49 protein-coding genes and 4 pseudogenes are annotated in these 57,671 nt (G+C 36.6%); 32 read left to right on the top strand and 21 right to left on the bottom strand.

The features are described 5' to 3' along the window. Positions 1 to 242: 242 nt before the first annotated feature. Positions 243 to 1,619, top strand: a complete 1,377-nt coding sequence (locus BMW36_RS14855; protein ID WP_089742508.1) for a vWA domain-containing protein — start codon at positions 243 to 245, stop codon at positions 1,617 to 1,619. A 52-nt stretch (positions 1,620 to 1,671) separates the two neighbouring features. Further along, the gene (locus BMW36_RS14850) at positions 1,672 to 2,292 is read left to right on the top strand and encodes a hypothetical protein (RefSeq protein ID WP_089742506.1); all 621 of its coding nucleotides are present in this window, start codon (positions 1,672 to 1,674) and stop codon (positions 2,290 to 2,292) included. A gap of 190 nt (positions 2,293 to 2,482) precedes the next feature. Here BMW36_RS14850 and BMW36_RS14845 read toward each other — a convergent pair whose 3' ends face one another. Further along, positions 2,483 to 3,652, bottom strand: coding sequence for a GGDEF domain-containing protein (locus tag BMW36_RS14845; protein WP_175480483.1), 1,170 nt, complete (start codon positions 3,650 to 3,652; stop codon positions 2,483 to 2,485). Positions 3,653 to 4,015: 363 nt separating this feature from the next. Between BMW36_RS14845 and BMW36_RS14840 the strand changes: the two genes are divergently transcribed. Then, positions 4,016 to 6,061 carry a methyl-accepting chemotaxis protein gene (locus BMW36_RS14840; RefSeq protein WP_089742502.1) on the top strand — a complete coding sequence of 682 codons (2,046 nt, stop codon included), beginning with the start codon at positions 4,016 to 4,018 and terminating at the stop codon, positions 6,059 to 6,061. A 94-nt stretch (positions 6,062 to 6,155) separates the two neighbouring features. Here BMW36_RS14840 and BMW36_RS14835 read toward each other — a convergent pair. The 4 genes and pseudogenes from BMW36_RS14835 to BMW36_RS14820 all read right to left on the bottom strand — a co-directional run. Further along, a pseudogene (locus BMW36_RS14835) lies at positions 6,156 to 6,257 on the bottom strand (DUF4256 domain-containing protein); the annotation flags it as partial. 481 nt (positions 6,258 to 6,738) lie between these two features. Next, positions 6,739 to 7,152: pseudogene (locus BMW36_RS14830) on the bottom strand (MFS transporter); the annotation flags it as partial. A 173-nt stretch (positions 7,153 to 7,325) separates the two neighbouring features. Then, positions 7,326 to 7,586 (bottom strand): hypothetical protein, encoded by a 261-nt coding sequence (locus BMW36_RS14825; protein WP_089742497.1) that lies wholly within the window; start codon positions 7,584 to 7,586, stop codon positions 7,326 to 7,328. 237 nt (positions 7,587 to 7,823) lie between these two features. Beyond that, positions 7,824 to 9,026 carry a helix-turn-helix domain-containing protein gene (locus BMW36_RS14820; protein ID WP_089742495.1) on the bottom strand — a complete coding sequence of 401 codons (1,203 nt, stop codon included), beginning with the start codon at positions 9,024 to 9,026 and terminating at the stop codon, positions 7,824 to 7,826. A gap of 125 nt (positions 9,027 to 9,151) precedes the next feature. Here BMW36_RS14820 and BMW36_RS14815 point away from each other — a divergent pair, with 125 nt between their 5' ends. Beyond that, positions 9,152 to 9,451 carry a hypothetical protein gene (locus BMW36_RS14815; protein WP_089742493.1) on the top strand — a complete coding sequence of 100 codons (300 nt, stop codon included), beginning with the start codon at positions 9,152 to 9,154 and terminating at the stop codon, positions 9,449 to 9,451. 376 nt (positions 9,452 to 9,827) lie between these two features. Here the strand turns inward: BMW36_RS14815 and BMW36_RS14810 are convergent, their stop codons facing one another. The 3 genes from BMW36_RS14810 to BMW36_RS14800 form a co-directional block, all read right to left on the bottom strand. Continuing rightward, positions 9,828 to 10,889, bottom strand: a complete 1,062-nt coding sequence (locus BMW36_RS14810; protein WP_245711704.1) for an ABC transporter substrate-binding protein — start codon at positions 10,887 to 10,889, stop codon at positions 9,828 to 9,830. 69 nt (positions 10,890 to 10,958) lie between these two features. Continuing rightward, complete coding sequence (locus BMW36_RS14805; RefSeq protein WP_089742491.1) at positions 10,959 to 11,954, bottom strand: ABC transporter permease; 996 nt, start codon at positions 11,952 to 11,954, stop codon at positions 10,959 to 10,961. A gap of 22 nt (positions 11,955 to 11,976) precedes the next feature. After that, on the bottom strand, positions 11,977 to 13,467 hold the full coding sequence (locus BMW36_RS14800) for a sugar ABC transporter ATP-binding protein (RefSeq protein ID WP_089742490.1): 1,491 nt from the start codon (positions 13,465 to 13,467) through the stop codon (positions 11,977 to 11,979). A 553-nt stretch (positions 13,468 to 14,020) separates the two neighbouring features. On the opposite strand from BMW36_RS14800, the gene BMW36_RS14795 reads away from it, so the two are divergent. From BMW36_RS14795 to BMW36_RS14775, 5 genes are read left to right on the top strand one after another with little or no spacing between them, the layout of a single operon-like run. After that, complete coding sequence (locus BMW36_RS14795) at positions 14,021 to 15,040, top strand: LacI family DNA-binding transcriptional regulator (RefSeq protein ID WP_089742488.1); 1,020 nt, start codon at positions 14,021 to 14,023, stop codon at positions 15,038 to 15,040. A 25-nt stretch (positions 15,041 to 15,065) separates the two neighbouring features. Continuing rightward, a complete protein-coding gene (locus tag BMW36_RS14790) occupies positions 15,066 to 15,497 on the top strand; it encodes an RbsD/FucU family protein (protein ID WP_089742486.1) in 432 nt (143 codons plus the stop codon). A gap of 25 nt (positions 15,498 to 15,522) precedes the next feature. Continuing rightward, positions 15,523 to 16,173 carry a class II aldolase/adducin family protein gene (locus BMW36_RS14785; protein WP_089742483.1) on the top strand — a complete coding sequence of 217 codons (651 nt, stop codon included), beginning with the start codon at positions 15,523 to 15,525 and terminating at the stop codon, positions 16,171 to 16,173. A 30-nt stretch (positions 16,174 to 16,203) separates the two neighbouring features. Next, positions 16,204 to 17,673 carry a rhamnulokinase gene (locus BMW36_RS14780; RefSeq protein ID WP_089742481.1) on the top strand — a complete coding sequence of 490 codons (1,470 nt, stop codon included), beginning with the start codon at positions 16,204 to 16,206 and terminating at the stop codon, positions 17,671 to 17,673. Positions 17,674 to 17,701: 28 nt separating this feature from the next. Continuing rightward, positions 17,702 to 19,489, top strand: coding sequence for an L-fucose isomerase (locus BMW36_RS14775; RefSeq protein WP_089742479.1), 1,788 nt, complete (start codon positions 17,702 to 17,704; stop codon positions 19,487 to 19,489). A 316-nt stretch (positions 19,490 to 19,805) separates the two neighbouring features. Here the strand turns inward: BMW36_RS14775 and BMW36_RS14770 are convergent, their stop codons facing one another. Further along, positions 19,806 to 20,684 (bottom strand): LysR family transcriptional regulator, encoded by an 879-nt coding sequence (locus BMW36_RS14770; protein ID WP_089742477.1) that lies wholly within the window; start codon positions 20,682 to 20,684, stop codon positions 19,806 to 19,808. 136 nt (positions 20,685 to 20,820) lie between these two features. Between BMW36_RS14770 and BMW36_RS14765 the strand changes: the two genes are divergently transcribed. Genes BMW36_RS14765 through BMW36_RS14745 form a run of 5 tightly spaced genes read left to right on the top strand, consistent with a single transcriptional unit; the run spans position 20,821 to position 26,418 of the window. Further along, on the top strand, positions 20,821 to 21,789 hold the full coding sequence (locus BMW36_RS14765) for an ABC transporter ATP-binding protein (RefSeq protein WP_089742475.1): 969 nt from the start codon (positions 20,821 to 20,823) through the stop codon (positions 21,787 to 21,789). 3 nt (positions 21,790 to 21,792) lie between these two features. Continuing rightward, positions 21,793 to 22,809: an ABC transporter substrate-binding protein gene (locus BMW36_RS14760; protein WP_089742474.1), complete on the top strand. Its 1,017-nt coding sequence runs from the start codon at positions 21,793 to 21,795 to the stop codon at positions 22,807 to 22,809. Positions 22,810 to 22,848: 39 nt separating this feature from the next. Beyond that, entirely contained in the window at positions 22,849 to 24,501 is a 1,653-nt protein-coding gene (locus BMW36_RS14755; protein ID WP_089742473.1) for an ABC transporter permease, read from the top strand. A gap of 26 nt (positions 24,502 to 24,527) precedes the next feature. Next, a complete protein-coding gene (locus BMW36_RS14750; protein WP_175480482.1) occupies positions 24,528 to 25,565 on the top strand; it encodes an MBL fold metallo-hydrolase in 1,038 nt (345 codons plus the stop codon). Between the two features lie 58 nt (positions 25,566 to 25,623). Continuing rightward, a complete protein-coding gene (locus BMW36_RS14745; protein WP_089742468.1) occupies positions 25,624 to 26,418 on the top strand; it encodes a CYTH domain-containing protein in 795 nt (264 codons plus the stop codon). Between the two features lie 279 nt (positions 26,419 to 26,697). Here BMW36_RS14745 and BMW36_RS14740 read toward each other — a convergent pair whose 3' ends face one another. After that, positions 26,698 to 27,633: a tetratricopeptide repeat protein gene (locus BMW36_RS14740; RefSeq protein ID WP_089742467.1), complete on the bottom strand. Its 936-nt coding sequence runs from the start codon at positions 27,631 to 27,633 to the stop codon at positions 26,698 to 26,700. Between the two features lie 86 nt (positions 27,634 to 27,719). Between BMW36_RS14740 and BMW36_RS14735 the strand changes: the two genes are divergently transcribed. Both BMW36_RS14735 and BMW36_RS14730 read left to right on the top strand, forming a co-directional pair. Further along, complete coding sequence (locus BMW36_RS14735; RefSeq protein WP_089742465.1) at positions 27,720 to 29,000, top strand: M20/M25/M40 family metallo-hydrolase; 1,281 nt, start codon at positions 27,720 to 27,722, stop codon at positions 28,998 to 29,000. Between the two features lie 72 nt (positions 29,001 to 29,072). After that, the gene (locus BMW36_RS14730; RefSeq protein ID WP_089742463.1) at positions 29,073 to 31,895 is read left to right on the top strand and encodes a DUF3427 domain-containing protein; all 2,823 of its coding nucleotides are present in this window, start codon (positions 29,073 to 29,075) and stop codon (positions 31,893 to 31,895) included. A gap of 20 nt (positions 31,896 to 31,915) precedes the next feature. Here BMW36_RS14730 and BMW36_RS14725 read toward each other — a convergent pair whose 3' ends face one another. The 4 genes from BMW36_RS14725 to BMW36_RS14710 all read right to left on the bottom strand — a co-directional run bounded on the left by BMW36_RS14725 (position 31,916) and on the right by BMW36_RS14710 (position 37,737). Next, positions 31,916 to 32,326 carry a (deoxy)nucleoside triphosphate pyrophosphohydrolase gene (locus BMW36_RS14725; protein WP_089742461.1) on the bottom strand — a complete coding sequence of 137 codons (411 nt, stop codon included), beginning with the start codon at positions 32,324 to 32,326 and terminating at the stop codon, positions 31,916 to 31,918. A 393-nt stretch (positions 32,327 to 32,719) separates the two neighbouring features. Continuing rightward, positions 32,720 to 35,866, bottom strand: a complete 3,147-nt coding sequence (locus BMW36_RS14720) for a DEAD/DEAH box helicase (RefSeq protein WP_089742615.1) — start codon at positions 35,864 to 35,866, stop codon at positions 32,720 to 32,722. A gap of 259 nt (positions 35,867 to 36,125) precedes the next feature. Continuing rightward, positions 36,126 to 37,115, bottom strand: coding sequence for a nucleotidyl transferase AbiEii/AbiGii toxin family protein (locus tag BMW36_RS14715; RefSeq protein WP_089742459.1), 990 nt, complete (start codon positions 37,113 to 37,115; stop codon positions 36,126 to 36,128). Further along, entirely contained in the window at positions 37,102 to 37,737 is a 636-nt protein-coding gene (locus tag BMW36_RS14710) for a hypothetical protein (RefSeq protein WP_089742457.1), read from the bottom strand. Before BMW36_RS14710 ends, BMW36_RS14715 begins: the two co-directional genes overlap by 14 nt. Before the next feature lie 198 nt (positions 37,738 to 37,935). On the opposite strand from BMW36_RS14710, the gene BMW36_RS14705 reads away from it, so the two are divergent. The 7 genes from BMW36_RS14705 to BMW36_RS14680 all read left to right on the top strand — a co-directional run bounded on the left by BMW36_RS14705 (position 37,936) and on the right by BMW36_RS14680 (position 44,194). Continuing rightward, positions 37,936 to 39,762, top strand: a complete 1,827-nt coding sequence (locus tag BMW36_RS14705; protein ID WP_089742455.1) for an AAA family ATPase — start codon at positions 37,936 to 37,938, stop codon at positions 39,760 to 39,762. Beyond that, positions 39,759 to 41,036, top strand: coding sequence for a hypothetical protein (locus BMW36_RS14700; protein WP_089742452.1), 1,278 nt, complete (start codon positions 39,759 to 39,761; stop codon positions 41,034 to 41,036). Before BMW36_RS14705 ends, BMW36_RS14700 begins: the two co-directional genes overlap by 4 nt. Continuing rightward, positions 41,033 to 41,902 (top strand): phosphorothioated DNA-binding restriction endonuclease, encoded by an 870-nt coding sequence (locus BMW36_RS14695; protein WP_089742450.1) that lies wholly within the window; start codon positions 41,033 to 41,035, stop codon positions 41,900 to 41,902. Before BMW36_RS14700 ends, BMW36_RS14695 begins: the two co-directional genes overlap by 4 nt. 165 nt (positions 41,903 to 42,067) lie before the next feature. Continuing rightward, positions 42,068 to 42,244, top strand: a complete 177-nt coding sequence (locus BMW36_RS20430; RefSeq protein ID WP_175480481.1) for a hypothetical protein — start codon at positions 42,068 to 42,070, stop codon at positions 42,242 to 42,244. Between the two features lie 194 nt (positions 42,245 to 42,438). After that, complete coding sequence (locus tag BMW36_RS14690) at positions 42,439 to 42,714, top strand: helix-turn-helix transcriptional regulator (RefSeq protein WP_089742448.1); 276 nt, start codon at positions 42,439 to 42,441, stop codon at positions 42,712 to 42,714. A gap of 127 nt (positions 42,715 to 42,841) precedes the next feature. Beyond that, positions 42,842 to 42,967 carry a competence protein ComK gene (locus BMW36_RS20860; protein WP_089742613.1) on the top strand — a complete coding sequence of 42 codons (126 nt, stop codon included), beginning with the start codon at positions 42,842 to 42,844 and terminating at the stop codon, positions 42,965 to 42,967. Between the two features lie 231 nt (positions 42,968 to 43,198). After that, positions 43,199 to 44,194 (top strand): tetratricopeptide repeat protein, encoded by a 996-nt coding sequence (locus BMW36_RS14680; protein ID WP_089742446.1) that lies wholly within the window; start codon positions 43,199 to 43,201, stop codon positions 44,192 to 44,194. Positions 44,195 to 44,445: 251 nt separating this feature from the next. Here BMW36_RS14680 and BMW36_RS20820 read toward each other — a convergent pair. Further along, positions 44,446 to 44,556: pseudogene (locus tag BMW36_RS20820) on the bottom strand (phosphorothioated DNA-binding restriction endonuclease); the annotation flags it as partial. A 363-nt stretch (positions 44,557 to 44,919) separates the two neighbouring features. Here BMW36_RS20820 and BMW36_RS14675 point away from each other — a divergent pair. From BMW36_RS14675 to BMW36_RS14660, 4 genes are all read left to right on the top strand, one after another. Then, on the top strand, positions 44,920 to 46,305 hold the full coding sequence (locus BMW36_RS14675) for a vWA domain-containing protein (RefSeq protein WP_089742443.1): 1,386 nt from the start codon (positions 44,920 to 44,922) through the stop codon (positions 46,303 to 46,305). Positions 46,306 to 46,487: 182 nt separating this feature from the next. Then, entirely contained in the window at positions 46,488 to 47,303 is an 816-nt protein-coding gene (locus tag BMW36_RS14670) for a hypothetical protein (protein ID WP_089742440.1), read from the top strand. 176 nt (positions 47,304 to 47,479) lie between these two features. Further along, a complete protein-coding gene (locus BMW36_RS14665; protein ID WP_089742438.1) occupies positions 47,480 to 47,932 on the top strand; it encodes a LytTR family DNA-binding domain-containing protein in 453 nt (150 codons plus the stop codon). A 13-nt stretch (positions 47,933 to 47,945) separates the two neighbouring features. Further along, positions 47,946 to 48,473 carry a hypothetical protein gene (locus BMW36_RS14660; RefSeq protein ID WP_089742435.1) on the top strand — a complete coding sequence of 176 codons (528 nt, stop codon included), beginning with the start codon at positions 47,946 to 47,948 and terminating at the stop codon, positions 48,471 to 48,473. A gap of 107 nt (positions 48,474 to 48,580) precedes the next feature. On the opposite strand, the gene BMW36_RS14655 is transcribed toward BMW36_RS14660, so the two are convergent. Beyond that, a complete protein-coding gene (locus BMW36_RS14655) occupies positions 48,581 to 48,883 on the bottom strand; it encodes a hypothetical protein (protein WP_089742433.1) in 303 nt (100 codons plus the stop codon). Positions 48,884 to 48,934: 51 nt separating this feature from the next. Next, positions 48,935 to 49,843 (bottom strand): helix-turn-helix transcriptional regulator, encoded by a 909-nt coding sequence (locus tag BMW36_RS14650; RefSeq protein WP_089742431.1) that lies wholly within the window; start codon positions 49,841 to 49,843, stop codon positions 48,935 to 48,937. A gap of 75 nt (positions 49,844 to 49,918) precedes the next feature. Here BMW36_RS14650 and BMW36_RS14645 point away from each other — a divergent pair, with 75 nt between their 5' ends. The 3 genes and pseudogenes from BMW36_RS14645 to BMW36_RS14635 all read left to right on the top strand — a co-directional run bounded on the left by BMW36_RS14645 (position 49,919) and on the right by BMW36_RS14635 (position 53,160). Next, positions 49,919 to 50,380: a VOC family protein gene (locus BMW36_RS14645; protein WP_089742428.1), complete on the top strand. Its 462-nt coding sequence runs from the start codon at positions 49,919 to 49,921 to the stop codon at positions 50,378 to 50,380. 530 nt (positions 50,381 to 50,910) lie between these two features. Beyond that, positions 50,911 to 51,468, top strand: coding sequence for a lysozyme inhibitor LprI family protein (locus BMW36_RS14640; protein WP_089742426.1), 558 nt, complete (start codon positions 50,911 to 50,913; stop codon positions 51,466 to 51,468). Positions 51,469 to 51,961: 493 nt separating this feature from the next. After that, positions 51,962 to 53,160, top strand: a pseudogene (locus tag BMW36_RS14635) (IS256 family transposase). 261 nt (positions 53,161 to 53,421) lie between these two features. On the opposite strand, the gene BMW36_RS14630 reads toward BMW36_RS14635, so the two are convergent. The 4 genes from BMW36_RS14630 to BMW36_RS14615 form a co-directional block, all read right to left on the bottom strand. After that, positions 53,422 to 54,012 carry an ATPase gene (locus BMW36_RS14630; protein ID WP_089742424.1) on the bottom strand — a complete coding sequence of 197 codons (591 nt, stop codon included), beginning with the start codon at positions 54,010 to 54,012 and terminating at the stop codon, positions 53,422 to 53,424. Continuing rightward, complete coding sequence (locus tag BMW36_RS14625) at positions 54,012 to 54,206, bottom strand: hypothetical protein (protein ID WP_089742421.1); 195 nt, start codon at positions 54,204 to 54,206, stop codon at positions 54,012 to 54,014. The genes BMW36_RS14630 and BMW36_RS14625 overlap by 1 nt, the downstream gene beginning before the upstream one ends. A gap of 554 nt (positions 54,207 to 54,760) precedes the next feature. Next, a complete protein-coding gene (locus BMW36_RS14620; RefSeq protein ID WP_089742420.1) occupies positions 54,761 to 55,171 on the bottom strand; it encodes a hypothetical protein in 411 nt (136 codons plus the stop codon). 113 nt (positions 55,172 to 55,284) lie between these two features. Further along, positions 55,285 to 55,614 carry a MazG nucleotide pyrophosphohydrolase domain-containing protein gene (locus tag BMW36_RS14615; RefSeq protein ID WP_089742418.1) on the bottom strand — a complete coding sequence of 110 codons (330 nt, stop codon included), beginning with the start codon at positions 55,612 to 55,614 and terminating at the stop codon, positions 55,285 to 55,287. Positions 55,615 to 55,954: 340 nt separating this feature from the next. Here BMW36_RS14615 and BMW36_RS14610 point away from each other — a divergent pair, with 340 nt between their 5' ends. Both BMW36_RS14610 and BMW36_RS14605 read left to right on the top strand, forming a co-directional pair. Continuing rightward, positions 55,955 to 56,428 carry a class I SAM-dependent methyltransferase gene (locus BMW36_RS14610; protein WP_342707274.1) on the top strand — a complete coding sequence of 158 codons (474 nt, stop codon included), beginning with the start codon at positions 55,955 to 55,957 and terminating at the stop codon, positions 56,426 to 56,428. 428 nt (positions 56,429 to 56,856) lie between these two features. Then, the gene (locus tag BMW36_RS14605) at positions 56,857 to 57,645 is read left to right on the top strand and encodes a sporulation initiation factor Spo0A C-terminal domain-containing protein (protein ID WP_089742416.1); all 789 of its coding nucleotides are present in this window, start codon (positions 56,857 to 56,859) and stop codon (positions 57,643 to 57,645) included. The last annotated feature ends 26 nt before the right edge of the window (positions 57,646 to 57,671 follow it).

The following is a 57,671-nucleotide window of genomic DNA, read 5'->3' as shown; positions in this document are numbered from 1 at the left end:
GAATGATGAGGTCCATGATGGGCAACAAAATGAATGCTAAGACTGTCCTATACACAATCGTTTCTCTTCTGATTCTCTTTACTTTATTAGAGATATCGCACTTTTTCAGAGAAACTGGCTGGTTAAATAACATGGTAACGAACAAGTGAAATACCATAATCAAAGTATCGCTTTATTTTTCGCTCTACTTTTTACATATTATTACTTTAAAGTACGAGATTACTATTTTTTAAAGGAGGTAAATGATGAAACGGCAAATTATCTTTTTTCTAACCATTCTCTTACTGGCAGCTGCAGTAATCGGCTGTTCTAATGATGATTCGGCAAAAGGAAACGAGAATGAGGATCAGGAGAGCAATCCGGAAGAAGAAGTGAATAGCGAAGCGGAAGATGAAGAAGCAGTAGAGGTGATGACCGCTCCAGAGGCAGCCACAGAACCTGAAGATATGATAAATGAAGGACCAGGGGAACTGGTTGCAATAGAAGACATGGACAGTGAAGAATGGAAACAAGCGATAGAAAATTTACCGGAGGATTTAACCGCAAACGAAACATATAACCACCTTGTTCAGTGGTTAGCGGCGGATTATTCGGAAGCTTTAAAGAAATATGAGGAGTTTAACCCATCTTTTATTGCATCAGATGCGCCTGTAGGTGAAGGTGATGATTCAGATGAAGAAGAAGTAAAAGAGAAGCAGATTGCTTTATTATTAGATGCAAGTGGAAGTATGGGAGCGGCTGTTGGTGGAGAAGTTAAAATGAAAGCAGCGAAGGAAGCACTGCAGCAATTTGTAGCTGATCAGCCGGAAGAAACGAAGGTATTACTGCGAGTTTATGGTCATGTAGGTGATGGAAGTGAAGAAAAGAGAAAAATATCATGTGAGAGCACCGATGTTGTTTATCCATTAAGTACATATGATGAGCAAACATTCAAAGATGCATTAAGTCAATTCGAACCAGCTGGATGGACACCGCTGGCGAGTTCTATTTTGGCTGCGAAAAATGATTTGCAGTCAGATTCAGGAGAGAATGTAGAGAATATTGTGTACATCATAAGTGACGGAGAAGAAACCTGTGGTGGTGACCCTGTTGCAGCTGCCAAGGAATTACATGATTCAGGCATCGCAACAGCAGTTAATATAATTGGTTTTAACGTAGGAAACGAAGCACAGGTCCAGCTAAAGAAAGTGGCAGAAGCTGGTGGTGGTACTTTTACGAATGTTAATTCAGGTAAAGAGATATTTGAGATTGCTAATGAAAATATAACAAATGCAAGAGAATCTGTAGACCGTTCAATGTGGCGTGCAACAGAAGGTGTGGACCTGACATGGGATGCGATTCATAAGAATAAAGAAGTTGATTCGATTGCCTCTTTCTTTGGAGATGTGGTCGGTGATGAGAATAAGCTGTTGCGTGATGGGTTGAATAGTCTAAAGCGGGAAGAAGTTATTACAGAAGAAACAGCAGAAGAAGTAATGAATTTACTTGAAGAACGATTAGAGAAAATTGACCAATTGAATGATGAGAAGAAACAATCACTTAAAGACAAGGTTGCAGAAGAAAAAGAAAAAACAAAAGAGCTGCTGGATGAAATGAGAGAGCAAGCAGCAAACAATTAATTGTTTTTATTTTCAGGCCTGCTGCACTCGAATGTTTGAAGGAGATGGGAAAATGGACAATGAACAAGCAATGAAGGCGATGAATAATGCGAGTGGAGTGGCCTTTTTCCAGGCAGGCTTTATGGCTATTGTTATTACCGTTTTGCTTTGGTTAGATAAAGATCTTCTTGGTCTATCGGCTTACTCTTATATTGATGCTGCCATTTTTGGCTGTTTAGCGGTAGGTGTGAAGATGAGGAGCAGAGTGGCAGGTGTTATGCTGGTCATTTATTTTATCATCGCTCAAATTGTTACGATATCAATGGCAGGGGCAGCGGGTATTTTTGTAGCTATTCTATTTGGTTATATATATATTAAAGGGATGAGGGCATCTTTTAGCTATCACAAGAACCCGGAGACCACAAAAGAGAAAGAATACTCGGTTATTGGAATGATTTCGTTTGCTATAGCTATGATTCAGCTGTTTCTTGCTATTATATTTGTAATGCTAATTGGTGACTATACCGTTGCAACAGATATTGCATTTGTTGTGCTATTATTAAGCTTATTAGGCTTTGGCCTTGGGATTGGCGGGATCTTTCAAAAGAGAATGTATAAGAAATTCACCATCTGGGGTCTGGCTATTAATGGAGTCTTTTTCATCCTGCCGAATATTGCTTTTGTCGTTATGTAAGGTGGCAGTTATATTATGTAGGAGAATCTATTATTTCTGTCGTTTCATTCAGAAAAATAACCACACAGCGAGTGGTTATTTTTCTTTCATAAATATGAACCGTCCCCTAAAGGGCTATTCACTAACCATATCCAATCGATCTCTTGAAACTGTATAATTTCCTCTGAATAGCTGCCTGACCCTGACTAAGTTAATTTAATACCATATCAGCATAGCAAGCTTGATTTCTACCTCGCTCCTTGGCAGTATATAACGCTTTATCAGCCAAATCATACATCTCCTCCGTAGTGTGTATACTTTCATCATACAAAACTATTCCCATTGATATCGTGATATGGATAGGTCCAACATCTTGAGCAGATAGAAATTCATAATGCTCAATCTCTTCGTGAAAGGATTCAACTTGACTTTGGATAGTATGATAGTCTGACTTGCTCATAAGAATAGTGAATTCTTCTCCACCATTACGAGATACAATTCCATCTTTAGAAAAAGATTCTTCCAACTTATTGGCCAATTCTTCCAATATTTTGTCCCCTATAAGATGACCGTATGTATCATTAATTCGTTTAAAGTAATCTATATCCAGAATACATAAAACGAGCGTCATTTGCTTTTTTTGTGCCTTTTGAAATAACTTTTGAAAGTTCTCTTTAAAATAACGAACGTTGAAAGTTCCTGTTAAACTATCTGTATATGCATTATGCTCCAGCTTCTTCTGTAAATGATGGGATTTGTACATATAAGATATAAAATAGAAAAGTAAAGCTCCTCCACCAATCTCTATAAATGCACGAATTAGAGAAAAAGTAATGTCTTCATCCTGCAAAATTACCAACATTAACTGAAAAAGCAAATTAAGTAATAACCATATTTTCCAAGGTTTCCATTTTAAAAATTTAAAAGATATTGCTACTAATACAGCAAATAACAGCATTTCATTCATCTGGTGATTGATTATTTGTTCCATACCTTTATCTAGTTCCGTGTAGGTTAAATTACTCCCATCAAATGACTGAAACGGATCACTCCTCTGAAACCCAGGAGGTCTCGTATCCAACTCCAATTTGTTTATCCTCAACATATTTCCAATTATGGCGGCAATGAATGTAGCTATTCCTCCGCCGTAAACCGCTGCAGTTATAAAGGTAGTACCGCCAAAAAATACAGGTCCATCAGATATTGAGACCGTGATCGGAAACTGATAAAAAATGTATTGAACAAGACCAAATCCCACACCCAAGATAATGTGCTTCAATGCTTTGGTTTTTAACTGGCTAAAAAATTTAAAATATATTTGATAAAAAAGAAATAGTGTTAAAAAATTCATAGATACAATTAGAAAAATAGATTTGATCATACGCAGTCCCTCTTTTAACATTCACTATCGCTTATTTAATATAACACAGCACTTATATATAAATCGACATTTTTCTACATTGTTCTACATATTTTCCATACTCAGATGTTAGTTAAACAAGGCGTGTTTAGACAAATATAATGGTTAAAAGTCTTTATTTATCACTTGGAAACATGGCAATGGTTCTCATGTTTCACTTTGAAACGAAGGAAGAATAGTTTTGCGAGAAAATTATTTTAAGAAAGCACAACATATAATCGTAAATAGTTCTTTATAACTATTTTTTTATTGTGGTATTACTTAAAATGTGGTAAAATAGTATTATTGTAGACATCTTTAGAAAAACTAGAAAGTAGGGATTTTTTGAAAAAATTTAATGATTTATCTATTTTTTGGAAGATTATGGTCCTCGTGCCGTTTATCGCTTTATTTTTAACTATACTAACTTTTTTAAGTTACCAAAATGCCTCTGCTGAGTTAAATAAGGCGATAAACGAACAAATGGATGCTAAGTTAAGTCAAACGACAGAGCAAATAACGAAGGAATTAACGACACACGAACAGAACTTATTAACAACAAAAGCTATGCTGCAATCACAAGATAGTAACATGACAAGAGAACAGTTCGAAAGTTATTTTAAAGGATTACTTCCCATAAATGAGGCCTCTTATGGAATAGGAGTTTGGTATGAGCCATATGGCCATAACGAGGATGAAGAGTATTTTGGTCCTTATGTTTATAAGGATGGTGATAATCTTGTCTATACGGATGAATATGAAGAACCTTCCTACGATTATCCGTCAATAGACTGGTATATTTCAGGGTTAGAAGCTGAATCCCCTATTTGGACCACCCCTTATTATGATGACACTTTAGATCAGACATTTATTACAACTGCATTAGCATTTTATGATAATTCAAATCAGAAACAAGGTGTCATTACCAGTGATTATGTTTTAGATTCTATTCAATCAATAATTTCCGCAATACAAGTTGAAGAAACAGGCTATGCAGTACTTATAGATGAAAACGGAAATTTGCTCAGCTATCCTGAAAAAGAAGAAGTGTTAAACACTAAACTGGCAGAAGTAATGAATGAACAGGAAAGTGTAACTAGTCTTTTAGAGAATGATAAAGGGAACATGCTTTCAGAAGTGAATGGTAAAAAATATGAAATACATTATCAAGCATTGCCTAATGTTGGATGGAAGGTATTATTGTTTGCTCCTACTGATGAATTATATGCTTCTCTGCCTCATTTACTACAGCAATTGATAATCATAAGTGTAGTTCTTATTATCTTAATTGTTCTTATAGTCTTTTTTATCGGCAGATCTTTATCTAAATCAACAAAAGAGTTAAACGGTCATCTAGAAATACTGGCTACAGGAGATTTAACGAACAGAAGCAATTCAGTCTCAAAAGACGAAATTGGCCAAATGAGTCGTTATTTAAATAATTCTGTTCAATCATTACAGAACATGCTAAAAAGTATAGAAGATAACATATCGCATGTTGCATCCACTTCCGAGCAACTTTCGGCAAGTTCAGAAGAAATTAACTCCTCTGTAGATGAAGTTGCGAACTCTATTCAGGAAGTAGCTGACAATGCTACCTCTCAACATGATATTTCAAGCAAGCTTTCAGCATCTAGTGCAAACATGCATCATCGTCTAGAAAAGATGGCAAAGTCGTTTGAAAGTATGAATAAAGATGCAGATGACACAACGCATATTGCTGAGGATGGTAGTAAAATTGTTAAAGAGGTTGTAGATACAATACGGGAATTGGAACAACAAATTAGAGCTTCCTCTCAAAAAATTTATGAACTGGATAAAAAATCTGATAAAATTGGAGAAATGGCGAAATTAATTACTGATATTACAGAACAAACAAACTTACTTGCACTTAATGCAGCAATTGAAGCGGCTAGAGCAGGAGAATCTGGTAAAGGTTTTTCAGTAGTTGCAGAAGAAGTCCGAAAGTTAGCAGAGCAGACAGGACAAGCTTCCAAAGAGATTAATGATATGACAAATGATATACAACAGGTAGTCTCACAATCTGTTACAATGATGGAACAAAGTCAACATATTGCTACAGAGGGCATTCAATCAGTGGAAACTTCAGGTAAATCCTTTGAAAGTATCACTGCTTCTATTTATAGCTTATCTTCAAAAATGAATGAGTTAACTAACGACATGACTACTAACTTAAGCGAAATGAAATCTGTTCATGACTTATCAGCAGAGGTACAAGATTATTCTAGTAACACTAGTAACCATGCCGTAAATGTATCAGCTACAACAGAGGAACAAGTATCTATGATGGCTGAAATTGCCAGAGCTGCAGAATCATTATCTGTAATGGCTCAAGAATTACAGGAAGAAATGGCGAAATTTAAAATATAATTTGAAAACACCACCTGAATAGGATTAATTTAGGGTGGTGTTTTAATTATTTTTTAGCTAATCACTGTACTGCTAACCAGCACAATGCGCCATTTTAGGCCTTTAATAATCCACGAAACTCTCTGGTGGAATAATAGGAAACGGCTCCGTTATGATAGACAAAAACGGTGTCGGAACGACGGTCATAAAAGAGTGCTCAGCCTAGTTTTCTTGTTTTTTTCCGTATGGAATGGGGAAGATGGGAAAGGAAGTGATGATTTATTCCTCAATCGGCGAATTCCTCAGTTTAAATTTTTAATTTAATCTTTGAGTAAGATGATAATATTTCTATACTAATCTGTGAGTTATTGATGTGAAAATTAACGGGTTTAGTATGATGAGTCAAAGAGAGTCTCAACAGATACTTACCCTCTATTCCTTAAAGGACTAGAGGGTTTTGTTAATTATAGGGCATGAAAGAAGCATGTAAATTCTCAGGGTCTAGAACTGTGGTGAACATATCTTTACAGAGATTGAACAAAACTTGAACACCAAATAGAGTAGAATTTATTAAATTCTATTAGGAGATTAGTATCTTATATGTTTCTTCCAATTATACTCTTTTCCAAAATAGCTGTTTGCCACGGTTTCTTGGCATTTTCTAATTGCAATAACAACCTCTTGCTGGTGTGCTCCATTCATTTATCAGATGCGCGAATATCTTTGAAGAATAAACTAATTACTGCAGTAACAATAAGTAAAATTCCGCTTAAAAGGAATAAAAGAGTTGGCGAGATAATTTCTAACAACCATCCTACCACTAAAAATGTTATAGGCTGGATTCCTGTAGAACCTAATAGTTGCAGACTCATTACCCTTCCAATTGCTTCTGGAGGAGAATGCACTTGAACTAATGTAACTGCTAGTACGTTTATCATCCCCACAAAAATTCCACTGAAAAACAAAAAGAGAGCTGTAAGGTATAAATATTCAGGAGCCCACCCAACAAAGGACCAGAAAACCCCCAAAAGTATAGCAATAATCATAACAGCTGAACCTCTGGATTTTATGTTTCTCAGCATTCCAATTATTATTACACCAGTTAATGTCCCTACACCTAAAGAGACGACATTAAGAAGCCGAGATGATCAGCTCCGCCCTAAGAGCTGGATTATGTATCTACTAAGCTGACATTTTGGCTGCTCCTGTATCTATTACCATATTCTCAATCACTTTATTTTTACCGTTAAATGTTAAGGTAATGTCTGCTAAAAGCAAACCATACTTATATTTGATTTTCATTATAGTCGAATCTCCTTAAACCAACATCTTGCCGAACTTCAAGTATGATGTTTTCATGAGCTGTATGATATACTAATTCATCACCTTTTGATTTTAACAATTCCTTTGTTGCTAGTTCGTCGGGTACAGGTTTTATTACCGCAACTTCTTCAATAAACTCTTGGTCATTTTCAATATGAGACGATAACGCTTTTACTTTGACAAATTGATTCGGATACAATTGTCTAACCTCCGCCCACTTCATAACTTTCACCGCCCCTAATGTTTTATACTCTTATTATACCATCACTCTTTACTTATATCATATAATGGAAAATATACTCTTACCAACATAGAATATAGATATGTGGAGGTGGAAATCACAATAATTAGCAACTTGCTAGCATTTCCCGGTTGTCTTGTGTGTTAATCACAAGGCTAAAAAAGCCATGGGATATGCTATGCTATTTTATTTGAGTTCTAAATGATTTTAGCTTTTTTCCTAAGGTTCCTCCCTGTACTGAGTAGGGCTGCAGCCAACTTCCTTTTTAAACACCCGTGCGAAATAGGAAGAATCCTCATAACCAACAAGCCAGGCAATTTCTTCAATGGATATCCTCTCATTTTTCAGCAAAAACTTCGCCTCATTCATTCGGAGCATCTGCTGGTAGGCAGTAATCGTCCTGTTTGTTTCCTGTTTGAACTTTCGGGCTAAGTGGCTCGGATGTGTGAAGCAAAGGTCAGCTAATTCGGCATGATCGATCTTTTTATTATAGAAAAGCATCAGATATTCAATCACTGTTTTGGTCAGGTTCGAATACTCGTTCAAGGAATTAGCATGGATCAGATCACAGTATTCCTCAATCATGTTCTCCTGTATATCCTGCAGTTTATATAACTGGTTGGTATTCTCGATTTGAAAAGCAAATTTTTCCGAAATACGATGAATTAATATAACCGGAACTTTCCTGCGGCCTGCCGCTGACCTTAATAACGTATTAAAGATAACCAAGTTGTTCTTCAGCCTTCTTAACGGCTGATTAGGCAACCGTTCGGTAAAAGAAAATAACCCTTCATTGGATTGATGCATTTTCTTCGCTTTCTTCTTATCTCCCTGTTCGATCGTGTGAGTCAACTCCAATTCCAGCTTGTATCGTAACTTGATCAGTTCCCCGTCTTCGTTAAAAGTCTGCTTGCTTGCCGTCTTCTTGTTTGCCTTGTCGTCCTGTACCGCCTCTATTCTCATCGGGTTGTTTTCCGTATGAAATAATTGCTCGAACATCTGCAGAACAGCGGAATAACTGCTGACTTTATCCTCACTTAACACCTGGATCTGGTTAAGCATTTGCCTTAAATGATTGCTTTCCTGATTAGTCAGCTTATATTTTCTCATTAAATGATAAACATCAGGAGTCAAACTCAAATATGGTCCAATGACAACAAGGTAAGGTTGATCAAGGGTAAAAGGATGAACTAAATACTGCAAGTTCCATTCATTGTGATAAATAAACAATCGACTGTTAAGGGGAGCAACCCTCTCGCAAATCTGAAAAAGATCCTCGTGATTTCCCCCAGGCATAAAAGAAGGAAGTTCTATCATTTCCCGGGAAAAAACCAGCTCATTATCTGATGTCAGAATATATGTATTCAAATCGGTAATGTGATGAATCTTCAATGCTGTAGTGATGATAGTATTCGTTTCCAAAAGTAACTCCCCCTGTTCCAGCAATAACGTCTTATCAAAACGATATAACAACTTCCCGCAACTGTGCAGGCCGTGCACACTTCATTCAGTACACTATCATTAACAAATCAAAAGGAGCTGATCAAATGAAATCAGTAGAAAAATTATTAGTGAGACATGGACTTGAAATGAATAATGTGGAAATGACGAATGATTATGCAACAATAGCCGAGTTAATTGTAGCAAAAGAGGTACAGAATGACCATGAGATAATCGAAGTGATCACTACATGTGATGAAGTGAGGTTATATGGCAGAGAGGGCAGTGTAGATCCGCATATGCAGGCACTGCCATTAGTCGAAATCGATTCCCATGTTCGCGGCATCACACGCTGGTTCAATGCACTGGGAATTTGCACAAAGGTGAGTGGTGGGTCCAATTATTAGTCATACGTTGTGTTAGGGAGGATAGGAAGGGTGATATTCTGGGATGATTTTGGTTATTAAGAGATTATGAATATAGCAAGAAAGTTTTTGAGGATGATAAGTTGAATGGTTTGAAAGGAAAGGATAAAAACGTTCCGACTTAAACGGGCTTATTATCTCCGCTCCTCCAATGCATATGGATGAAATGCTGTACACTAGTACTAAATGTACTAAAGTGTGTATCAAAAAGTCACCAAATTATCAGCAAGCTGTTTTAGCGTACTTAAAAGCTGACGAAATTACTTAACCGTACGCTAATTCTATCTTAAGGAGAGAAGTTTAATCCGGTAACTTCTGAACACACACTTATTATAGCTGACCTGTGCTGGAGGAATTACTATTCATATATAGCAGCTTGAATTTCTTCACTATCGATGTTATCAGCATCATACCAGTAGAACCCTGTATCAATAGTTTCAGGTACTTCTTTGCCATTCAATGTGTCTACTGCAGCTTTTACAGTTTCATAACCAATTCCTTCTGGGTTTTGTGTAATGGCACCCGCCATAACTCCGTCCTTAATAGCATCAATTTGTTGCTTACCTGAGTCAAAGCCGACAATCGTTACTTCACTTTCTTTACCAAGTTCTCTAACGGCGTTCACCACACCGATAGCAGATCCTTCATTTGTGCCGTAAATCCCTGCTAAATCTGGATGCGCCTGCATCATTGCTTTTGCTAAGTTAGTAGATTCTAAGTGATCTCCCCCGCCATATTGCGTATCTGCAATTTCGATATTGGGATATTCCTTCTCCATTGTTTCTATAAATCCATCACGTCGCTGTACACCGGTAACAGATACTTGGTCATGTACTACTAATGCAACTTTGCCTTCTTCACCAATTAATTCAGCCATCTTATGTGCTGCCTCGGCTGCAGCTGCGTAATTATCAGTCGAAGCAGTAGTAACCGGGATATCGCTGTTCACCCCAGAGTCAAACGCAATTACAGGAATATCTTTTTCTTTTGCATTCTCAAGTAATGGTGCAGCTGCCTGAGAATCCAATGCAGCAAAGCCGATAGCGTCTGGATTTTTATCTAAAGCTGTTTGTAGCATTTCAATTTGTTTATCCACTTGTGATTCATTGTCAGGACCCTCAAAAGTGATTTCTACATTAAATTCCTCAGCTGCTTTTTCAGCACCTCTTTGAACTGCTTGCCAGAATTGATGCTGGAACCCTTTGGAGATAATAGCTACATAAGGTTTGTCCTCAGAAGTTTCGCCGTCTTCATTATCAGTAGTTGCTGATTCCCCTGAGCTTTCATTGTTTTCTTCGTTTTGTGTGTTGTCTGATCCACTATCATTTGAACCTGTCTCTGTAGAGTCCCCGCCGCATGCTGCTAAAACAAACACAAGAGACGAAACCATAATCACCAATGCTAAAAACTTTCTGTTCATCAAATCTCCCCTTTATAAATATTTAATGTATGAAATAACTCCATTGAGTTAAGTCCGTGAACTATTTGGTTATTCGCCTTTTTTGCGCAGCATATCAAAATATACAGCTAACAGAATTACCAGACCAATAACGACTGTTTGCCATTCCTGCGGGATAGACATGATGCGCAAACCGTTTGTAAGGACACTCATAATTAATGCCCCAATTAAAGTGCCAATCAGGGATCCTTTCCCGCCGCTTAAAGATGTTCCGCCAATAACTACAGCGGCGATTGCTTCCAATTCATATCCCATTCCTAATGAAGGTTGGGCGGAATTTAGTCTTGAGGCCATAATCACACCAGCTACCCCGGTGAAGCACCCGGCTATCGTGTATATAATCATTTTCCACTTTTTCACGTTTATACCTGATAATCGAGTTGCTTCCTCGTTGCTCCCGATGGAAAACGTATAACGGCCGACAATGGTTTTTGACAATAGAATCCAGCCGATAATTACCATTAAAAAGAATATTAAAACAGCATTAGGGATTGATAATACCGGGGATATAGAACCAAGAGCAATTAAATTAAAGCCCTCTACATCGCTGAAATATATCGGGGATGCCCCGGAAATGACCAATGATAAGCCCTCGGCAATCATCATCATTGCCAGTGTTGCTATGAAGGGAGGAATCTTCAGTACCGATACTGAAAAACCGGAAATAAAACCAATTAAGGCACCCATTAAAATGCCACCTATAATTCCCATAATGACTGGTAACCCTAAGAAGACGATAAATACCCCTGTCATCACAGACGTTAGTGTCATCCCTGTACCAATTGACAAATCAATGCCGCCGGTAATAATGACAAATGTTGTACCTAACGCTAAAATGCCAATTACAGTTGTCGATAACAATATACCTTCAATATTAGACCAGCTTAAAAAGTTTTCAGATGCCAATGAGAAAAAGATAATTAAAATGATCAAACTGGCAAAAGCCAGAATTTGCTGTAAGGCTTCTGTACTGCTAAGGATCTTCTTATTACTCTCTGTTTTAGTACTTATTAATGTTACTGACATTGCTACTCACTCCCCTAAAACTTTAATAATGTTTAGTGGCAAGCTCCATAATTCTCTTCTGATCTGCGTCTTTGCTTAATAGCTCACCGGTTATACGCCCTTCATTCATTACCATGATACGGTCACTAAGTCTTAATACCTCCGGCAATTCAGAAGAAATCATCATAATGGATTTCCCTTCCTTTGCCAGTGATTCTAGTAATTCATAAATTTCCTGCTTTGCCCCTACATCGATACCTCTGGTAGGTTCATCAAAAATCAGAATATCAGAATTCTTTAATAACCATTTTGCAATAACAACCTTCTGCTGATTCCCGCCAGATAATAGCTTAACCCGTTGATTGACACTCGGAGTTTTCACTTTTAATTTTGTAGAGTATTCCTCTGCATCCTTCTTTATGTTAGAAGGTTTAACAAAAGAAGCCATCGTATATTTACTTAAAGAGGAAATAGCGATGTTTTCTTTTACAGTCATATCAAGCATAAGCCCATAACGTTTTCTGTCTTCAGATAAATATCCTATCCCATGATTAACGGCATCGACGGGTTGTTTAATCGAAACCTTGCTGCCATTAATAATAATTTCACCAGTAAATGAATCTGCTCCAAAAATGGCTCTGGCTACTTCTGTCCTTCCTGCACCAACTAAACCGGCGAAACCGAGTATTTCACCTTTCCTGAGATGAAATGATACATCTTTCAGGTAATGATTATTTAGATTGTTTACTTCAAGGATTGTCTCTGTGAATGTATCTGGATTAGAAGTTTTTTGCTCTATCTTGATTTCTCTCCCGACCATTAAGGAAACAACCTGCTTCATTTCAGTTGTTTCAGTGGGTAAAGTGTCGATGTATTCTCCATCACGCATGACAGTGATTCGATCAGAAATACGTTTCAATTCTTCCATTCTGTGAGAGATATAGATGATGGAAACGCCTTCATTTTTTAACCAATTAATGATATTGAATAATGTGTTAATCTCTTTATCTGTTAATGCGGCAGTGGGCTCATCCATAATAAGGACTTTAGCATTAAAGGATAATGCTTTTGCAATTTCCACCATTTGCTGTTTGGCTACAGTTAGCTTAGAAATCTTGGTGCGGGGGTTTAGTTTAATATTTAATCGTTCGAATAGAGCTTCTGCTTTCTGATTCAGTTCTTTATTATTTAAGAAGAAATTTAAAAAGTCTCTTGGTTCCCGTCCGATAAAAATATTCTCTGCAACGGTTAAATCTGGCATGAGGTTTAATTCCTGATGAATAATATTAATACCTAACTCCTGGGCTTCTTTCGGATTAGTTGGGGCTATTTCCTGATTATTATAAAATATATGCCCTGCGTCTTTTTGATATATTCCGGTCAGGATTTTCATTAAGGTTGATTTTCCTGCACCATTTTCTCCAATAAGAGCTAGTACCTCACCGGGATAAAGGTCTAAAAGAACATTTGACAGGGCTTTAACACCAGGGAAGGTTTTCGAAATGTTCTTCATCTCAAGTATTTTACCAGACATATTTTCGCTCCTTTCTTCTAAGGATCTTATTTGTTACGTATGATGTTCATTATGAAAATTAACTTTTTAAAACAGATAGTTTAAATTACTGATACCGCTAACATATCGAGGCAGGTTAAAAAATCCCCTGTTTTGCATAGAGAAGTTCACTGGATTCAGTTCTATCTAATTCATCGGGCATAAAACAAGCATAATTAAGGGGGATAATTAGTAACGACTACTCCCAAAGCTATTTAAAAGAGTCGCTGTCCCACACTGTTTCCAATGTACCTTTCAATCATTAAAGTTGATCATACAGTCATATTTATATTCTCAAGAAATATGATAGCGCTTTCGGTTACCGGTAACACAAAATTATCACATGGGTGGTAGGGTGTCAATGATTATTTTGAACTTCCCTGCAAGTCCCTCCATTTTTATATTGTATTAAATGTTGTTATGGTAGTGGTTTATTAGTATTTATGTGAAAGAAAAATAAAGAAAATGCTTGCAAAAATAAAATGATACCGATATCATTATAACCACCAAAGCTAATAAAAAAGAGGTCGAGTAAATGGTAACGATATACGATATTGCGAAAAAGGCAAATGTTTCTCCAATGACTGTTTCAAGAGTAATTAATAATTCGGGAAACATTAAGATAACAACAAGAGAAAAAGTAGAAAAAGCGATAAAAGATTTAGGCTATGTACCGAATTCTGCGGCAAGAAGCTTAACATCAAACAAAACAAAAACACTAGGATTAATTCTTACAGATATAGCTAATCCGTTTTTCTCCAAGATTGCCAGAGGTGCAGAAGATGCTGCTGTGGAATTGGGTTACCGGGTATTAATAGCAAATACAGACGAAGATTTTGAAAAAGAAAATACTTATATTGATATGATGCTCTCAGCAAGGGTAGACGGCGTATTAATCGCACCTACTAGTGACAAAACCATCGCCCAAATTAACCGGTTAAAACAACACAACATTCCTGTAGTACTACTGGACAGGACGATAAAAGATTTTGCAGGTGATTATGTAATAGGTGATAGTTATGAAGGCAGCCGGAAATTGATCGAACATTTAATCAACTATGGGCACAAAAACATTGCACTGATAAATGGTCCGTCAAATGTTTCCACAGCACGGGACCGGCAGCGTGGGTATCTTGAAACATTGAAATTAAATGATTTACCAGTACACGAACATTATATATCAGAGATTGATTTTAAAAATGTACAATCAGGCGATGCAAAAAATATTATTCAGCATCTGATGAACCATAATAAAGAAAAACGCCCCACTGCTATTTTTGCAGCCAACAACTTTATTGCAATCAGTGTTATTCAGGCATTGAAAGAATTAGGTTTCCATGTTCCACAGGATATTTCAGTTGTGTGTTTTGATGAAGTGGAACCTGTTGTTTACTTTGATCCATTTTTTACTGTTGCTGCACAGCCTGCTAATCAATTTGGAAGAATAGGTGTTCAATATCTGGTTGAAAGAGTGGAAGAGAAAAAAGTAGAAAAGGAAAGAAGAATCATTTTGCCACCGGACATTCATATACGTAAATCGACGAGTAAGATATAGATGAAGTATAGAGGAGTGTACTCTCATGTTAAAAAATATACCTAATATTATATCCCCTGAATTATTGAAAATCCTTCATGAGATGGGGCATGGAGACGAGATTGTGTTAGCTGACGGGAATTTCCCTGCAGCCAATTATGCTAAACGATTGGTTCGGTGTGACGGACACAACATACCGGAATTATTGGCAGCCATAATGCAGCTTTTCCCAATTGATACATTTGTAGAGCAACCGATTACATTAATGCAGGTAGTAAACCCTGACAAAGAAAATCAACCTGACATTTGGAAAACCTACGGCGATATATTGAACGACTACCAGGTTTCAGAAGATAAGATTAGTTATGAAGAACGATTTGATTTTTACGAAAGATCAAAGAAGGCTTATGCCATTATAGCAACAAGTGAAAAAGCATTATATGCCAATATCATTTTGAAGAAAGGTGTAATCGAATAATTTCAAAATAGAGGGAGGAAAGTGTATGTCTAAAGTTAAAGAACAGCTGGGGGAGTTTGCTAAGAAGCTAGTGACATCAGGACTTGTCGTAGGTGCTGGAGGTAATTTAAGCCAAAGAGATGGGAAGTTTATGTATATATCCCCAAGTGGCTTTGATCTGCAGGAAATAGAAGAAGACCAGTGGGTTAAAGTGAATATAGAAACAGGAGAAGTTTTAAGTGATTTAAAGCCTTCGTCAGAGGTGCTGATGCATTTAGAGTGTTTCAGAAGAAGACCAGAAATTGATTCTGTACTGCATGCACATCCAACTTATTCGGTAGGTGTTTCTTCTGCAGGTAAAGAGATACCAAGCATGTTCCCGGATTTCCCTGCCATGATAAAAAAAGTCAGCTATTTGGATTATTTGATCCCGACTACTCACGTTTTAGCCGATGCTGTTGCGGAAGTCATCGATGGGACTGATGTTGTGGTAATGCGTAACCATGGGGTATTAACAGTGGGAAAAACGATGAAAGAGGCGTACTTTTTCCTGCAGTTAACAGAGGAAGCGGCTAAGGTATATACGGTTTCCTGTTCGGTAGGTACTCCCAGAATTTTAAGTAATGAGGAATGTGAAGATTTACAAAACCTTTCCAGTGAAAAATACCGAGCGAAACTATTGAAAGATACACAATAGTAGATTGGCGGGTTAGTAGGGAGGATGGAAATGAAGAGAGTATGGGCATTTGATATAGGGGCTTCAAATGGAAGGTTAATGTTAAATGCGTTTGATGGGGAGAAAATGCACCAGGAAGAAATCTATCGCTTTTCAAACCAACCTGTATACGTAACAGGAAATTACTACTGGGATATACTAAACATTTTCACCGAAATGAAAAAAGCGATGCAAATTAGTATTCAAAAGGGCTATAACAAAGTGGAGAGCATGGGCATTGATACTTGGGGTGTGGACTTTGGCCTGCTTTCAAATACAGGAGAGCTATTAGCCAATCCTTATAGTTACCGGAATACGAAAAATGCGGAAGGGATGGAACGGGTGTTAGAAAAAATCTCTTCAGCGGAATTATTCGCACGGACAGGTGTGGAGACAGCTTCTATTAATACAATCTTTCAATTATACGGAATCAAACAATACTACCCTGAATTGCTGGATAAGGCTGATACCTTATTGCTGACGCCGAACTTATTAGCTTATTTGTTCAGCGGGGAAAAAAATAATGAGTTTACAATTAGTTCGACAACCCAACTGTTAGCAGCTGGTGAAATGAAATGGGAAAAGCTTATTCTCGAAGTGTTAGAGATACCAGCAGATTTATTAGCGCCAATTAAGAAAACGCTTACAATCGTTGGTGAAACGTTACCCTCGATTAATAATGAATTGCAAATGGACCCTGTTAAGGTGATTAATGTGGCTGGTCACGATACTGCCTGTGCAGTAGCCGCACTTCCGTTAGAAGATGATCAGTCTGTATTTATGAGTTGTGGCACTTGGGTGCTGATTGGTGTACCTGTTGATTACCCTGTGACAACAAGTGATGCATATGATTGGGGATTTACCAATGAAGCTACGATAGACGGTAAATATCGCCTTCAGAAAAATAATATGGGAATGTGGCTCTTGCAGCAATGTCGAGTGATATGGGAAAGAGAGGGGATCAGCACAGATTTTGAAAAGGAAAATATGCTTTTTCAAAAGTCAGCATCCTTTCGTTCCTTTATCAATCCGGATGACAGCAGATTTTTCAGTCCGGAAAATATGGTTAAGGAAATTCAAGTCTACTGTCAGGAAACAGCCCAACCTGTACCCGAAACGAGAGGGGAAATCATTAGGTGTATTCTGGAAAGCTTAGCAATGAAATATTGCTGGGTTATTAAAAGGTTAGAAAAACTAACCGGCAAAAGAGTAACACGCATCCATATGGGGGGCGGCGCCATTCGTAATACGAATCTATGTCAATTGACAGCCGATGCTACTAATCGAGAGGTGGTAGCAGGCCCGGTCGAAGCTAGCTCGATTGGAAATGCGATTGGTCAATGGATAGCTTTAGGAGAAATACAGAATATTCAGGAGGCAAGGAAAATCGTAAAGCACTCTTTTTCCGTAAAACACTATCATCCAGCAGCACAACTCGAATGGAAAGAAGCTTATCAACGCTTTGTACATTATGTGGAATAATCAATAAATAATGAAGGAGGAGTTATGTATGACTGCAAACAAACGATTCATAGCAACTATGCCAAAGATAGGAATTAGACCGACGATTGATGGGAGAAGGAAAGGTGTCCGGGAGTCATTAGAGGAGAAAACGCTGAACATGGCAAAGACTGTCGCATCTTTTTTATCAGAACAATTGCGCTACAATAATGGGGAAAAGGTACAAACAGTGATTGCAGATACGTGTATTGGCGGTGTAGCGGAGGCAGCGCAAGCAAAGGCGAAGTTTGATCAGGAGAATGTAGGTGTGACTATTACAGTGACGCCGTGCTGGTGTTATGGTTCGGAAACAATGGATATGGATCCGCAAAGACCAAATGCGATTTGGGGATTTAATGGAACAGAACGGCCAGGTGCTGTTTATTTAGCTGCCGTGTTAGCGGCCCATAATCAGAAAGGGATCCCTGCTTTCGGAATATACGGCCATGAGGTACAGGATATTGCTGATGATTCTATTCCGTCCGATGTACAGGAAAAGTTACTCAGCTTCGCAAGGTCAGGTCTGGTTGTTGCAATGCTAAAAGATAAATCTTATTTATCCATCGGCTCTGTATCGATGGGGATAGCAGGCAGTATGGTGAATGAAGACTTCTTCCAGGATTATTTAGGCATGCGCAATGAATATGTTGATATGACTGAATTGACTCGACGGATTAATGAAGAGATTTATGATAAGGAAGAATTCGAGCAAGCCTACGCCTGGGTAAAGGAAAACTGTTCGATTGGCTCTGATATTAATTCAGCAGAAAACCAACGCACAGCAGAACAAAAAAATGAGGACCTCAAGATGAATATTAAAATGATGATCATTACGCGCGATCTAATGGAAGGGAATCCTAAACTAAGCGAATTAGGCTATGAAGAAGAAGCAATGGGCCATCATGCGATTGCCTCAGGGTTTCAAGGTCAGCGCCAATGGACCGATCATTTTCCAAATGGAGATTTTATGGAGGCAATGCTGAACTCTTCGTTTGACTGGAACGGTATCCGTGCTCCATATATTGTGGCAACGGAAAATGATTCATTAAATGCTGTTACAATGTTATTCGGCCACTTACTGACGAATACAGCGCAAGTTTTCGCAGATGTTCGAACATATTGGAGTCCAGATGCAGTCAAAAGGGTAACGGAGCACCAATTAGAAGGAAAAGCAGAGAATGGTATTATTCACTTGATAAACTCTGGATCAGCGGCATTAGATGGAACAGGTGAGCAGGAGTTAGATGGAAAACCAGCCATGAAACCATTTTGGAACATTACAGAAGAAGAAACAGAGAAATGCTTACAGGCAACAAAATGGCGTCCGGCAAATACCGAATATTTCCGGGGCGGCGGCTTTTCCAGTAACTTTAAAACAAAAGGAGATATGCCAGTAACGATTGCACGCCTTAATTTAGTCAAAGGATTAGGTCCAGTATTGCAAGTAGCAGAAGGCTATACAGTGGAGTTACCGGGTGAAGTCCATGAAATATTAAACAATCGCACAGATCCTACCTGGCCGACTACATGGTTCGTACCTAACCTGACTGGAGAAGGGGCATTCCGCGATGTTTATAGCGTGATGAATAATTGGGGAGCAAATCACTGTTCGATGAGTTATGGTCATATTGGAGCTGATTTAATTACATTAGCTTCCATGTTACGAATTCCGGTTAATATGCATAATGTAGATGAGGAAAAAACATTCAGGCCAAGCGCTTGGAACATGTTTGGCACCAAAGACTCTGAGAGTGCTGATTACCGGGCTTGTCAAACTTATGGACCATTGTATCGGTAATGGGATGATATAGTAGTAAATTGGAGGAGTGGGCTGTTGTGATTATAGCTCACTCTTTTTTAGATAACTGAACAAACCACCATCTCCAAAAACTGAAACAGTGAATTAAATAGAGCAAAAAAGCTGAGAGCAGTGTTACGTTCATCCTTAAGCATAAATCGAATGATCATTTGGAACTTCGGGTGTATGAAGCGGTACCATTATAGAAATTTCATACGGATCATCGTTATTTCGAAGTCAGCAATTGAAACAGAGGAAGGTTCTTCTGTTGCAATTTCTAAGAGTGAAACGGGAGACCGTCCCTGTATTTCAAGATCTAACTCTCCCTTAAGTTAGTTACAAGCTCCTTAAAATATTGAAATGGCCCACTCATCCATAAATTACAGTGATAAACGAAATGAATTTGTCTTTCTAAATCCTGATTTTGAAATTCTATATAGGATAGATGCGTTTCATTTTCGATTAATCGTTTAGAGATAAGTGCAACCGCCTTTCCATATGACAACATCTTAATAATTGTTGAAACAGAATCTAGTTGGATCATTTCCATTCTTAACTTTTTCTCTTGTAGCCATGATTGAGAGAAGCGACCTGTTGAACTTGATAAACGATGGACTAGTAAAGTTTGATTGTACAAGTCATTCTCCTCTAAAATGTTTTTTCCGTTAAATGAATGTTCCTTACTAAAGGCTAGTACAATCTTATCGCTCGTAACTGGCTCATAGATCAGGTCTTGCTCCTTATTCCCTGTTTCCATAATTAAGCCACAATCTAGTTCTTGTAGTAACAGTCTTCTTTCTATATCTGGAGCTGTTTTTACATCTAAAGAAACTTTCACTTTAGGATAGCTTTCCGCTAATTGGTGAATTAATTCTGGCATGAACAATTGTGCTGGAACACCACTTGCACCAAGCTTCAGAGCACCTTTTTCCCCATTTTTATAATCTGCCACACTTTTTTCCAATGCTTGATTCGTTTGACTTAATTGCTTCGCATAATGGTAGAGCATTTCTCCGGCATCTGTCAGCCGATAGCCACCTGCATTTGTACGAAAAAGCTTAATCCCATAGTCTTCCTCTAACGATTTAATATGAAAAGAAACGGTTGGTGTTGATAAACCTAATAATTTAGCCGTATCGGTCATTTTTCTCGTTTCTACTAATGATATAAATACATTTAATTTTTGTATATTCACTTTATCACCCTAAAGTATTTTAGATTTTTTCTAACAGTATGATGATTCTATCAGATTTATTTTAATTTATTGTTAACAGTTAGTTAATATTTGCTAAACATTTCTTCTCTAAACTAATAAGTAAGGAGAGGATATCATGAAAATTCATTTAAAAGGGGTCGAGAAAAAATACGGAAATGTCCAAGCAGTAAAGCCGATTGATCTAACCATAGAAGATAGATTTGTAACGATTCTCGGTCAATCAGGCTGTGGTAAAACTACTCTGCTGAAAATGTTAGCAGGACTAACAGAACCAACAGCTGGCGAAATTTATTTTGATGACACACAGATTTTCTCTCAGTCACAAAAAGTGAATGTAAAACCAAACAGACGAGAAATCGCCATGGTATTTCAAGATTTTGGACTATGGCCACACATGACTGTTTTTGACAATGTTGCTTTTGGACTAAGAGGGAAAGTATCAAAGTCTGAGCGAACAGAGATCGTTCATGATGCATTAAAGAAAGTGAAGCTGGAACAAAAGGCGAAAATGAAGCCAGGAGAACTATCTGGAGGACAACAGCAACGTGTCGCATTAGCTCGAGCAATCGCTGTTAATCCAAAACTGATTTTGTTTGATGAGGCGCTTAGTGCACTTGATGCGATTCTTCGTGAAGAAATGCGTGAAGAGATACTAACGATCGTACAGTCGATTGGTTCAAAAGCTATCTTTGTGACACATGATCAAACAGAAGCAATGGCAATGTCTGACAGCATAATTGTCATGAATAGTGGAGAAGTAGTCCAAACAGGTACACCTGAAGAAATTTATCATTCTCCTAATAACTCTTTTGTTGCTAACTTTATTGGCAAAACGAATTGGCTGGAAGAACAAGAAAGAATGATTCGTCCTGAACATGTCCATCTATACCCGCAAGCCAATACAACAACGAGATCTGCGGTTGTAAGAAAATGCATGTATGAAGGTGATCGTTATCTCATCTTTGTTGAAACAAACGGACTATTGTGGAAGTTCTATGATCATCATCCACATATGCAAGGGGAAAGGATCAAGCTTTATATCGAAGAAAATACCATTCATTCATTACAAAAACAGGAGGCGTAACAAATGAAAAAATTAAAATTAACGTTATTGTCAGGAATTTTTGCATCAACATTACTATTAGGTGCTTGTGGAGCTAACAATGATGAAGCCTCAGGTGCTGAGAAAGACTCTTCAACAGACGAGAATACGATCACAGTTTATTCAGCAGGACCTGGTGGACTGGCAGAAAATATCCAAGAAGCATTTGAAGAAGAAACCGGTATTAAGGTAGAAATGTTCCAAAGTACGACAGGTAAAATTTTATCAAGATTAGAGGCTGAATCAAACAATCCAGTAGCTGATGTTGTTGTACTTGCTTCTGTACCATCTATGGAAGGATTAAAATCCGAAGAAAAATTACAAGCATATGAAGCAGAAAATGGGGAAAGCATCAATGCTGAGTGGAGTGACCCAGACCACTATTATTATGGATATAGTGCAGCTGCTCTTGGTGTTGCATATAACACCAATCAAGTAGATGCTATCGATGCTGATTGGAATGATTTCAGTGACCCGGAATGGCAAGGACGTGTTGCGATGCCTGACCCGACATCTTCCGGATCTGCTGTCGACTTTCTATATGGATTAACCAATCAAACAGATGATGGTTGGGATACAGTACAGAGCTGGTTAGACAATGATTTACTAATCGCAGGTGCGAACAAAGAAGCATTAAACTCTGTAATTACTGGAGACAAAGATGTTGTTGTATCAGCTGTGGACTATATGACATATAAAGCGAAAAATGATGGAGAGCCTGTTGATATTTACTATCCAGAAAGTGGTACAGTTATCAGTCCGCGTGCTGCCGCAATTTTAGCAGATGCGCACAACGTAGAAGGTGCGAAAAAATATATTGATTTCTTATTATCTGATACAGCGCAACAATTGATTGCAGATGCATATATTTTACCTGGTAACGATGCTATTGAATTAAATGATCGTGCAGCATTAAGTGAAATCCCAACACTTCCACTAGACTTAGATGATATCGAAAATAAGCAAACTGAAACACTAAACAAATTCACATCAATGGAGTAAGACGTCTATATGATGAAGTAACTTACTGGAGGAATACGTATGATTGTACGTAGACATGCACCTTTTACGGCTTTGTTTATTATACTTAGTATTTTAGCTGTAGCACCGCTTCTTGCGGTTATCGGCTATACATTCTTGGAAGATGGCAGTCTGTCATTCGATTCCATGCTATCTGTGCTGCAGAATAATAGTATTTTCAAAACAATGCAAAACTCGTTATTGCTTGGCCTTTACGTAATTGCATTAACAACATGTATCGCATTACCTTTAGCCATTATTAGAACAAAAACAATTCTGGCAAAATATGACTGGTTAGATATTATCTTTACTATTCCATTTATGACACCACCTTACATTGGTTCTATGGGTTGGATACTGTTCATGCAGCACAATGGCTATTATGAACAAATATTTCAAGCAGATGCGCCGTTTACTTTTTTCAGTGTAGCGGGAATGGTGTTTATCATGAGTATGCATCTCTATCCATTTCTTTATTTAATGTTAAAGAATGCCTTGCTGAGAATTGATGGGTCTTTTCAGGATGCAACATTAATTTATGGTGGTCATCCGATTATGAACTGGATACGTGCCATTTTGCCACTATTAATCTCAAGTTATGTAATGGCAGCTTTACTTATTTTCATCAAGACATTAGCAGAGTTCGGTACACCTGCCACATTCGGTAAAAGGATTGGCTATGATGTCTTTACAACAGAAATTCACGGCTATCTATCTCATTGGCCGATTAACATTTCTGCCGCTACAAGCTTATCCCTTATCTTATTAAGTGTTTGTATGCTTATCTGGTATATCCAAAATGTGATAAGTCGTAAACATTCTTACGGGACACTTTCAGGTAAATCAACCAATGCGAACCAAATGAAAGATTCGCTCATCATCCGTATCGTTTCATCAGGATATGTGTTGATCATATTAGGGTTATCAATTGGTGTCCCATATTTTTCGATCATTGCTACTTCTTTATTAAAGGTTCGCGGTGAAGCTCTTAGTCTGAGTAATATAACTTTTAGTCATTATACAGATCTTTTTACAATAGGTTCTTCCAGCTTTCAAGCATTAATGAACAGTATTAATTTTGCCTTTGTTGCTTCGACAATTGCAGTAACAATTGGATTCTGTGCGGCGTTATATATTCAAGATGGTAAAAGGAAACCACAACAGTTTCTCGATGTTACAAGCTTGTTGTCCAATATCATTCCTGGAATTGTCTTTGTCGTAGGACTCATCCTGTTTTGGAATGCAGCTTGGCTTCCTGCAACTATCTATAATACGAGCTGGATGCCGATTGTGACGTATATTGTGTTGTTTTTACCTTATTCCGTCCAATATACCAAGTCAGCTCTGTCACAGTTACACCCATCCATTCATCAATCAAATGCAGTCTTTGCTCAAAATAGTTGGATCATTTTATTAAAAATCTGGCTTCCGCTTTTAGGACAAGGTATTTTAGCTGGATGGATGATGACCTTTATTATTTCTATGCGTGAACTAGTTGGTTCTTTACTTATACTCCCTCCATCAGTTGAAACGAGTGCCACTTTCATTTTTAGTCAATTTGAACAAGGTGACGTATCAAAAGGTATGGCAATGGCTGTCATCACCGTACTACTAACCATCCTTTGTATCTTTTTGATTGAACTCTTGCAACGAAAGGCACTACGCACAAACTAATGTTAGAAGTTTGTGCCCTTGGGGGAGTGGGAGAGTATGGTCGAAATTGCTTTTTAGTAACAGACCAGCAATCCGACAAACGCATTTTGCTTGATTGTGGTGTACGAAATGGAAAACCGGAAATATATCCATCTATTACAGAGGAAGTGGCACATTCCATTCAAGCTGTATTTATTTCACATGTTCATAATGACCATGTCGGGGCACTTCCACTCCTTGCAGCAAAAGGTTTTACAGGTGATATATGGATGAGTGAAGCTAGTTTCGAACAAATGCCTGCTATTATGAGAAATTGGCAAGATAAGCTGGGAATTACTGCTATCGACAAGCTTTCTTTTCACCCTTTTGCTAAAAGCACAAGAGGGAAACGAATCATGTTAACCGAAAACTTATCGATTACTTGGGGTTACAGTGGCCATATGCTTGGCAGTGTCTGGTATATCATACAAATAGGTGAGCAAACACTATTTTACTCAGGGGATATTGCACTTGCATCTCCACTACTAGTTACAGATAAACCTGTTATCCATTCGTATGATGTTGCGCTAATAGATAGTGGCCATGCTGCACAAACAATGCCCTATCATAAAAGTATTAAGAATATATTGCAACATGTGACAAATCCAATGGAAAAGTATCTGATCCCAATTACGATATCTGGTAAAGCTTGTGATTTACTCTTTTCCCTTTTTTATAAACTTCCAGACAGAGCGTTCATAATCGACGATTCGCTACATCAACATTTATACAACTATCTGGAGCACTCAGATAACATAAACAATGAGAGACTGGTTCAATTAGAAGCAATGCTGCAAAGTAATCGTCTGGAAAGCTACCAAAAAACAAGGAAGCCTGGTATTTACTTATTAAGAGGTAAGCCAAAAGGGTTTCATGAAGTAAATACGTCTATATATGAGGATGAACAATCCCCCTTTTATAAATCACATCCTGATTTAGAAGACGTGCAAACATTAATGCGAACAATTGATGCAGAAGAGTTTATTTTTTTCCATAGTAAACAAGCAGATTTGGAGAAGATACTAGACTCATTACAGGTAAAGTGAACTTCTATCAGAGCTTATGCCGAATGTTTATAAAGTGGTAAAAACGGAGGGAATTTAAATGAAAAAAGTGATGTTATTGTTAACGTTATTGTTGAGTGTCGTCATAGGTGTTGCTACCCCATCGTATGCAGCAAGTGATATTGAACCTGGTTATGAAATTAAATTCAACCTTGATTTAGATGCTTTTTCAAGTGCGTTCGACATGCTGGATATTTTCGCTGCAGAACATGACGAAGATTTAAAAGTGTACTATTTTGATACACCTGATCAGGAATTTCGTCAGTTAGGCTATATTCATCGTCTGCGTGTTTATGCTAGTGACAAAAAGACAAATATTACGTATAAAAAAGTATTCCCTAATGTAGCTGTTTCAGATGCAATTGCCGAAGCAAGTGAAAAAGGCTTCCACAATGATATGTCCAATTACAAATTTGAAAATGATCGTAAAGAAGGAAACGATAGCTTCTCCATCAGTCGAAAAGAGAAATTTAAAAAGAATGATCTATTACGCTTTGATCTAATTGATCCACAGTATGCCATTAGTTTATTCCAAGAAGAAGCGCCGAAAAAGTACCGCAGATGGGATGACGAAGATTGGTATCGTGAAACATTAAGCAATTCCATTCCTTATGGTCCTGCATTAGCACACACGTATGAAGGAGAGTTCCTAGGCTTTGAGGCAGATGTGGAAATTTGGTCTTACAAAGGTGAGACTGTTACAGAAATCTCAACGAAAACAGATGATCCAGCAGAAGCAGATCAAATCGAAGCAGCATGGTTTAACAAATTAAGTGAAGAAGGTTGGTTAAGCGATATTCAAACATCTAAATCAGGGTTTGTCATGGATCGCTAACATAGCATAGGGAGTCTGTTACACAACGTACAGACTCTTTTTTTGTTTGTATCCACTTCAAGTATGGTACAGGTCGTTCATTTGAAGATATACGCTCACCCATTCATGTTGAATTAGTAGTAAGAAACTGTTACGGAAGGACGAGCTGATAGATAGTAACCTGAAATGAAGAAATTCTCCCTTCTAATTATAATCAAATCTGATTATTGAAAAAAGGCAGTTAAAAATCCTCGCTAAATAGAAAACTGCTAAAATTTCGTTCAACAGTAAGGACTTTGCTTATACATCATCCGGCAATATCTCCCCAGCCTCTGTCACAAATACAACTTTCATTCCATCTCGCAAACGATGCTCAGTTCTACGGCCATTTTTTCTTTGTTCTAATATATGCTCCCAAAAAGGGATCTTCTCTCTTATCCGGGTAAACGCGGTTCTTATGCCGCTTTCGTTTGTTTCCTCTGTCTCTATGGATAGATTGATTTTTTCACATATTGTTTTATTGTCTATAAATTCCCTCGACTTTAAAACGAAGTACAGTACTCGATAGGTACTGTTTTCTAATGGCTCTGAAGTAATTCCTTGATATATCAAATGGATTTCAGTGTCTTTGTTTGCTAATATAACAAGGTTTGGATTATGGATTGTTTCCTCACATAATAAATCATATTGAACTGTATCAATTAACTCTTCTTCGGTACCGGTTAGTTTACGGAACCATGCCTTCTCTAATTGGAAAAAATCCGGTATCGATAATTTCTCCCGCAGTTTCTGGATCTTTGCCTCATCAAGTGAGCCAATTCCTTCAGACGTTTCACTGTTATCTAATGCTTCTCTTGCCACTTTCAATGAGGCATCAGCCATGTATAGATATGTTATTTGCATCAATGTGTCATTTAGAGGTTCCACATGGGAGTCTATAGCTTTCTGAAAGTGGCTTAGCGCCATTACAAATTCTCCTTGTTTATACATAATGTGGGCATAACGGTAGTTCGCTAATGCATGGTTTTCTTCATACCTTAGTGCACGCTCAAGGTATTTCAGTGCCTCTCGGTCATTTTTTACATCTGTTTTTAAAACAGAGCCATACTGGACATAAAACTTGACCAGTTCACTACGGTAGTGTTCTGTTTTGGCTTTATCTTTAGCTTTTATTGCGTCTTTCCGCTTTTTCTCCAATTCACTCAATTTCTTGTTTGGAGCTAGAACTTGTTCCATCAAAAACCCCCCCATTCTCCAACTGTGCAGGCCTTGCACACTTCATTCGGTACACTATCATTAACAAATCAAAAGGAGCTGATCAAATGAAATCAGTAGAAAAATTATTAATGAGACATGGACTTGAAATGAATGATGTGAAAATGACGAATGATTATGCAACAATAGCCAAGTTAATTGTAGCAAAAGAGGTACAGAATGACCATGAGATAATCGAAGTGATCGCTACATGTGATGAAGTGAGATTATATGGCAGAGAGGGAAGTGTAGATCCGCATATGCAGTCACTGCCATTAGTCGAAATCGATTCCCATGTCCGCGGCATCACACGCTGGTTCAATGCACTCGGAATTCATACAACGATGAGCTGTGACGGTCATAACAAGCGGCCAGCAGTTATCTATTTAGAAAAACCATTAACTTTTAAACAAAAAGAAATGTTGGAGACGATCATGCCTGCTTCATTAAAAATGACACTCTCAGGTAAGCGTCTGACAATAACTTATCAGAATCAGGATGATTTACTAGATTTTGCAGAAATACTTTATCAAGTATACAAAGATCCATCCAGTATAGATTATTATGCTGCACAGACATTAAAGCGGGAATTGCTGCAACTGTTATCGATTAACGGACAAAGCGGAAATGAGCGGAAGATCCGCCAATATGTAAAAGCGAAATTAAACCGTTTGATGGATGTTTTATTTCACGACCGAGCTGGTAATCTATTAGGCTATCGCTACTGTGGAGAGGGTCCAACCATCCTGTTATCCGCTCATTTAGATACAGTAGAAGCTTTTGCAAAGGATAGAGAGATTATCGAAAATGGCACAACACTAACCAGCTCAGAAGGAATACTAGGTGCAGATGACAGGGCAGGAATTGCGATCATATTAGAAGTGTTAAGAAAAATCGAGCGAACCAATTTCCGCGGAACGATTAAAGTCGCCTTTACAGTAAAAGAAGAAATAGGCTGTGTAGGATCAAGTGAAATGGACCGGAGTTTCCTGGAAGATGTTGATGCAGCAATCGTCGTTGACAGGAGAAATACCCGTGATATTGTTACATCATTTGCTGGAGTCGAGTCATTTTGCCCTGAGGCATATGGCGAGTTGTTTGAAGAAGCAGGGAGAAAATTAGGTATGCCAGATTGGAAGATGGTAGAAGGCGGGAGCAGTGATGCACGGAATTATGCGAGAGTTGGAGTGCCAACTGTGAATTTGTCAGCAGGGTATATTTGGGAGCATACGGAGGATGAAATGGTAGATTATTTTGGGAGTTATGAGACGGGGAAGTTAGTGTTGGGGGTTTTGGGCAATACTGAATTAATAAATTATAGTAATGAAAGAAAAAAGATATTGATTTAATTGATCTAGGACTATAGTATACTAAAAAAATAGATATTTTATTAGAAGTGTTTGTATCTAGGGGGCATACAGATGAACATAGACAAAAGGTTAATCACCAATTCCGATACGGGAAACCTACTAAAAGAATTAGCACAAAGCATTCAGGAGTGTGAACGCTTTTACTTTAGTGTAGCATTTATAAATTTCAGTGGGCTTCAGTTACTGCTTGATCCGATCAAGCAAGCCGGCAAAAAAGGAATTAAAGGGAAAATTATAACATCCACCTATCTCAATTTCACTGACACCAAATCATTAGAAAAAATAAATACGTTTGAAAATATTGATTTGAAAGTGTTTGTGACAGATGAGCGAGAAATAGGTTTTCATACTAAATCTTATATTTTTGAATATGAAAATTTCTATAAAGTGATTATTGGCTCATCCAATATTACACAAAGCGCGTTAAAAAGTAACGTCGAATGGAATGTGGAGATTATCTCCAAGCATGAAGATCAATTCATTAAACAAGTATTAAAAGAATATGAGAGCCTATGGGAGCAAAGTACGGTAGCAGATCAAGATTTTCTTACAAGATATGAAGAGCTATTGCAAAGCATGGAAAATATCATCACATCAAAGAGACAATTCGTTGCTGAAAAAGGAAGTTATATTATACCTAACAATATGCAACGAAGAGCGATAGAAAATTTAGATAGACTTCGAGGCTTTGGTGAATCAAAAGCATTGGTTATTGCCGCAACAGGTACAGGGAAGACTTACATGTCAGCATTTGATGTGAAAAATGTGAAGCCAAAAAGACTGCTATTTCTTGTACATAGAGAAGAAATATTGCGCAAAGCAAAAGATACCTATGAGTCACTATTACCTAATGAAAAAATAACATTTGGATTAATGACTGGTAACCGAAAAGATACAGATGCTAATTATTTATTTGCTACGATTCAGACAATGTCCAACTCCTATTTAGCATTTGATCCGACTACATTTGATTATATTATCTATGACGAGGCCCATCATGCAACTAGCCCTAGTTATCAAAAAGTGATGGAATACTTTCAGCCTACATTCACACTTGGTATGACAGCAACCCCTGAGCGTGCAGATAATCATAATGTCTTCGATCTATTTGATAACAATGTCGCATTAGAAGTTCGCTTACATGAGGCACTAGAAGAAGAATTAGTCATTCCATTCCATTATTTTGGCGTCACCGATATTGAAGGAGTCGATCTTAGTGATGTCGATATTGATGATATAACGGAAGTAACGAAAAGATTAAAGGTCAATGAACGTGTAGATTTTATTATTGAAAATATGGAGTTTTATGGCCATGATACAGAGAAACGGAAATGTATTGGTTTCTGTGTAAGTAGAGAGCATGCTGCTTATATGGCAGAAGAGTATAATAATAGAGGATATGAGAGTGTCGCCTTAGATGGTACGGATTCGATCATCAAACGCGACAGTTACATAAAACGATTAGAAGATGAAAGTGACCCATTATCGGTTATTTTTACAGTTGATATTTTCAATGAGGGTGTCGATATCCCATCAATTAACACAGTGTTAATGCTAAGACCAACCAATTCACCGATTGTCTTTATTCAACAGTTAGGGAGGGGGTTGCGTAAACATCCGATGAAAAGCTTTCTAACTGTTCTTGATTTTATCGGTAACCATAGTAAAACTTTCTTAATTGCCCTAGCTCTTAATGGTAACAGATATTATGACAAAGAAAGTATTAAAGTGGCCATCTCCACAGGGTTCGCCAATATACCTGGGAACACACATATCCAATTAGATGAAATCTCCCAAGAGCGAATTTTAGCACAGATTGATCAAGAAAATTTCAACTCGATGAAATATTTGAAGGAAGAGTACTTTGAATTTAAAAAACTAAACAGCGGAAGAGCGCCATTATATTTAATGGATTATTTAAAATATGATGGTGCACCAGATCCTGTGAAATTTATCGATAAGGCGAAGACCTATTTAGGCTTTGTTGCGAAAGTGGAAAAGGACGATCAGTTAAAAGTATTGTTATATGATGAAAAATTTGAAGGGGTGCTAAAAGAATTATCAAGTATGCTACCTTTAAAAAGGATTTATGAGTTCGTTATACTACGTTACTTGTTAACACATAAGTCAATTTCTTTGTCGCAAGCAAAACAAGAGATATTAAAAGAAATTGAATTTGTAGATGATGATAGTGTGCTGCACGCATTCCAATGCTTAAATCAGGATTTCTATGATAGTGTACAGCTCAAGAACAAGCTTAAGTTATGTAGCCATGAAGATGGAGTTTTGACCAAAACAGATGACTTTCTTCAGGTGATCACACAAAACGATCAAATGCAAAAATTTATTGAAGATATTATTCATTATGGTATTTTCCGTTATAGAAAGGAGTTTAAGAATAAATACTATGGTGTGCCATCATTTAAGCTATATGAACAATATCAAATGATTGATGCCGCATTGTTATCCAATTTGCGGAAGATACACACTTCTTTTAGAGGACAAGGATTACTAGCAAATGAGAACGAATATTTCCTTTTTGTTGATCTGCATAAAGAAGAGGATATAAAAGAAAGCATTAATTATAATGATATGTTTCTAGATCAGAAGTTCTTCCAATGGGAAACACCGAATAATACGAAACAGTCATCTGATCGTGGGAAAAATATCATTTTCAATCAGGACAGAGGCATCAACTTGCATTTGTTTGTAAGAAAATATAAGCAAATTGAAACAGGTAAGACGGAACCATTTATTTATATTGGAAAAGGGAACACAGTGGATTACAAAGGAGAACAACCTATACAGGTTAAAATAGAACTGGAAAATGAAGTGCCAGCTAGACTATATACTGAATTTACAGAGAAGGTGTAGGGTGATTTATTGAAGGAGCACTACTGGGGTGCTCCTTCATTTGCTTGCATTATTTCCTTAACTGCTGGGATATCTGCAGGTGCCCAAATAATCGAATCTAGGTTTTCCTTTGGCAACCAGATTAGCTTTGCATGCTCTGTTGCAACTGGTGTACCTTCAACGATTTTGGCTTCAATAGAAATTAAGTTTATGATAAATTTTTCGTACTCATGCGTATTATCATTGATAATATCACCAGCTTTAATTTTACATTTCAGTTCTTCACTAATTTCCCTTTCAAGAGCTTCTTGGTAGTTTTCGCCTTCCTCTACTTTCCCACCAGGGAACTCCCATTTGTTTGGAATGGACATTTGGTGGGAACGTAAGGCGCAAAGAATTTCATTTTGGTTGTTTTCTATTATGGCAGCTACAACTTTTACGGTTTTTTTCATCGTTATCCTCCGCGTTTGATTGTTTTATTTAATGATAGCATTTATTTGGGTTGCGGGCTAGGAGATAAAGGGTTTAGTCTATGTGAAACAGCGGTAGCAATCCATGAGATCATCTGTAAACATACACATGAATATGATACTTTTATTATTCATTTACACATCATTTGATTTGATCTACCATTTTAAAGGTACACCTAAAGCAAGCGAACATGAAGAATTATTACGCCTTTCCAAAGAATATTTAGATTCGATAGTGTGGGCACCTACAGATACCTGCTGTTGAAAAAATCAAAAAAGTTAAAAGGTATTTTCTCTTAGCACGAGGAATACCTTCAATTACATCAATTTACTGATAAGCCTGGTGTTTACTACACCCACTAATCAATTCATTATTTATAAAATATTCTTATTCGACTGTACTATAAGCTTTGCTGGCATTTTTTCATGAAGCTTCCAAACAAAACTAACCGGTTTACTTCCAGAGTGCCTTACATACTCAGTAGTGCCTAAGAAAGTAAACGGAGCCGCATAGCCATTCTCTTGTCGGTATTCTCGCACAAACAACAGGATTTTATGATTGCGCTCGCGATGATGAATATAGCGCTTAGCGGTTTCTGAGGTAACTGATGTTCTGCTTTGCGACTGCCAATGAAATAACCACTCATTCATTGCATAATCATCATACATCGTAGAAGGCGAAAAATCTTTATCCGATTTATTTAACGTGATGAAAAAGACATCTGCCTTTTTATCCTTGAGATGAATGGCACCTTCCCGAAACTCAGGACGCCGCTCTTCATTATAATAACCTAAAGCAGCCAAAACTTGATCGGTGGAATAACTAGAATGAACACGTAATGGCGTAGTGAAAGATAGATCATGTGATTTTTCCACTAGTTCTAAATGACGGTAATTATACGTGAAGATGGCTTGGATTTCTTTCTTCATCTCACTACTTCGTAATACCTCATGTAAACCTTCTGCAATCGAAGCAACTTCCAATTTTTCAGGACTTTTACGGTAAATAGTGTAATATAACATATTGAGCATAGCTTGCTCTTCTTGATTACGTACTTCCCCATCCTCTAAATACCGCAAATAAAAGCTTAACAAATGCTCAGAATTTATGTGTAATAAATAAGGAAGACGTTTCGTTATATCTTTCTCCTCATCATAATGGAAGTCGTTATATAGTCCGGCTTCTACTAACAGACGATAAAAGGAACGATCTCCACTCCGCCCATAAAAGTCATAAGCTGTCAGTTGATAAAATTCCAAAAAATTGACGAGCGTTAACTTCTGACTTGTGTGATGGGTAAAGTTCTCCAGTTTCATCAAGATATTTTGCTTCGAATTCTTAATCGTCTTAATATTCCTTAACACATAATCTTTTGCCTGCTTCTCTAATTGAATAAAACTCCCTCGTGGCAAAGTAGAGAATCCATTTTCCACATAATGTTTAATCGCATGACGAGAGCGTCCAATTAATGCTCGAAATTTGTCTTCAAACTTATATTCCTTATGCGCTTGTCCGATAAAATCAAGTACCGTTAAACATTCTTTATCATCATGCAGGCGAAGCCCTCGACCTAGTTGCTGCAAAAATACCGTTAATCTCTCCGTAGGTCGCAAAAATAAGATCGTATTTACCTGAGGAATATCGACCCCTTCATTGTAAAGGTCCACTACAAAGATGAAAGTGATGTCCCCTTTTTTCAGTAAATTCTTCGCATTATCGCGTATCTCGTGATGCGTGTTTCCGTCCAATGCCAGACTTGGAATGCCGTGATCATTAAATTGCTTTGCCATATACTTCGCATGCTCTACACTGACACAAAAACCTAACCCTTTTACGGTATCGATGTCTGTCACATATTTGTTTACACTATGGATAATTTGCTGAACACGTTTGGTATTATGGGTATAAACATTTTCTAATTCTTTGAGATCATAGCCCTTTCTTGTGAATTTCACTTTGGATAAATCAACCGTATCCGTAACACCAAAATATTGAAACGGACTAAGTAGCTTTCGATCAATGGCTTCCGTAAGGCGGATTTCAGCAGCAATTCGTCCATCAAAATAATTGATCACACATTTACCATCCATACGTTCAGGTGTAGCCGTCAATCCTAATAGTATTTTTGGAGAATAGTAATCTAATAGTTTTTGGTAGGAAGCTGCTGCGGCATGATGAAATTCATCAACAACAATATAATCATAGAAATCACTTGAAGTGTGTTCAAATAATTCTTTACTGTTCAGACTGTCGATCGTAATGAAAAGGTGATCAATCGATTGAGGTCGAACTCCACCAAATAATAATTCACCAAAATTAAAATCTTTTAGAATATGACGAAAAGTTTCCAATGCTTGTTTTAATATCTCTTTTCGATGCGCAACAAACAAGAGTCTTGCAGGGCGTCCATTCTTTTCTAAAAAGCGTTTATAATCAAAAGCAGAAATTACTGTTTTCCCGACACCAGTAGCAGCAACAATTAAATTTTTATGATGATGATGTACTTCTCGTTCTGCCTGTAATTTATCAAGCACTTCCTGTTGATATGGAAAAGGGCGAATATCAAAGGTCGCAAAATGATTCCCTTCTGCACGATACGGACGTAAAGATTCTTTTAACACATCATGATCCTCTTGCTTAGTTGGATCAAACAGAATGAACTCTTCATCATTCCAGTAAGAATCAAAGGTAGCATCCACTTTTTTCATGACATCAAATGATTCTTTTTCCGTGATCTTTAAATTCCATTCTAATCCAGAGGTCAAGGCAGGATTAGATAGGTTAGATGAACCGATATAAGCGGTACTAAAATTCGTATCACGCTTAAAAATATACGCTTTAGCATGAAGACGTGTCACTTTCACATTATAAGATAGCTTGATTTTCGTGTTATGTAATTTACTCAATTCATTGATTGCTTTATAGTCTGTGGCACCCATATAGGAGGTCGAAATAATTTGAAGTTCCCCACCACGATCGGTGAATTGTTTTAATTCGTCATAAATAATTCGTAGACCACTCCATTTAATAAACGAGACTAGCATTTGAACCTTATTTGAACTTGCAATTTCCTTTTTCAATTCATTTACCATATTTGGCTCACTTTTAGATCCGGTAAATAAGGATGTTTCTGATAAAGAAGTAAGTGGTCGAATCGGTTCATCTCCAGGATGTAGACTGCTTGCTGTATTTAACTTTTCATACAAAGAAGTTAGAACTTCACCCTCTTCTTGAATTTCAAGCAATGCTAATGTTTCTTCGTCTAGTGTTTTGCTTAAGTAACGAATAATCTTATTACATACTTTTATTTGATTTATTAGAGATTTGTCTTTCTTGGATTTTTCACGCAGCATTGTTAATGCTTTTCGAGTTACATCTGTAATATAGCTGGATAACTTTTTGCTGGCTTCTTCTACATCTAGTTTTTCTTTACTAATATTAAATTTGTCGTCTTCTAGCATTAATAGAGCTTTTTTTAGTTCTTTGTTTACGATTTGTTCGTATAGACCTTGGTGAAGTATGGTTCTCACCTCTTTTTATAAGTTGAGTTTTTAATAGACATAGAGAGATTCGGGGTAGATCCATATACTTGTAAGCAAGTTATAAAGCTTCCTAGACTTAAGATTTCCTTTGTTTATTAGTAAATTGTACCATTTTTATGAATAATCGTACATGGAAGTAAAGAATTTTAAATTTCGTTTACTCAACTTTATGGTAGGATCGATTTTAGAAAGTGATGAATTTCTAACCCTTTTAATTCTAGCCAACTCCCAGCTTTAACTAAATTAAATTTGTTACAAGACTAGTTACATCCTCAGGAATTTCTTCAGGTAACCAACCCCTAGTAACAATCTCTTGCAAAGAATTAATAGATGTCTCATAGGCAACATACTTTGATAGAAATTCCTTTGTATTTGTTTCATAATCTTCTATAAAAACTTCATCATCGATTATTTCTTGCATTACCTCTCGCGGTCTATAACCAGCCTCACAGGAGTATGTTTTCTTTCCCATCCTTCTTGTTTCTATTATTTGGCTCGTCAGAGAGGCTAAGTTCGTCGAATCTATTAATCCGCTTTGATAAATCATATGAATATCATAAATATGTCTGGACTTTCGGATATAATCCTTGTCATGGTGGTAGTCACATACCGCAAATAGCTTGTCCAAAAACGTTCGATCAATTGACTGAATACTCATAGAAAAAGGATGCATATTATACTCATCAATCAAATAAGTTATATTTTCTTTTTCTAAAAATTTGGTTATGTAATTACTAACGAGCTTTATTTCGCACGGAAAGGGTTTAAAGCCAAGACTGGTTTCAATGAGGATGTGATCTAACATTTGAAAATCGGCTTCCTCCTGATACGTTCGATTATAACCTATCCTATATTTATTGAAGTGCCTTTTTGAACGTATTGGTTCATCTTGCTCATCATTTAATAAAGTGAAATCTAGTTTTTCTATTGTTTCTGTAATTAATTGAATCAATGATTTTTGATGTCTTCTTAATGGACCACTCGTTAATTTATCTCCTTCAAAATTAATGGTCAGATCAATATCTTCAGAAAAGCGATGGATGACATCGTAACACTTTGAAAGAGAGGTCCCTCCTTTGAAAACTAGATTAGGCACGACCTCTTGCAAATTTTTCAACAATAGCGAAACATAATAATCTTTTTCCACCTGAAAAGATTGTAAGTTAAATTCATCTGCTGCAGCTTCAATGACTTCCCCGAACACTTTCTTATTTTCATGCAAATTCATTGTAAAGCTCCATTTCTATTACATTTTCCAATGTTCTCCTTGGATATTTTTTTAGGTGTTGATTTAATTCGCTGATGGTGATATTGGAATTTTGTAAATACTTTTTGATCAAGCTTGACCCTTTTTCTAATGGAATTTCACTTACGCGATCATAATCATTTAATAAGTCCAATACTTGTAACAGCTTATAATTCTGCTCATCAATTCTTATTCTTGGCTTCTTTAGCTTCACGACCTTTTTTCCAAACGTGACTTCGTATTCAAGTCTTCCTGCTTCATTTGTTACGATGGTAGGCACACTTGCAGTTTGTGAAGTTAAACCAAGTTGATTCGCAAAATTAGTGCCACTAATATAGCCGATTACATTCTTATCAATCGGTTTAATATATCTCCTTCTTATTACTTTATCTATGTTTACACGGGGTTTCTTTAATATATTACTAGCTCTTGGGAGATAATAAATACCGTTTTTGACTTTAATCAAATCACCTATATCAGATAATCTTTTCACATTTTGACGTAAGGCCTCATCTGACATATTTATTCGTTTTTTTAATTCCTTTGTAAATACAGGCTCATCGTATCCATATTCTTTTATAATAACTTCATAAAGCTTATTCACCTTACATCCCTCCTGACACCTTTATTATAGCACTAATTCGATATTATGTAACGTATTTTATTTTCGTTATTCCCAAACGTGACATTAGGGTGAAAAGTCATTCAAACCATACAGATATCTGATTAAAGAATACGTCCTTTATTAATGGTACAATTATGAATATCACAAACTTATATTCAGACAAAAAGGGTGAAAAAATTGGCTATATACTTCGAAAATCACACAGACGACAGAAAAACAATCTATAACACAGCGGAAAAATGGAAGAATAAGTGTTTACTAGATAATAAGTCCATCATTTGGGACGAAGAACACATTTGGACAGAGCAAAATATGAACCGCTTTCGAGCAATATTTATAGAAAACCCAGACGCTTCAGGTAACAGTTTCGATGACAAGTTGAAAAAGCAACTGGAAAATGAGTCCGAAAGCGTCTATAAATTTGCGATCGAAATAATGTTTATCTATTATTTGTTTCCTTATAGAGGATCAGTGAGTTATAAAACGAAGATGGAAAAGCTGGAAATGATCGCTTCATGGGGACGAATAAAAATTGATCCTTCTTTAGAAGTGTTTGAGGCGTTAAAGTACGGACTTGGGGCTACTGGGACTTTCTATAATACTAGCAAATATTTCGAAATATCCTTTCTATTTCTAGCTGTAGAAAAGCTAAAAGGACTCTCATTAGATATTCGAAAAGAAATATTACATGATCCAAAACAATTGAAACGACATGTGGATGATATCCGACAAAGACTTGGCAAGCGCGTACAAACACTACATATATTTTTACACTTGTTGCTACCTGAATACTTTGAATCGATTGCTAGTTGGGGACATAAAGGGAAAATTGTAAAGGCATTTTCTTCATATATAACAGATTCTTCCGTTGAAGATACCGATGAACAGCTTCTAATGATTAGAGAAAAACTTCAAGAGCAATCTCCAGATGAGCAAATTAATTTTTATAAAACACCTGAAATTGCGGAGGTTTGGCAAGAGGAAAAAATTAAGTCAAACCCACCTATAAATCCAGAAAACGTTACGAATGGGCAGGAAATCGATATATTCGATGTGAATATTGATAGCATTGAAAAGGAACTGGAAGGATTAGTATTTGAAAATGTTGATCTTCTACTTAATCAAGTAATGACTTCTATTCAGAATGGAAAACATATCATTCTAACAGGTCCTCCAGGCACAGGGAAGTCGAAGCTAGCGAGCAAAATTTGCGACATGTATCAGGTTCAATCATCGATGGTAACGGCATCGTCTAATTGGTCAACTTATGAAACGATTGGTGGATATATGCCAGACAAAGATGGCAACTTACATTTTAATGAAGGAATCTTCTTAAAGTGCGTCAAGGATACAACTACCAATCAGCCCACAAATAAATGGTTGATTATTGATGAGATTAATCGAGCCGATATCGATAAAGCGTTTGGTTCTTTATTTTCTGTTTTAACAGGGGATGAAATAACACTACCTTTTGAATCAGAAAATGGTCATTCTATCGTGATGAAAGCCCAAGGTAAGGAAAAGGATTTTGAAACCAATGATCATACTTATGTCATTCCGAATGACTGGCGGATTATCGCAACCATGAATACGGTTGATAAAGCTTCATTATATGAAATGAGTTATGCGTTTATGCGTCGTTTCGCTTTTATTCCCGTTACCATACCAAAAAATATTACGCCGAACTTAGTCGAGAAGTATTTAGATGCTTGGAACATGGATACCTATCCAAATGTGGATACATTAACGAGTATATGGAAACTTATTAATAGCTATCGAAAAAATGGACCAGCTATCGTTTCAGACATTGCAAAGCATACACAGTTCAATGATGATTTTACGTCAGCGATGATCTTATATGTGTTGCCACAGTTTGAAGGGTTACCAATATACAAAATGAATGAATTTATCACCAAACTTGACGAACAAACGGACGCAATCATTGATAAAGAATATCTAACAGACTTTGTGAATGACTTTTTTGAAGCTGGTGGACTGGAATGAGTGAAAAAGAAGAGGAAATTTTAGAGGAGATTTCTGGGTTTCTCCATGGTTATTTGAAATCAGGAAATGTAAGAATTAACTCCTTTTTATCAAAAACGAATGTGAACATCTCTAATCTGCAACAATTATTAACGATACGTTTTCTATTATTAAAGGAAACAAAGACTTTTGTTCAAAGATTACCTTTTTTACTCAAGCATTTTAAAACCACAACAGCTACATGTACAGAAACAAATATCGGGGAAGTAAGAGGAGAAATTGATTGGGCGGAAACAACGAAGCATCGTTTAGCTAGAAATCATAAAGATCGGACCATCTTTTCAACGAATGAAAGTGTTCGTTCTTACGATACACCAGAAAATCTAGTATTGAAGGAATTACTAGGGATACTTTACAGACTTCTTTTTCAGGATTCCTATCTGAAGGGATTTGAAAAGGCTGCATGGTTCACAGAATGGCAAGAGTTAAAATCCAATATAGAATACGCATGTAAGCACAATATCTATTTACAGCGAGTCCATTCAGCACATGTTAGTGACCGCACCGTTCAAAAAACACAGAATCATAGAAATCGATTATATCGTGAAGCAGCCCAATTATTAGTATCCTATCGCAAAATAATTAAAGGTCAGTACAACGAAGAGGATTTAAAAATTTTACTCCGTGAAACCTTTATTGCACCAGAAAATCAAGATGTCTTATTTGAACTATATTGGATTATTCAGATCATTAAGCAAAATACAGAAAAGAGTCAATTACATCTAATGGACGGTGGACAGAATAAAGTAGCAACATGGGAGGATGATTCTCATATCCATCACTTGTACCATGATTCAAGTGGCTCTGATTCTGTCATTTTTCATATACCAACCAGTGACATTGAAGGTAGTGGGCATGCCTACCTAAAGCAAAAAGTTCAATCGTTAGACGCAACCAAAGATTTAGCACAACGTATATTTGGACGTAATGTTACTAGTCATTTATGGCGAGGGAGACCAGATTTCCTTATCGAATCGTATGATCAAATTACAAATAAATTAACGAAGCTGACCATTGGTGAAGTAAAAAATACATCAAGGGTGGAGTATGCAACTACGGGATTAGAAGAACTGGTTGAGTATCTTTATTTGGTAAAGGATCGTAAAGGAAGGTACTTATTGAATAGTGATGTGACGGTTCAAGGAATGTTGTGTTTAGATCAGGTTGAATTTGATAATGGAAGCTTTGGGATGGTAAAGGTTCTAAGTAGGAGTAATAGGAGGTCTCACCTGTGAATAAGTCTGAATTATTAGAGCGCATATCCAATTTGGCAGTTTGGAAAAAAGGAGATCAACGAGCACCACATAAACCACTACTGATTTTATATGCATTAGGGCAATGGCAGTTAACTCGTCAGAAGCGTTTCTTATACGCCAATGCAAAACCGAAGTTAGTAGAATTATTAATAGAATATGGTCCGAAACGGAAATCTTATCATCCGGAACAGCCTTTTGTAAGATTAGAAAGGGATGGCATTTGGGAATTGGATAAACCAGTTCTAATGAGTGATTCCTTTAACAAATCATTAATTGACTATCATGTATCAGGAGGATTCACAGAAGAAGTCTACAAGCTGTTAGAATCTGATGATGCACTAGTCGATCAAGTCGCCAATTTATTACTGGAGCAGCATTTTACTGAAACCTTACATAACGAGATATTACAAGTAGTCGGTTTGCAGTTGACGTATTATAGAAAAAGAAAAAGAGACCCGGAATTCAGAGCGAAAGTCTTGAGTGCCTATCAACATCAATGTGCGATCTGCGGCTTTCAGGTGAAGTTGAATCAGCAACTGATCGGCTTAGAAGCTGCACATATTAAGTGGCACAATATTGGTGGGCCTGATACGGAAGAGAACGGATTGGCATTATGTTCATTGCATCATGGATTATTTGATAGAGGAGTATTTGCTATCACTTCGGATTATAAAATCCATGTATCTGAAAAAGCGGTCGGAAAGGGAACTTTTGATGAATTGGTGAAGCGCTATGATCAACAATATATTCGCAAACCATTTCAAAATAGTTACTTGCCAAATGAGCAATTTATCTATTGGCATATAAGAGAAGTCTATAAAGGCAATGTAGAGAGCGTAGTATAAGATTTAAGAAGAGAGTGGTTGGGTTTATATTCCATATGACCACAAGGTACTCACACTGTTTTGAAAATACATCAAAAACACAACATTCATCACACTAATCGATTACTTGCGCAAATTTTTCATTTCTAATTATAATATGCTTAAAAGTAAAAAGGAGTTGTAATAGTGAGGGTAACACAGGAATTTATTAAACAATTAGAAGATCTGTATCAAACTTATAAACAAGAAGTTAACCGTAAAATGAAAGAAGGGTTACTTGGAGAGAAAACCGCAAAAACGTACCTTCGTCATTCTGGAACAGTTGTTGTACCTGGAGCTGGAGTATGGAAATTAAACAAATAAATTACTTGTAGGGTGGTAAGGGTGAAATCTCCTATCTGCGAATGAGCCAATCAGGTTCTTTTTTTTTGTGACTTTTTAGAACACCAAAATTATCGCTCCTTGTCCACGTTAAAATCCAATAAGTGGTTAATTGTGTGTTCACATATTCCTGATTAACTGATAATGAGGTTAAAAAGTTATGAGGGGTATTTTCCTTGCCAGTAAAGCGTGAAATGAATGGTATTATATTAGGTTCATGCATCAGAGCATACAGAGAAAAGCTGAAAGATAATGATCCGAAGTGGACACAGGAATATGTCGCTGAACAAATAGGTCTTAATGAAAAGCACTACGGAAAGATAGAAAGAGGGCACTACCCAGATCCCCATTTCTCTGTTATAAGAGATTTATCACAAGTTTTAGATTTCTCCATAGATGAATTATCAGAAAAAATTACCCGCGAATTAGAAAAACAGAATAAACAATCTTGATAATGCAAGTGTTTATCTTGATGGATTCTTATAAAATTACAAAGAAGACGATGGCAATATTGGCTGCTTTTGTACATGGTTACAAATTTAAAATAATAGAAGTAGACAGAATTAAACACTTCACTGGATCACCCTAAATATTATCAAATCAAATTGCCTTGAAGGTGGAGCCCGCTATGAAGTGCGAAAAGAAGCAGTTATACATCGATTAACTTTTCACCATAAACCTCCCATAAGTATTTCTCCACATTGATATACATGCTTTTCCAACAAGCGCACCAATATCTATCTACTACAACCCGGGTTTTTCACATGAAGGATATTTAACGAGACCAATATTCGAGAACTTTAAAAAGCCTTTTAAACTCCTAGGCAAATACGCGAATGATTCCATATAACTGAATGGGATTGGCCATATACTATGCTTAAACAATAAAATATGAGATACTCTACCTAAATTAGATAATAGAAAGGTGTCTTACAAGTGGATTTAAAACAAGAATTATCTAAAAACGGTTATACGAAAGCTGCTGAAAGGCTAGGAAACCTAACTGCAAGTGATCATTTTATTGATGAACTTTCTTTGATCTTAAAAGAATGTGTTGCTTTAAAAAGTAACCTCCCTGATGATATTCATATCCTGTATACGCAGTTAGAGCATGTAACTACCTTTCAGGAGAAATATAAATTTATTTTAATACGTGATTTAGAAATTATATTATCTGAAATAATCAATCCTACCAACGATCCAGCGGTAATTTATATCAATGAAAAGGAAGAAGAGGAAGTTATCTCGCTGTATCAAAAAGCCTTAGAAGGCGATTTAGATACACAGCTCGAACTTGGTCATTTTTATAAATCAATGGAGCGTGATGAATGGGCTTTTGACTGGTTCAAAGTAGCAGGCGAGGCTGGTAGTTCGGATGCCCTTTATTGGCTGGGGAATGAATATTTTATGGGTAAAGTTGTCGAACAAGATCTTGAAAAAACTTATTATTATTATAAAAAAGCTGCAGAATTGGGCCATGGGGACGCACTAAACAATTATGCGGATATGTATTTACGTGGGGAGTATGTGGAGAAGAATGAAGAAAAAGCGCTGAAACTTTTCAAGCAAGCAGCTGCTAAAGGCGTACCGGAAGCAATGTACACACTTGGCTATATGTATGAAAATGGGGTTGGGACAGAAGTGGACAAGGAAGAATCTAAGCGTTGGTTTACGGAATCCGCCCTTCATGGTGATATGTTTGCAGCAAATCGCTTAGGGCATGAGGCAGTCGATTTAGGCCAGGGGGAGGAAGCGATATCGTGGTATCAAATGGCTGCTGATAGAGGGGACTCTTATGGAGAATTTAATCTTGGTCTTTGTTATGAGTTAGGGATCGGCACTCCCGTTAATTTGAAAAAAGCGAAATCGTGGTATCAAAAAGCTGCTTTAAAAGGAGATGCTCAGGCAAAGGAGCGGTTAAAAGAATTATAAAGTGGTATGAGAACAACACTTTTTTCCATTCTGCTTTTTGAACATCTGTCTAATGCTTCTGTCTTAGAATCATATCGAAAACCAATATAAAGGATCACTCATATACCGAATCAAATGAATAAGAAGTGTTAATAACAGATGAAGCGCACTGACTAAATGAAAATTCAGATATCTTCAACGCTCTTGGTAGAAATCAGGTGAAAGAAATCACTAATCAACACATCGAGCACTAATGAATGGCCGAAACTTAAATGTAATGTTTCAGGGAAATTTTGTTCTAATAGTGAATTGGCGACCTGGTGTACTAATGCACTGAAAGCTTCTAACAGCCTGTAAACCTCTTCTGTGAATCCTCCCGATATTTAGCAATAATCAATTATCTATTAGCAGCCCTTCAAAATGGGGATTAAACCTGTTGGTTAATTGAAGTGCAATCAATTTCAACTTGTGAAAAGACGCTTTTCAAGTTTACATAGCAATAAGCGGTACTGGTTTGTTTTTAGCAATGTTTTATGGCTATCGACCTCTTAATAAATGAATGATCTTTATTATGGAAATAGACCTATAACAGAGACCTCTTTCCTCCCTTTCGATAGTTGTTAGGAACCATATTTTCCATTTTTAACTAATACATCTGCGTTTTTGTGTTATACTCAATTCGAAAAAATCCATCTGAAAATTTTAATATTAAAGTTGATTCAGGATTCGCTGGAAGGGAGTATAAGATGAAAATTAGCAGACTGTTAGGTTATGGGTTAATTATCTGCATTCTTTTTATTGCAGGTTGTTCTAATGATACAAATAATCAGGAGAATGAAGAACAGACCGAAAACATGGAATCAAATAATGAAAGCACAGAAACGGCTAATGCTGAAGCGAAACAAGTTACTAATGACAATTATTTACAGTATGTCACAGAGGATCCTGAGGAAATGGTGCAACTGGAACCTGGACCCTATAGTGGGGACAATTATGATTTGGAGGCAATAAAGAAAGAGATCGAAGGATTTCCATCAGGGGAATCAAAGGATGACTATTATTATCGATTTATTTCTTTGATTGCAGAGGATTACCGTTTTTTCTATGAAGCAATGCAAGATGTCGATACTTCCTATGATACACCAACTGCACAACCTGATGGGGAGCTAAGTACACCAGAAGGGGTAGTCGGTCCAAAAATGAATGTCCAGATTCTACTTGACTCAAGCGGAAGTATGGAAGGAGAGATAGACGGTATTAGTAAGATGGAATTAGCAAAAGATGCAGTACAATCTTTTGTTGAAGAGCTTCCAGAAGAAGCCCAAGTTTCCTTGCGTGTATACGGGCACAAAGGTACAAGTGATCCAGCCGATTGGGAATTATCCTGCAGTAGTTCGGAACAAATTTATCCGCTTGGGGAATTTAATCAAGAAGAATTTACAGCTTCGCTAGAGCAATTTTCTCCAGCTGGCTGGACCCCGTTAGCAAAGTCGATGGAAGAAGCGATGAATGACTTAAAAGACCAGACAGGGGAAAATGTGAACAATATTATTTATATTGTTAGTGATGGTATGGAAACATGTGATGGGGATCCTGTTGAAACGGCTAAAAGTCTGAATCAATCAGAGATAGAAGCAATTGTTAATATTATTGGCTTTGACTTGGACGATGAAGGTCAAGATGCACTTAAGGAAGTTGCAGAAGCCGGAAATGGTGAATATTCAACAGTCGATTCAAAAGAAGAATTACAAAGGTATTTTGAGCAGGCGAAACGAGACCTCCGTTCAGAATGGCAAAGTTGGTCTAATGAGAATGTAAGCCACTATATCGAATCACAGAGTGAAAGAGTTAATGCCTTATTTGATACAGAAAAAGAAGCAAGGGAGCTTGCGAAAATAGAGCGAGAGCGGATAGAGGAAATTGCAGCATACTGGAATGAACAATTAAGCGAAGTAGAGAGTGATTTAGAGATACGGCCTTTTGAAGCATCAAAAAGACAACGCGGTTTAAGATCATATTTATTTAACACTTCTTTTTCATATCGGAAGGAATTAATAAGTAAAGGTTTAGATTTAAGAAATGAAATTCGCGATAAGGCAAGCGAAGAGCGGGATAATTTGAAAAATGAGTAGTTCAAAAAGGTACGTTGATGATATCATTAACGTACCTTTCTCATGGGGGCCGGGCTGTATCATTATACTTTTGAATCGTCCGCTTATTGCAAAGAACGAGTTGATCAAGCAAGATATTGGAAATACTTTCTTAAAAGAATGAAGAGGGAACATGCTATAATAGAGGTTCGGGAGGGAGTAATTTGGAAAACACATCACATGAATTATACACTAACAACCGCTTCCTTCATATCAATCCTAAAGAGTTAACTCTATCATTGGATGAAGTTAATCGAATGTCATTAGACGAGGTAGTGGAACTTTCTTCAGTTGTTATTGGTTCCCATAATGCCATTCCATTTGGGCGAAAATGGCTGGAGCTAAATGGCCGTCATTATATTATGCAAGTAATTTTTGAAAATGTAGGCTTAAATAATATTTCTGTTCCAGATATGATCCAGGAAATCATAGAAGAAAAGGGAAAAGCATCAGACGAGGATATACTACAAAAACACCCATTTCTATTTGATTATTTAGTGAAATACTTTAAGACGCCTGAAAAATTTTTCAGAGAATATAAATTGGTACGTAAGTACGCGCATTGGAAGCCAAGGAAAAAGCCATTAGTATTAATATATTCGGAATTGGGCAGGGAATTCGAGACATTGGTGGGAGAACTGCTGGAAGAAGTGAAGGTCTCTTTTACTAAATATGATTCTGGCATAAAAGGATGCCAGCCTGATTTTATATTAAGTAAAACTCATTGGGTAGATGCGAAATTAAGTGAGCATACAGTGTTTAATTCTGAAACGATACAAAAATACGAGCCGCATATTGAGAAGCTATCAATTATATATCTTAGAAAGACATCTCAACTCGAATATAAAAGAATGGTAACACCAAAAACAGAACTTATTCATATATCTCATTTTTTAAATAGCTTATCGGAACCAAGGAAGAATTACTATGAAGAAATTCTAAAAGAGATTGAAAAGAAGACATTGAAGCATCTTGTTTAATACGAAGACATCCTGAAAACAGGGTGTCTTTTATTTTGCTGGTTATCCACCATATTGTGTAATCTATGTATCTATATCTGTAAAGTGTTCCTCTTATATTGAAATACGAAAATCCGATGGTTATACTACTTTTGAACCAAGGGTATCTTTCACAAGGAATGAAAGGAGGCTGCAATTTGAAAATCAAACTTGACATTAGTAATGAGCGTTATGAGGAAATCAAATCAGCACTCGAAGAACGAGGGATTGAAATAGATGATACTGCCGACTTGGTATTAAGTGAAACCAACAGCTTCATCGATAATCTGACTGTGAGAGAAAAAGGAACAAATGCGCGGATCATTTTACCGGTAGAGGATATTGTTTGTATCGAATCGTTCGGTCATACAGTTGAGGTACAAACGCAAGAATCACAATATCAAGCTACCGACCGATTATACCGAATTGTCAGTTTGCTAGACCCAACAGAATTTTTGCGTATAAGTAACTCTGTTGTTATTGCAAGAAATAAGGTGAAACGAATTAAACCTACTCTTTCGTCAAAGTTTATCCTTACAATGTCTAATGGAAAAAGTGTTGATGTAACAAGGACCTATTACCATATTTTTAAAGAATATTTCGGAATTTAGAGGAGGCAATCATATGGGTTTTCCTATTTACATATACGGACTGTTTGCAATTCTACTTATATTAGTCGCTACGGTTATTGTTTATTTTCAAGTCTATAAACGGCATATCAATAAGGCTTTAGAAACAACCGGGGGCAAGCGCACTTCCATGGTTCCTCCATACAGAGTTGCTATTGTGATGACCATAATTGTTTTAATTATTGGTATATTGATCAGCTATTATGCGGGATATATCAATGCGTATAAAGATTACGAAGAAGATGCATGGGTGCTGCAGCATTCTGATATTCAGACATACTATGCAGAAGTAAAAGAGATTGGCGAGAGATCTATAGTGGTTGACGGCATTCCCCTCAATGATGAGAATTACCAAGGTGAGTTTCAATATGATGTATGGGGAGAAGTGACGATATACCGCCAGGATACGGTTATCCAGCTATCAGATTTGTCAGAAGGTGATTTGATCTCCGTCACACTATTAACCGATCGCACTGGGATAACAAGTATTTTCAAAATTGAGTTATTAACAGACGAGGAGTAACCTGCTGTTCCGTTACGTTAATGTACAGGCTCTGAAAAAATTTGTTCGTTTTTAAAAATAAGGGAAACTCCTGTTTAATGGGACTTTCCCTTATTGTCACCATACTCTCAACTCATTACGATGCTTATAACAGGAGGAGATAATAGTAGGATAATTACAACAAATGTAAGCACTTGTGATACTTTTTTCGGAAGTTTTTCCCGCCCTTTTCCTTTATACCAGCCACTGAACTGCCATTTATTTCTATATAGAACAAAAAGAAAAATAAGAATGGCGATATAACCTATCCAACCGTAATTGTATGCATCCATACCAAATGCTAAATAGACATTCTTAAGCAATTGGCTGAGAATGCCACCAAGAATACCAAATATAAGAATAATCCTCACTAACTCTAATAAGACTCTCATATGCCACCTCCGTATAATCGTCTTTTTTCATATCTGATATGTATTAAGACTTTATTTGTAAAGTTTCACTGCTTCTTCCAAAAATATTACATATTTCGCAATAAAACTTTCTGGCTTAATAATTTTTACTTTATTACCAAAGCCGGCTAAAAATTGATAGGCATATTGATTCTCAGGCAATTCAATTGTTGCAAGGTAATTTCCTGTTGATTCTTTTGTAACGGCCTCTTTCCCGTATCTTTCGATAAATTGATCCCGTACCGCAGCATCTATCGAGAGATGTACATTAACTCCCTTTTTCTGTTCATTGGACTGTTTCTTGTGCTGAAATTCCTGATCAGTCCTTGGAACAAAAAAACCGCCCTTTTGAATATTTAATATCCTCGTTAACTTAAATGTTCGATAATCTTCCCGTTCTATACTATAACCAAAAAGATACCAATGCAACTCCCTAAAATGTAACTTATAGGGTTCTACGAGTCTGTCCGTTTTGTTTCCTATTTGATCCACATATTCAAATGTTAATAACCAATTCTTTTCAATTGCTTGCCTGATAAATAAGATTTCTTCGTTAATTTGGCTTCTTCCCGGCCAATCATAGAAAGTTACATCAAGTATTGGAGAAATATCTAAGCTAGTCATTCCTTTGATTTTTTGAATGGTCGTTTTAATATCCTGGTTGGTAATCAGTCCTTCAAAGCCACCTAAAGCTACAAGTATATTTTCGATATCCTTATGATTTAGTAACCGTTTATCGAATTTATACTCTTCCATTAGGGCATATCCCCCGTTAGTACCATGTTCCGCATAAATAGGGATGTTTGCATAATTTAATGTTTCCATATCACGTTGAATCGTTCGTTTCGTGACATGAAAAAGCCGGCTGAATTCTGATGCGGATACTACCTTTTTCTGTAGTAAAATCATCACAATTGAAATTAGTCGCTCAATTTTTTTCATAATACCCTCCAATATACGACCTACATATGTCGCCTATTCCCTATTATACTTCAAATATGAAAAGGAGGGAAAAATATGAAAGCAATAACTTATCTACAATTTAATGGAAGAGCAGAAGAAGCGTTGGACTTTTATGGAAAGGCTTTATCAGCAACAAGTGTGAAAATGGTGAGGTTTGGGGATTTTGGCCAAGATCCAAATGCCCCTTTATCGGAAGAGGAACAAAACATGATTATGGAATCGCGGATTGAGTTTTCAGGGAGCATTTTAATGCTCTCAGATGTTCCGCCGTTTATGCAAGCTGCGACAGGCACCATCACCAATGGGAATGCCGCACTGATCAGTATTATTGATGCCGAGCCAGAAATGAATAAGCGAATTTTTGAAAAGCTTTCCGAAGGTGGTACTGTGATCATGCCGATATCTTCTATGCCATGGTCAGCAAGTTTTGGCATGTTAGTCGATAAATTTGGAGTAATGTGGAAGTTCAATAGTGAGGCAAGTAAATTTCTTGATGCAACAAATCAAATAGGATAATTGATTCGATGAATTATTACCTGCTGCCAAGAAGGTACTAGTAAAACTGCACGACGGTGTATTTTCAATATTGGAGGAAATAAGACCAACTTTACATTGGTCTCACCCATATAAAGATGAAGAATTTTTCAACTAGCGGGTGCTTAGTTGAAAGAGTAAGAAGTAAAGTAACAGTCCTTTTTGCTTCACAGGACCCCATTAAAAGCTGATTGCATTCTATGTAATCAGCTTTTATTATTGAAAACTCTCAATTTGGAATAGATTACTTCTGTAATTGGATAAATTAGAATTAAGAATATCGTATTTTGGTATGCTTTTAAGTTAGAAAGTATGATGTTTTGAAGTTATTCATTTAGGTTAAGGGGGATTTAGTTCCATAGGATATTAAATTAAATTCTAACTAAAAGGCATAGAACTAAATCATTTACTGTCATTTCCTTTTTTTAGTGGAACTTTTGGAATTTAATGTTAAAATAAGTGTTGGAGCAACTCATAAAGTTTAGAACACGGTAGAGAAAGGTTGAATTGAAATGAAAAATAATCGAAAAATTCTATTGGGGATGTTAACAGTATTATTAGCAATATTGGTTGCTTGTAATTCAACTGACAATTCAAGTTCCGCGTCGGAAAATCAATCAGATAACAATGACGCAGCCAAGGTTACTAAAGAAGATTCTGCGGACACGAAAAACAATGAACAGGATAAAGAAGAAGACACTGCAAATTCCGCCAAGAGTACGAAGGAAGAATATCTTAAGAAATTAAATGAAACAAAAAGGGAAATGGAAGAACAGCGAAACAATCCTGAAGATGATTCAACCTTTGGGTTGGTATTAGCAGAAACCGATCGATTTGATGTGTGGGAGGATTTATTAAATGAAGTTTACGGAATCCTTGAAAAGCAGCTTCCAGCAGATGAAATGGAACAACTGAAACAAGAACAACAAGAATGGAGGAAGCAACTGTTGACTACGGCAAAAATGACTACCCCAGAAGGCGAGACAAAGGATCCTTTAGAACGTGCAAGAGATGTGAATGATTTTACTGAAGAAAGAGCGTTTGAATTAGTGGAGAAATATATGAAATAATCGTATTTCAGCTTGATCAAAGTCTTACTTTTACTGAAGCTTCAAGCATACTCATATCAAAATAATAAATCATTAAAGAATATGGATAAAAAATGCGAATAATTCCAGTCCAGATTATTTCAAATGTTGTACATCCAATAGAAGGTGTCTAATGTTTCTCCTGTTCCTGTTGTGTAGGTAAATCAAAAACATACGTGGGAATTAGTGTGTAACGAATGTTGCAGGGTTCTTTTAATATAGAATTACAGAATTTATCACTAGCAACAAAAGAAACAAATAAGTAGATAGAAGTTTTCATGTCGCAGCATGGATGATCCCCTGCAAACAGTGGCTAGTCGGTATTTATCTAATGTACGGAAACAGAGGAAAGTACTTTCATTTCTAGTTTAATTGTAAACGGAGAGTGCGGAAAAAGTTGTGTAAATAAGTTTAAAATCAATCCTCCTTGGCGAGAATTAGGATAAATAATCTTAGCCAAGGAGGTTTTTTCGACATGAAATTACCAAAGGAATTAATCAGAGAAATGGTAAAGGAACAAAAATTCACGAGCACCGATCAAATCATGGAAACGATTAAAGGAATGTTTTCTGATGTATTGGAAGAAGTCCTTCATTGTGAAATGGATGAGCAACTGGGTTATGAAAAGCACCAACGCCGAGAGGATACACCTAATAATTATCGGAATGGTTCAACAAAACGGAAACTGAAAACACAATTTGGCGAAGTGGAAGTAAACGTTCCTAGAGACAGAAATGGCTCGTATGAACCACAAATTTTGGACAAATACCAAAGAAATGTGGACGGACTGGAAGAAAAAATCCTCTCTCTTTATGCTCATGGGATGTCAACAAGGGATATCAAGGAACAAGTCAAGGATCTCTATGATATTGAGATTTCTTCAGAGCTAGTAAGCAAAATTAGTGAAAAGATTATGCCGCAAGTAAATGAGTGGCAAAGCCGTCCCCTGGAAGCCTATTATCCTTTTATTTTCATGGACGCTATTCATTATAAAATTCGGGATAACCACCAAATTGTCTCGAAGGCTGCCTATGTGGTATTAGGAATTAACAATGAAGGTTACAAAGAAATTTTAGGTATATGGGTTGGTGGAAATGAAAGTAGTAAGTTTTGGTTAGGTGTACTGAACGATTTGAAAACAAGAGGCGTTCAAACGGTTAATCTGTTCTGCATTGACGGGCTAACAGGTTTTAGAGAAGCTATTCAAGCTGTGTACCCTTTCGCTGGTATTCAAGTTGTATCATTCACCAGATTCGTTCCAGTACGAAATATGTTTCTTATAAACACTTAAAAGAGTTTATCGCCGACTTAAAATTAATCTATACATCTATTAACGAAGAATCGGGGATGGAAAGACTAGTGGAATATAAAGAAAAATGGGGGAAAGAGTATCCGACTGCCGTTAAATCATGGGAAGAAAACTGGGATATTTTAGCTACTTTCTTTGCATATCCCACAGAAATCAGGAGAATAATATATACTACCAATGTCATCGAAGGATTACATCGTCAGTTTAGAAAGGTGACCAAAACAAAGTCTGTTTTCCCTAATGATGATAGCTTAAGAAAAATGCTCTATTTGGCATCTCAGAATATTACGAAAAAATGGACCATGCGTTATCGTAACTGGGACATGATCTTGAGCCAGCTTGAGATATTAAATCAAACATCGTAATTGGGAACTCTGTCCCCAAACCCCTGAAGTTTATCGCATTTTTTCCCTAAAACGAACACTAAAACGAACAGATCTAGTCCGTCCGTTTTAGTGTAAAAGCCATAAAACCGCTCGGGTTGCACTTCTGCATAGCCCTATCCTGTTTTATGGTAAAAGGCAATAATATTATTGCCATGTTGTATTTTTTCATACCTATTATTACTCGCCTTGCGAGGATTGTAGAATATTACTTACACAAGATTTTACGCAGACCCCTTAAGCTTAATACTTTCTATACTGTTTTTGAATAGGGCGTGACCAGTGGGGTAAATCTGTTGATTCGAAAGTAATTTTTCCATTATTTATTTCAAGTACAATTTCCCCATCATCCTCACTATTGTCAATTAAAACAAGGTTGTCAATCAGGTAGGCATAGTCATAGAGATGTTTAAATGATGTCTTATTTCTTCTGATAATATCCTCAGTAGGAATGTGATGACCACCATTCTTTACTCTCATTGCAACCCTTTCAATGTTTTGGTTGACATTGCTTAATGCAACATAAAACATCGTTATTTCATAACCCATCTCTTTGGCTTTTTGCATTTGTTTGATAGCATTTTTACCAGCAAGTGTTGTCTCTATTGAAAAATCTTTGCCCTCTTTAATGTAACTATTGACGGATTTGATAACTTCTTTTCCTGCTGATACTCTTTTATCCTCAGGATTTTCTGAATCGATTCTTCGAGCAATAGCATCTGGATCAATGTTAATATCAACACCAATTTTATCAATTATTAAACTACGTAACGTGCTTTTACCACTTCCGTTATTCCCTGCAAATACAAAAAATATTGGTTTGTGGTTGTGCATTAAGAATCACCGTCTTTTTTTAGAGGAGCAATGTCACCATTAGGATATTCCTTTACAAGCTTACCGTCTTTTTCATATACGATATATGTGTTATTTACTTTTGCGTCAATTCTAGCCCGTTCACCAGTCATTTTAGCCCACTTACTTAACCATTCATATTTTCTTTTAGGTTCATTGTTTTGTTCTTCTAACATAAGGAACACCACCTTTATATAAATTATATCAGATTAATGATTAAATTTATAAGCTATTCGAAATGCGATGGCACTAAAACCTTGTGATTTTTTTCACTTAAACTATTGGGAGCTTATCTGGAACAAGAAACGGCGACATTATGCATGAAAGAAGTGCGTTTAGTTCAAGAAAAAATAAGGGGAAGGATGGTTAAAGACGATCCCACTCTTTACCTTTATCCCCTAAGATACCATTAGTTGTAAGGGCTTGTATCTACTTCATTAATCTTATCAATGTCCTTAGGTTAGGGTAACGGCCCAATATGTCATCAATTTTATCAATTGCGTCTCTAATATCATCTGGATTAGGTGAATTAATTTTCAAACGTTCTATTTTGGGATCTAATATATTTGCATGAAGATTATGTAATAATACATTTAATGATGGGTCCATATGAACCGCTTTTATCGTATCATTCGATGCGCCGATCTCTTCATCTAGTGACTTATTTAAATAATAATTTGTATTTTTTAACTCTGCTATTCAGTTATGATATTGAGTAACCTTTGAATCATTAATTTGATTCTCTAAGTACCAATTCCGTCCACCTAAAATGAAACCTAAAATACAAAGTAATATCATTCGGATTTAAATCGATTTGCTTTGGATTTGTATAACTAAAACTACCACCAACACCAAATTTTGAAATAGAATAGCTCCAAGCTAACTTAAATTTCCCGGATTCTGTACCTATACCATCTATAGGGGACCAAGTTATCACTTCGGGTGGTCCTGTTTCTAATTTATATTCCATATTATCTACTCGCCAATTTGTCACTTCATCGTAACTAGTAGAATATGTTTCTCCATTGTGGTCGATTTGATTTCCTGCTATATATATGCAAGCTTTTACATTTTCATCTGTGTCCGAAGGCATCGTATAAGTAAATCTTAATCTTACTTCATCTTCTGCTATATCCCCCATCCAATCATATTCCATACTGTAAGATCAGTAATAAGATCTAATATTAACAGAGTGTGGACTCATTATAGGCAAGTCTTCTTCAGTTGTAGAATCTGGTTGGAAAAACACCAACCTTATCCTTTATTTGATATTGTATAACGCTTATCTAATTTCTTGCGATGCGATTGAAAGATATCTTCAAGCGCAATATCATAATTGTTAGCGATAACTATAAGGTTTCCTAGTACATCCCCAAGTTCTTCTACTAATTCTTGTTTTTGGTGTGCTAATGGTCTGGGACTTTCATCTGGTCTATCTCTACCAATCTCAAGGGCTCTTATAGCTCTTGCAACTTCCCCTGTTTCCTCAGTTAAAAAACCAATTCGAATAAAAATATCTAACTCTGACCATCCTCTCTCATTATAGTACGCTTTTACCCATTCCTGAAACTCATTAACATTCAAAATTTATACCTCCTTTGACTAGACCCTTTTATCTTATCAGAAAAATCTATATATTGATAAATAAAAAAGGATAATATTAGGATGTAATTATTTGATTTGAAACGATTATCGATTTTTGCGTTTATTGAAGAACTAGTTGATTTTTGTTAAAATAAGTTAATTTGTAGAGAGAGGAGATATAGTATGAAACTATATTATTCAGATCGAGCAAAAGAATACGAAAGAGTATATTTTAGGGACGATCCCATACGACAACAAGAGCAAATAAATATACAGGACACCATGAAAGAATTTTTCAAAAATAGAAATAGCATGTGGTACAGGGTATTGGACTCAATTTGTGCAACAAGAAGCCAAACATATAACAGCCATTGATTTTTCATCTGAAGTCTTATCCATAGCAAAGGAAAAAGATATTCCCTCAAATAAAGTTACTTTCCTTCGAGGTGATGCATATAACTTGGAATCAATCTCAGGTAATTTTGATGCATGCTTAGCTAATTTTTGGTTTTCCCATATCTCAAGAGCAAGAGTACAAGAATGTTTAAAACAACTACATATAAAATTAGGTAAAGGATCAAGAATCTTCATGGCCGATAATGTGTACCTTCGAGCATTGGGAGGTACATTAATTAAAAAAGAAAATGATGAAAAAACTTATAAAAAAAGGACATTAGAAAATGGTTCAAAATACGAAATAATTAAAAATTATTATACTGAAACTGAGCTAAGAAATATCTTTAGACCCTATTCCAATGATCTAGAGGTTCATATTGGTCAATGTTTTTGGTGGATATCCTATACAAGTAGATAATAGAAATAACAATTGTGAAATACATCACTTAAACTAATGGGTGGCTAGAGTTGAACAAGGCAATCAGTGATCATGTATGATAAGACCATATAAAAAATGGTCAACCAGTAAATTCTGGTTAACCTTATAATACGAACGGGTGCTTTAGTTGAATAAGAGGTTATAATATTAAACAGAAAATTTTGTTGAACAGTACAAGAATACTGTTCACCTAAAATGAAATTCCCCCATCGATTATGACTACGTAAATATCCTGAACATAACTCTTTTCGTATTTCAAGTGGTTAATATTCTGGCATATAGTCTGCACGTTGATGGCCTATTCTAGTGACTGTACTTGCTAAAATAAAATTCCATGAAACAAAACTGACAATAGTAATCCTCCTTCTGCTAAAATAAAACTAACCATCAAAACAGAGGTGAATGGATTGCAAAGTAAACAGCTAGAGGAAATGGTACAGACATTATTGAATGAGCAACAGCAGCTTAAACAAGAGATGGAGGAACTGAAACAAAACGCAGCAGAATCAGAAGCCCGGAATTCAAATTCCCCAGAAAATAATGAAATAAATTTGGAAGAGAAAATTACTGAATTAATCCAAAATACGGGGATCACTATGCATATTAAAGGATATAAGTATTTGAGTGAAGCGGTTCAGATTACATACTATCGTAATGATCTATTAGGGGAAGTTACGAAGGTTCTATACCCGTTATTGGCCAATATGTTTAACACAACAGCGAGCCGTGTGGAGCGTGCGATTCGCCATGCTGTGGAAGTGGCATGGAGCAGGGGGAATAGAGAGTTCTGGTCCACCGGGTATTTTTCAAAAGAGAAGCCTGGAAATGCGGAACTTATTGGAATACTAGTGAATCAGATTAAAGCAGATATCCCATCTATCGAAAATGAAGAACAGAAGAGAGGAGAAATTCAACGCCAGATCGACTATATAAAAGATAAAAAGAATCAGAAGCAAGAGAAATTGAGTCTTTCTAATAATTCACCAGTTCTAACGGACATAGATGATTCAGAACTGGCCAAAGAAGCGGAACGTGTGATAGGTGTATGCCAGCGTAACACGGAGAAGTTTCAGAGTCATGTGCCATGTGATAAAAATAAGGCAATAGCATATATTGGATTTATGGACGAAAATATTGCATCATTACAGACCATGGTGAACTACTCCCACCACTTACCACCCTTACGGGTTGCTTGAAGTGGGGGCTTCTTGGGTAATCGTCC

This window comes from Gracilibacillus ureilyticus (assembly GCF_900111195.1).
GTDB lineage: Bacteria > Bacillota > Bacilli > Bacillales > Amphibacillaceae > Gracilibacillus > Gracilibacillus ureilyticus.
This window is presented reverse-complemented; position numbering and strand designations above follow the sequence as displayed.

Coding starts and splice junctions, on each gene's coding strand:
- BMW36_RS14775 (WP_089742479.1), top strand. CDS start 17,702: ATGACTGCAAACAAACGATTCATAGCAACTATGCCAAAGATAGGAATT.
- BMW36_RS14755 (WP_089742473.1), top strand. CDS start 22,849: ATGATTGTACGTAGACATGCACCTTTTACGGCTTTGTTTATTATACTT.
- BMW36_RS14715 (WP_089742459.1), bottom strand. CDS start 37,115: ATGAATTTGCATGAAAATAAGAAAGTGTTCGGGGAAGTCATTGAAGCT.
- BMW36_RS14640 (WP_089742426.1), top strand. CDS start 50,911: ATGAAAAATAATCGAAAAATTCTATTGGGGATGTTAACAGTATTATTA.
- BMW36_RS14675 (WP_089742443.1), top strand. CDS start 44,920: ATGAAAATTAGCAGACTGTTAGGTTATGGGTTAATTATCTGCATTCTT.
- BMW36_RS14620 (WP_089742420.1), bottom strand. CDS start 55,171: ATGGGGGATATAGCAGAAGATGAAGTAAGATTAAGATTTACTTATACG.
- BMW36_RS14825 (WP_089742497.1), bottom strand. CDS start 7,586: ATGAAGTGGGCGGAGGTTAGACAATTGTATCCGAATCAATTTGTCAAA.
- BMW36_RS14815 (WP_089742493.1), top strand. CDS start 9,152: ATGAAATCAGTAGAAAAATTATTAGTGAGACATGGACTTGAAATGAAT.
- BMW36_RS14795 (WP_089742488.1), top strand. CDS start 14,021: ATGGTAACGATATACGATATTGCGAAAAAGGCAAATGTTTCTCCAATG.
- BMW36_RS14810 (WP_245711704.1), bottom strand. CDS start 10,889: ATGAACAGAAAGTTTTTAGCATTGGTGATTATGGTTTCGTCTCTTGTG.
- BMW36_RS14700 (WP_089742452.1), top strand. CDS start 39,759: ATGAGTGAAAAAGAAGAGGAAATTTTAGAGGAGATTTCTGGGTTTCTC.
- BMW36_RS14745 (WP_089742468.1), top strand. CDS start 25,624: ATGAAAAAAGTGATGTTATTGTTAACGTTATTGTTGAGTGTCGTCATA.
- BMW36_RS14730 (WP_089742463.1), top strand. CDS start 29,073: ATGAACATAGACAAAAGGTTAATCACCAATTCCGATACGGGAAACCTA.
- BMW36_RS14785 (WP_089742483.1), top strand. CDS start 15,523: ATGTCTAAAGTTAAAGAACAGCTGGGGGAGTTTGCTAAGAAGCTAGTG.
- BMW36_RS14645 (WP_089742428.1), top strand. CDS start 49,919: ATGAAAGCAATAACTTATCTACAATTTAATGGAAGAGCAGAAGAAGCG.
- BMW36_RS14800 (WP_089742490.1), bottom strand. CDS start 13,467: ATGTCTGGTAAAATACTTGAGATGAAGAACATTTCGAAAACCTTCCCT.
- BMW36_RS14740 (WP_089742467.1), bottom strand. CDS start 27,633: ATGGAACAAGTTCTAGCTCCAAACAAGAAATTGAGTGAATTGGAGAAA.
- BMW36_RS14625 (WP_089742421.1), bottom strand. CDS start 54,206: ATGTTAGAAGAACAAAACAATGAACCTAAAAGAAAATATGAATGGTTA.
- BMW36_RS14845 (WP_175480483.1), bottom strand. CDS start 3,652: ATGATCAAATCTATTTTTCTAATTGTATCTATGAATTTTTTAACACTA.
- BMW36_RS14760 (WP_089742474.1), top strand. CDS start 21,793: ATGAAAAAATTAAAATTAACGTTATTGTCAGGAATTTTTGCATCAACA.
- BMW36_RS14630 (WP_089742424.1), bottom strand. CDS start 54,012: ATGCACAACCACAAACCAATATTTTTTGTATTTGCAGGGAATAACGGA.
- BMW36_RS14850 (WP_089742506.1), top strand. CDS start 1,672: ATGGACAATGAACAAGCAATGAAGGCGATGAATAATGCGAGTGGAGTG.
- BMW36_RS14855 (WP_089742508.1), top strand. CDS start 243: ATGATGAAACGGCAAATTATCTTTTTTCTAACCATTCTCTTACTGGCA.
- BMW36_RS14735 (WP_089742465.1), top strand. CDS start 27,720: ATGAAATCAGTAGAAAAATTATTAATGAGACATGGACTTGAAATGAAT.
- BMW36_RS14650 (WP_089742431.1), bottom strand. CDS start 49,843: ATGAAAAAAATTGAGCGACTAATTTCAATTGTGATGATTTTACTACAG.
- BMW36_RS14660 (WP_089742435.1), top strand. CDS start 47,946: ATGGGTTTTCCTATTTACATATACGGACTGTTTGCAATTCTACTTATA.
- BMW36_RS14805 (WP_089742491.1), bottom strand. CDS start 11,954: ATGTCAGTAACATTAATAAGTACTAAAACAGAGAGTAATAAGAAGATC.
- BMW36_RS14725 (WP_089742461.1), bottom strand. CDS start 32,326: ATGAAAAAAACCGTAAAAGTTGTAGCTGCCATAATAGAAAACAACCAA.
- BMW36_RS14655 (WP_089742433.1), bottom strand. CDS start 48,883: ATGAGAGTCTTATTAGAGTTAGTGAGGATTATTCTTATATTTGGTATT.
- BMW36_RS14790 (WP_089742486.1), top strand. CDS start 15,066: ATGTTAAAAAATATACCTAATATTATATCCCCTGAATTATTGAAAATC.
- BMW36_RS14765 (WP_089742475.1), top strand. CDS start 20,821: ATGAAAATTCATTTAAAAGGGGTCGAGAAAAAATACGGAAATGTCCAA.
- BMW36_RS14780 (WP_089742481.1), top strand. CDS start 16,204: ATGAAGAGAGTATGGGCATTTGATATAGGGGCTTCAAATGGAAGGTTA.